This is a genomic window from Kineosporia sp. R_H_3 (assembly GCF_002198675.1).
In the GTDB taxonomy this organism is placed as follows: domain Bacteria; phylum Actinomycetota; class Actinomycetes; order Actinomycetales; family Kineosporiaceae; genus R-H-3.
The window spans coordinates 1-57,096 of the sequence record NZ_MWLL01000206.1; the positions used below are offsets into that span (position 1 = coordinate 1).

Below are 57,096 nucleotides of genomic sequence, written 5' to 3' on the forward strand. Positions count from 1 at the left end.
CCGACACCCGGGGCCCGGGGTGTCGGGGGGTCAGACCGTCGCTGCGGCCGGTGCCTTGTCGTCGTCCGCGCGCTTCACCGCGGCGAGGAGCATCTGGGCGACGTCGACGACCTCGACCTCGTCGGACGCGTTGCCCGCCGCCTGCTGGGTGGTGAGGCCGTCGGAGAGCATGACGCGGCAGAACGGGCAGGCGACGGCGATCTTGTCGGCGCCGGTCGCGACGGCCTCCTCGGTGCGGTTGGAGTTGATCCGCTGGCCGAGCTTCTCCTCCATCCACATCCGGGCCCCGCCCGCGCCGCAGCAGAACGAGCGGTTGGAGTTGCGCGGCATCTCCTCGAGCGTGACGCCGGGCAGGGCGCCGATGAGCTCGCGGGGCGGGGTGTAGACCCCGTTGTGCCGGCCGATGTAGCACGGGTCGTGGTACGTGACCTTCGCGCCGCCGGTCGGGGCGGCGGCCCCGGCCGCGGGCGCCTTGGGTGCGTCGACGGACGCCTTCGACAGCGGCGCCACCGGCAGCAGCCGGCGCTCGCGGACGAGCTTGTTGAGCAGCTGGGTGTGGTGGACGACCTCGTAGCTGCCGCCGAGCTGCGGGTACTCGTTCTTCAGGGTGTTGAAGCAGTGCGCGCACGAGACGACGACCTTCGTCGCCTTGACCTCGTTGAGCATCTCGACGTTCGCCTGGGCGAGCATCTGGAAGAGGAACTCGTTGCCGGAGCGGCGCGCCGGGTCACCGGTGCAGCCCTCGCCGTCACCGAGGACGGCGAACGTCACCCCGGCCGTGTTCAGCAGCTCGGCGATCGCCCGCGTCGTCTTCTTCTGCCGGTCCTCGAAGGCACCGGCGCAGCCGACCCAGAACAGGTACTCGACCTCGGACAGGTCCTCGACGTCCGTGCCGACCTGCTTGACCTCGAACGGCAGGCCCTTGGCCCAGTCCATCCGCAGCCGCGGGCTCATGCCCCAGGGGTTGGAGTTCTTCTCGAGGTTCTTGAAGAGGCCGCCCAGCTCGCTGGGGAACGCGGACTCGATGAGCACCTGGTTGCGGCGCATGTCGACGATGTGGTCGACGTGCTCGATGTCGACCGGGCACTGCTCGACGCAGGCGCCGCACGTCGTGCACGACCACAGCACGTCGGGGTCGATGACGCCGAGCCCCTCGGCACCCTCGCCGCCGGGGTTGTACGCGCGCAGGACGTCGCCGCTCTCGGCCCAGCCGGTGTCACCGACGAGCGGGCGGGCGGCGGCGATCTTCGTCGCGGCGTCGAGCGCGTCGCGCTGCTCCGCGCCGCCCGGGGTCTGGGCGGCGAGCAGCCACGGCGCCTTCGCGTGCGCGTGGTCGCGCAGCGCGAGGATCGCGAGCTTGGGGGAGAGCGGCTTGTCGGTGTTCCAGGCCGGGCACTGGGACTGGCAGCGGCCGCACTCGGTGCACGTCGTGAAGTCGAGCAGGCCCTTCCAGGTGAAGTCCTCGACCTTGCCGACGCCGAGGGCGTCGTCCTCGTCGAGCTCGTCCATCTGCTCGAAGTCGAGCGGGGCGCCCTTGACCATGACCGGCTGGAGGGCACCGAGCGAGGTGACGAGGCCGCGCTCGGGGTCCTTGCCCGGGTGCCGCTTGAACCAGATGTTCGGGAACGCCAGGAACCGGTGCCAGGCGACACCCATCGTCGGCTGCAGCGCGATCGTGATGAACCACGCCATCGAGACGACGATCTTCAGCGCCGCGACGAGGACGATCGCGTTCTCGAGGGCGCCGGCCGAGGCGCCGGAGAAGAGGTTGCCGATCCAGAACGTCAGCGGGAAGTGCACCGCGCCGTGCGCGCTCTCGCCGCCGAGCGCCTGGCCGAGGGCGTACTCGAGCCCGCGCAGGGTGATCACGCAGACGGCGACCGCGGCGATGGTGAACTCGACGTAGTACGCCTGCCAGAACGTCGACCCGAAGAACCGCGAGCGGCGGCCGGCCTCACCGGCGGCGCTGCGCGGGTGCGCCTTCTGCCGGACGACGATGAGCGCCACGATCGCGACGAGGGTCAGCCAGCCGATGATCTCGGTGACCCACTCGTAGACGACCCAGCGGCCGACGAGCGGCAGGGCGAACTCGGGGTCGACGACCTGGCCGTAGGCCGTCACGAGGGTGAAGAACAGCGCCCCGAAGCCGACGAAGACGAGCCAGTGCATGATCCCGACGAGCGGCCACTTGCCGAGCCGGGCGTGCCCGAGGCTCTCGGCGAAGAGGCTGTACGCCCGGGCGCCGGCCTGGCCGCCGCGCGTCGGGTCGGGCTGACCGACCCGGATCACCCGCACGAGGTGGCCGACCGTGCGCGCGAAGAGCGCGACACCGACGACGGACAGCACGGCGATGACCGTGACGACGGCGATCTGCAGGCCGCTCAGTTCCATGGGTCCGACTCTCCCGTCGGGGCAGGGGTGACGTCTCCCGGCGCGCCGGTGGTTCGGGTCACACTACGCACCCGACCAGCGGCGACTGTCGCCGGGGCAGCATCCTACTGGCGGGTAACAACGGGTGTTCCACGAGGTGGCACCGGGCCACCCGGACGACGGTCGGACGGCGGTCAGCCGGCGGTCAGCCGGCGGTCAGCCGGCGGTCGGACGGCGGTCGGACGGCGGTCAGCGCGCGCGGCCGACGGTCTCGGCCGCCGCGTCGGTGGCGTGCACGAGCCGGCCGTGGGACCACGTCGCGAGCACGCCGATCCCGGCCAGGTCGTCGGGGTCGACGCGGTGCGGGTCGCCGTCGCACCAGACGATGTCGGCCGGGGAACCGGGCTCGAGGGTGCCGGCGTCGGCGGCCCCCAGGACGCGCGCGGCGGACGCCGTGCAGGCCGTCAGGGCCTGCGCCACGGTGAGCGCCTCCTCGGGGTGGACCGGCCGGCCGCGGTCGTCGCGCCGGGTCACGGCCGCGTGCACGCCGACGAACGGGTCGGCCGGGACGGCGGGGTGGTCGGAGCTCAGGGCGAGGTCGACCCCGGCGTCGAGCATCGTGCGCAGCGGGAGCAGGCGCAGGGGTGCCGGCACGGGGGTGACCTCCAGGTCGTGCCCGTACACCGCGAGGAAGGCGGGCTGGGTGACGACCGGCACGCCGGCGTCCGCGATGCGGGCCGCGGCGTCCGGGGCGAGGGCCATCGCGTGCTCCAGGCGCAGCGGGACGGCGTCCGCGAGCCCGTGGTCGGCGGCGCGGGCCCGCAGCACGGTCTCGACGGCGCCGTTGCCGACGGCGTGCAGGGCGATCCGGGACCCGGCGTCCGCCGCGAGCCGGACGAGCGCGTCGAGCCGGCCCGCCGCGGGGTAGCGGATCCCGGTGTGCCAGCGGCCGTCGGCCCCGCGGCGCGGGGTGCCGGTGCGCCGGCCGAGGGACCGGGCGAGCGCCCGGTCCGGGCCGAACCCGGCGCGGACGGCGGAGGCGGTCACCCGCGCGAGCTGCCCGGAGGTCATGCACAGGTGGCAGTACTCCCCGCCGTCGACGAGCACCTTCGCCGTGCCCCCGGCGACGAACGCCGGGGTGTCGATCCGGTGCCCGGTGAGGAGCGGGACGGCGTCGACCCCCACTGCGGCCAGCACGGCCCGCAGCCGCGCTGCGGCGGTCGCGGGTGTCGCCGCGTCCCCGATCCGGGTGATGCCGAGCGCGAGCAGCCGCCGGCCGTGCGCGGCGAGGCGCGCGTCGAAGACGTCCGCATCCAGGACGGGTCTCGAGCGCGCCTCGGCGAGGAAGCTCGCCGACTCCAGGAGCACCCCGGTCGCGCGGCCGCGGCGGTCACGGACGATCCGGCCGCCGGGCGGGTCCGGTGTCGTCGCGGTGATGCCGAGCGCCGCCAGCCCCGCCGAGTTGACGACCGACTCGTGGTAGGTCCGCGCGAGCACGTGGAGCGGGCGGTCCGCGGTGACCCGGTCGAGCTCGGCGGCGGTCGGGCTGCGGTGCTCGGCGAGGGCGAGCGGCTCGTAACCGTGGAAGCGCAGCCAGCCGCCGGGCTCCGGCGCCGCCCGGCCGTCGACAGTGCCGTCGACAGTGCCGTCGAGCGTGCCGTCGAGCGTCTCGTCGAGGGTGGCGACGAGCGTGCGCAGCACCGCGAGCAGCCCCGGCACGTCGGGCGCGCAGCGGCGCAGCACCTCGACCATCGGGTCCGCGGCCACGAGGAAGGCGTGCTGGTGCGGGTCGACGAAGGCCGGCAGGACCGCGCCGCCGGGCAGCCGGCGGACCGTGGCCCCCGGAGCGGCGGCGGTGGCCTCGGCGAGGGACCCCGCGGCGGTGACCCGGCCGTCGACGACCGCCACCGCCTCGACGGGGGGCCGGTCGTGCCGGACGTGCACCGGGACCCCGTGCAGGACGAGCGCGCTCACGACGACCTCCTGCCGGGCCGGGCCGGCGGCTGCCCGCCGACGGCCGCGGTGCCTGCGACTGTAGGCAGCCGCGCGGCCGCCGGTCGCCGGACCAAGGTCGCCGCGGTCCGCGCCCGGGCCCCCCGGGCTAACCCGTGACCGGCACCGCGGCGGTGAGCGGGCGGTCCGCGGACGACGGCCCGACGCTCAGCACGAAGTCACCGGGCTCGACGACCCACCGGTGGGTGGCCGCGTCCCAGTGCTCGAAGGCCCTCGGGGCGAGGACGACGTCCACCTCGACCTCCTCGCCGGGGCCGGCCTCGACGGCCGCGAAGCCGGCGAGCCACAGCGGCGGGCGGGCCACGGCCGAGTCGGGGCGGGACAGGTACGCCTGGACGACGGTCCGCCCGGAGCGTGCTCCGCTGTTGCGTACCTGCACGCGGGCGCGCAGGTACGTGCTCGGGCCCTCGGCGTCCGGCGTCACGACCTGCACGCCGGTGTGCTCCCACGTCGTGTAGCCGAGGCCGTGGCCGAACCAGTAGGCGGGCGCCGGGCCGCCGTCGCTGCCCTGGTGGGCCCAGGCGCGGTAGCCGAGGAGCAGGCCCTCGGAGTACTCCAGGACACCGTCGACGGGCGTCGTCGAGAGCACCGGGCAGTCCTCCTGCGCGACCGGCCACGTCGTCGGCAGCCGGCCGCCGGGCTCGCGGCGGCCGAGCAGCACGTCGGCGAGCGCGTCGCCGAACTCCTGGCCGCCGAACCAGCCGAGGAGCACCGCGGGCACCTCGTCGCGCCACGGCAGCAGGACCGGCGCCCCGGCGTTGACGACCACGACCGTCCGCGGGTTCGCGGCGACGACGCGGCGGACGAGCTCGTCCTGGGCGCCCGGCAGGTCGAGGGACGTCCGGTCGAAGCCCTCGCTCTCGACGGCCGCGGTCGTGCCGACGACGACGACCGCGACGTCGGACGACGCCGCCAGCGCCGCGGCCTCCTCGAGGCCGGCGACCGGGTCCGGTACCGGCGGCTCGACGCACAGCTCCGCGACGCACAGCGCACCGTTCATCCGCAGCGGGTCGACGTGGAGCACGACCCGCACCTCGCGGCCGGCCTCGAGCGTGACCGTCGTGGCGGCCTGCGGCGGGGTGACGAAGTGGACGAAGTCCGGCTCGCCGCCGTCCGGGACGACGACCTCGGTCTCGACCGCGACCGCGCCGTCGACCTCGAGCCGGTGCCGGCCGAGACCGCCGGCGGCGACCTGCCAGGCACCGGCCACCTCGGGGGTGAGCAGGGCCTCGATCCGGGCCGTGGCGGCGTCGTGCTCGAGGCCCGGGTCGCCCCAGCCGATCCGGCCGAACCGGCGGTGCTCGCTCGCGAGGTCCGCGCCGTCCGCCCCGACGTAGGTGACCCGGACGCCCGGCTCGCCCGACACCGGGTCCCGTACGAGGGCCGGCTCGGCGTACGCGACGACGTCGCGGGTACGCACGCCCGGGGCGTGCACGACCTCGACCCCGTCGCCGAGGGCGGCGCGCAGGCCGTCGAGCGGGGCGACGGTGTGCGGCGGGTAGACCGTCGCGCTGCCGCCGCCCTGGGTGCGGGCCTGCGCGGCGTTCGGTCCGATGACCGCGACCCGGGCCAGGGCCGGCCCGTCGAGCGGGAGCAGCCCCTCGTTGCGGACGAGGACCATGCCCTGCGCGGCCGCGGCGCGGGCCGCGGCACGGACGGCCGGGGCGTCGGGCAGCGGCAGCAGGGCCGGGTCGGCCGGCGGTACCGCCGGGGCGACGCCGTCCAGCGCGCCGACCCGGGCGGCCAGCACGAGGATCCGGCGGACCTTCTCGTCGATCGCGTCCTGCGGGACCTCGCCCGCCTGCACCGCGGCGAGCAGCGCGTCGCCCCAGGGCCCGGTCGGGCCGGGCATCGCGAGGTCGAGCGCGGCGCGCGCGGACTCCGCGGTCGACCGGACGGCGGTCCAGTCGCTCATGACGAGGCCGTCGAAGCCCCACTCGCCCTTGAGCGGCTCGGCGAGCAGGTCGCTCTCGGTGAGGGTGACGCCGTCCACCTTGTTGTACGACGCCATGACCGCCCACGGCCGCGCGGCGGCGACGATGTGCTCGAACGGTGCGAGGTAGACCTCGCGCAGCGTCCGCTCGTCCATCCGGACGTCGACCGTCATCCGGTCGGTCTCGGAGTCGTTGGCGACGTAGTGCTTGACGGTCGCGGCGACCCCGCCGGCCTGGACGCCGCGGACGAACGCCGAGCCGACCCGGGCGGTGAGCAGCGGGTCCTCGGAGAAGCACTCGAAGTGCCGGCCGCCGAGCGGGCTGCGGTGCAGGTTGACCGTCGGGGCGAGCAGGACGTCGACGCCCTTGCGCCGGCTCTCGCCGGCGAGCAGCAGGCCGAGCCGCTCCACGAGGTCCTCGTCCCAGGTCGCGGCGAGCGCCGTCGGCGAGGGCAGGTTGAGACCGATGTCGCGCTCGTCCCAGGCCTCGCCCCGGACGCCGACCGGCCCGTCCGACGTGACGACCTGGCGCAGGCCGGCGTCGGGGGCGGCGAAGACCCGCCAGTTCGTCTCCCCCTGGAGCAGGCGCACCTTGGTCGCGAGGTCGAGCCGCGCGAGGCGCTCCTCGACGAGGGCGTCGAGGCCCGGGGTGCCGGCGGCGCCGTCGGGGGCGGCGGCCGGCGCGGGGGTCGGAAGTGTGTCCACGACGTAAACGCTCTCACGACACGCCCGGGCGGCCCCGGCAGCACCGCGGACGGCGCGTCCCACGTGTCCGCGCGCCGACCCTGCCGGGCGGATCGCGCGGGCGGATCGCGCGGGCGTAACGGTCCGGCCGCCGGGGACACTCATGGGCATGACGATCCTCATGTACGGCACGACCTGGTGCTCCGACTGCAAGCGGGCCAAGCAGTTCCTCGGCGAGCAGCGGGTGCCGTACGACTTCGTCGACGTGGACGGCGACCCGGCCGGTCGCGCGGTCGTGCAGGCCCACAACGACGGCAAGGACGTCATCCCGACGATCGTCTTCGACGACGGGTCGGTGCTCGTCGAGCCGAGCAACGCCGAGCTCGCCGCCAAGCTCGGCCTGCAGACCACGGCGAAGTACGCGTTCTACGACCTCGTCGTCGTCGGCTCCGGGCCGGCGGGTCTCACCGCGGCGCTCTACGCCGCGCGCGAGGGCCTGTCGGTGCTCGTCGTCGAGCGCGGCGGCGTCGGCGGGCAGGCCGGGGTCACCGAGCGGCTCGACAACTTCCCGGGCTTCCCCGAAGGGGTCACCGGGGCCGAGTTCGCGGACCGGCTGCGCGCGCAGGCCGAGCGGTTCGGCGTCGAGATCCTCGCCGCGCAGGAGGTCACCGGTGTGGGCGTCGACGGGCACTACCGGACGGTGACGACCGGGGACGGCGCCACGTACGCGGCGTTCGCCGTGCTCCTCGCGCTCGGCTCGACGTACCGCCGGCTGGGGATCGACGGCGAGGACGACCTCATCGGTGCCGGGGTGCACTTCTGCGCGACGTGCGACGGCGCCTTCTACCGCGGCAGGCGGGTCGTCGTCATCGGCGGCGGCAACAGCGCCGGCGAGGAGAGCGTCTTCCTCACCCGCTTCGCCGAGCACGTCACGGTGGTCACCCGGGACGCCGCGCTCACGGCGTCCAAGGTCGTCGTGGCCAAGCTCGAGGAGCACCCGTCGATCGACGTCGTCACCGGGGCGACCCCGGTCGGCTTCGCGACGGACGACGCGGGGCGGCTGCGGGCGCTCGTCGTCGAGCGGGCCGGCGGCCGCTCCGAGATCCCTGCGGACGGCGCGTTCGTCTTCATCGGCCTGTCGCCGAACAGCGCCCTCGTCCGCGACCTCGTCGAGGTCGACGGAGCGGGCTTCGTCGTCGCCGACCCGGGTATGCAGACGAGCGTGCCGGGCGTCTTCGTCGCCGGCGACGTGCGCAGCGGCTCCACCAAGCAGGCCGCGAGCGCGGCCGGTGAGGGGGCCGCTGCGGCGCTGGCGGTCCGGCGCTACGTCGAGCCGCTCGCGAGCGGGGTGCGGACGACGCTCGTCGAGGCCGGGGTCTGACGGCCCGCCGCTCCCGGCCGGGCGGCGGTCAGCCCGGCGGCGGGAACGGGGTGCGGAAGGTGAACGCGTGCGCCGTCGGGCCCTCGTCCGCCAGTCGTCCGAGCCGGTCGAGCGCCTCGTCGACGTCGGGACGGTGCCCCTCCGGCACCCACCACAGGGCGGCCGGCGGCCCCTCCCAGGGCGAGAACCACTCGCGCCGGCGGCGCAGGAAGCCTGCGTGGTCGGACCGGAACACGAACTCCCGCAACGGGTCGAGCCCGGTCCACACCGAGAGGTTGACGATGACGAGCGCGTCGTCGCCGACGCGGACGTCGGTGGCGTCGCCGGTCTCGGTCTGCAGCCGCCAGACGAAGCCGGGCGCGGCGTCGGCGAGGGCGTTCACCGGCTCGAGCCCGGCGACGAAGTCCGCGACGGCGGGGTCGTCGAGCGGCGCCACGAGACGGGCCACGTTGACCTGGGCGAGCTCGTGCTCCGCCATCGCTCAGGATCCCTTGCGCCGCCGCCGCACGGCGTTCGCGTCGACGAAACCGCGGTACACCTCGGCGAGCGCGCGGCGCTGCGCGGGGGTCAGCTCGTCCGCGGCCTTGATGGCGTCGAGCAGCGACACCGCCTCCGGCTCGTCGTCCGCGTCCGGCTCGACGTAGCCGGCCTCGGAGTAGAGCGCGTCGGCGGTCGTCGCGAGCGACTCGGCGATCGCGTCGAGCACGGCCTCGCTCGGCTCGCGCAGCCCGCGCTCGATCTGCGACAGGTACGGGTTGGAGATGCCGACGGCGTCGGCGAGCTGGCGCATCGGCAGGGCCGCGAGCTCGCGCTGCCGGCGGATGATCTCGCCGAGCGAGGAGTGCGGGGAGGCGCGGTCGGGCATGGCGCCAGGCTACGTCGTCCGCCGGCCCGGTGGACCGCCGTACTTTCGGCCGATCAGCCCCGGGGCCGGCACTCCTAGCATCGAGGGGTGCGCGACCTCCTCCGCTCCGTGTGGCGCGAGCCCCGGCCCGCCCCGCCGCCGCGGCAACCGGTCGGCCGGGACCGGCTGCTCGTCGCGGTCGTGGTCGTCCTCGTCGGTGCCGAGTGGGCGCTGCGGCCGGACCTGCCGTGGCGGACCTTCTCGGCCGTCGTCCTCGTCGTGCTCGCGCCGACGCTGCTCGTGCGGCGCACCCGGCCGCTGGTGGCCGTCGCCCTCGCCTTCTGGGGGAGCCTGCTCGCGTCCGCCGTCTCCCAGGGCGACGCGCTGCAGAACTACACCGCGGCCGCCCTCCTGCTGCTGCCGTTCGCGCTGTTCCGCTGGGGCTCCGGGCGGGAGGTCGTGCTCGGGTCGTTCGTCATGCTCACCAAGCTGGGCGCGGCAGGCGCGCTGCGGTTCGTCGACCTGCTCGCCGGGGCCGCCGTCCTCGTCGCGGTGTCGGCACTCGGCGCCGCGTCCCGGTACCGCGCCTCGGCCCGGGTCCGCATCCTCGACCGGGTCCGGCTGCTCGAGCGGGAGGCGCTCGCCCGCGACCTGCACGACACCGTCGCGCACCACGTGAGCGCCATGGCGATCCGCGCCCAGGCCGGGATCGCGACCGCCCCGGCCCGCCCCGAGGCCGCGGTCGAGGCCCTGCAGGTCATCGAGGCCGAGGCGGCCCGCACCCTCGCCGAGCTGAGGAGCATGGTCGGTGTGCTGCGCAGCAACGAACCGGCCGCCCTCGTCCCCGCGCCCGGGCTCGGCGACCTGCCGCGCCTGGCCGATCCGGACGGCGGGCCGCGGGTCGACGTCGTCGTGGCCCCCGACGTGGGCGACCTCGCGCCCGGTGTCGGTGCCGCGGTGTTCCGGCTGGCCCAGGAGGCGGTGACGAACGCGCGCCGGCACGCGCGGCGCCCGACCGTCGTCGAGGTCCGGGTCACCGCCGACACGGACGTCGTCCGGCTGCGCGTGCACGACGACGGCGCCGCCGCACCACCACGACGGGCCGACGGCGGCGGGTTCGGCCTCGTCGGGATGGCGGAGCGGGCCCGGCTCCTCGGCGGCACCTGCTCCGCCGGGCCGGACCCGGCCGGCGGCTGGACCGTGACCGCCGTCCTGCCCCGGCCGGTGACGACGTGACCGCGCCCGGGGCCCTGCGGGTCCTCGTCGCGGACGACCAGGAGATCGTCCGCACCGGGCTGCGGATGATCCTCGACGCCCAGCCCGGGATCGAAGTGGTCGGGGAGGCGGCGGACGGCCGGCGGGCCGTCGAGCTCGCGCGCCGGCTGCGCCCGGACGTGTGCCTGTTCGACATCCGGATGCCCGGCCTCGACGGGCTCGAGGCGACCCGGCTCGTCGCCGGGCCGGACGTCGAGGACCCGCTCGCCGTCGTCGTCGTCACGACGTTCGACCTCGACGAGTACGTCTACGGTGCGCTGCGGGCCGGTGCCCGCGGGTTCCTCCTCAAGGACGCCGGCCCGGCGCTGCTCGCCCAGGCGGTGCACGCGGCGGCCGCCGGGGACGCGCTCATCGCGCCGAGCGTCACCGGCCGGCTGCTCGGGGCGTTCGCCGTGGCCGGCCCGGGAGCGACCCCGGCGCAGCCGGTCGAGCCGCTCACCGAGCGCGAGGAGGAGGTGCTCGCGGCGGTGGCGCGCGGCCTGACGAACGCCGAGGTCTGCGACGCCCTGCGGATCTCGCTGAGCACGGTCAAGACGCACGTCGCGAGCCTCATGGCGAAGCTCGGGGCCCGGAACCGCGTCGAGATCGCGATCTGGGCCTACGAGACGGGCCGGGCCGGTGGTGCTGCCGGCCGACGCGGCTGACGCAGGAGCGCGACCGGCGGTCGGCCGGAAGGACGACGCCGCGCGGCCGATCGGCCGGGCCGACGGCCGGACCCGGGACCGATGTGCGGCGGCGGCGCTCCCGCCAGGCTCGGAGCATGAGAAGCCAACGCCTGCAACGGTTCGTGCCCGCCGGTCTCGCGCTGCTCTGCGTCGTCCCCGTGACGGCGGGGGGCGTCCGGCTGGCCTCGCTCGCCTCCGGCGTCGTGACGCCGGAGAACGCGCGCTTCTTCGACTCGCCGGTGCCGGTCGTCGTCCACGTCGTCGGTGCGAGCCTGTTCCTGCTGCTCGGGATCGGGCAGCTGCACCCGGGGCTGCGCCGGCGCTCGCCCGCCTGGCACCGCCGGGCCGGCCGGGGCATCGTGGCGGCCGGGCTCGCCGCGGCCCTCTCCGGGCTCTGGATGTCGGTCTTCTACGCCCTGCCCGCCCACGACAACGACCTGCTCCTGGCCTTCCGGCTGCTCGCCGGCACCGGCATGGCCGCCTCGCTCGTGCTCGCCGTCGTCGCCGTCCGGCGCCGGGACATCGCCGCGCACCGGGCGTGGATGCTCCGCGGGTACGCGCTGGGGCTCGGCGCGGGGACCCAGGTGCTCACGATCCTGCCGTGGGCGCTTCTCGTCGGCCCGCCGGCGGGCACGGTGCGGGCGGTGCTCATGGGGCTCGGCTGGGTCGTCAACCTCGCCGTCGCCGAGGCGGTCGTGCGGGCGCCCCGGCGACGGGTCGTCCGTCAGCCGCGGGCCGCGATGGCGGTGAACACCGGCGCCCAGTGACCGCGCAGCGCCTCGTGGCCCATGAACAGCCCGAGGTGCCCGCCGGGGACGACGAGCCGCGTCACGTCGTCCGCCGGGGTCGACGCGAAGTCGGCCAGCGCGAACACCTGCGGCGGCGGGGTGATGTGGTCGCTCGACCCGGCGAGCAGGTAGAGCGGGCACGAGATCGCGGCGAGGTCGACGATCCGGCCCTCGACGACGAGCGTGCCGGCGACGAGCTCGTTGCGCTGGAACAGGTGCTCGACGATCCACAGGTAGAACGCGCCCGGGATCGGCTGGGTGTGCTGGAACCAGTTCTCGAACGTCGCGTAGCGGGCGAGGTAGGCCGGGTCGTCGAGGTGCGCCAGGACGCCGAGCTGACGGTCGGTCTCGCCCTGCGGCTGCATCGCCTTGAAGCCGTCGAGCAGCACCTGCCCGGGCAGGACGCCGTCGCCGGCCGCGACGAGCGCGCGGTAGAAGTCCATCCGGCCGTCCGGCGACAGGAGCTGGATCCAGTCGTGGATGAGCGGCTCCCCGGCGTGGAAGTCGACCGGTGCGCCGGCGATCGTCAACGTGGCGACGGTCTCCGGGTGCAGCGCGGTGTAGATCACCGCGAGCCAGCCGCCCTGGCAGTCGCCCACGAGGTGCACGGTGCCACCGAGGTCGGCGACCGCCTCGCGCATCACCGCGAGGTACGCCTCGACGCCCTCGTCCTTCGTCGCCGGGGTCGCGCCGACCCAGTCGAGCGAGAGCACCCGGGTCAGGCCGGCGTCGAGCGCCGTCCGCACCTGGGACTGGCCCTCGGCGTAGTCGACGATGCACGAGTCGTGCCCCGCCTGCGGCGGCAGCACGAGCACCGGGACCCCGGCGGCCCTGCCGCGCGGGCGCTTCGGGGAGAAGTCGCGCAGCCGCGCGACCGGCCACTCGCGGACGACGGTGTGCGGCGTCGTCCACGTCGGCGGCTCGCGGCGGGCGACGACGCTGCTCCACTCGAGGACGTCCGCCGCGACGTCGAACGGGGTCGCACCCCGCTCGAGCGCTCCGCACCAGTAGTCGACGCTGTGCCGCACGACGCTCGACCAGACGTCGAACGCGGACGTCACGGCCGAGTCGACGATCCCGGGCGGGCAGGTACCGGCACGAGGTGCCTGGCGGACCGTGGGCTGCGGGCCGTCGAGGGGCTGGGTGCTGGCCGTCGGCTTGCTCATCGGGCGGTCCATCCTTGGTCCATCGGGATCGCGACGCCCGTGACGGAAGCCCCGCCCGGGCCGATCAGGAACGCGGCCATGGCGGCGACCTCGTCGGGCTCGACCATCCGCTTGACCGCCTGCGGGGCGAGGATGACCTCTTCGAGCACACGCTCCTCGGGCAGGCCGTGCGCCCTCGCCTGGTCGGCGATCTGCCTCTCCACCAACGGCGTCCGGACGTAGCCCGGGCAGATCGCGCACGTCGTGACGCCGACCGGGGCGCCCTCGAGCGCGAGCGTCTTGACCAGCCCGAGCACGCCGTGCTTGGCCGACACGTAGGCCGCCTTGAACGGTGACGCGACGAGGGCGTGCGCCGACGCGACGACGAGGAACCGGCCCCGGCCGGACGCCACGAGGTGCGGCCAGGCGTACTTGGCGAGGAGGAACGGGCTCGTGAGGAGGATCGCGAGGATCGCGTCCCAGCGGTCCTCGGGGAAGTCGGCGATCGGCGCCACGTGCTGGAAGCCGGCGTTCGCGACGACGACGTCCAGCCGGCCGAACCGCTCGACGGCGGCGGCGACGGCCGCGGCGTTGCCCTCGCGGGTCGTGAGGTCGGCGGCGAACGGGACGCCGGGGACGGCGGACGGGTCGTCGGGGACCGTGATGTCCACCGCGAGGACGTCGTAGCCGTCCGCGACGAGGCGGGCCGTCACCGCCGCCCCGATGCCGCTGCCGGCGCCGGTGACGATCGCCGCCCGCCGGACGGCGCTGTCTGGGGTGCCGGTCATGCGGTCCTCCTCAGGTCTCGTCGTCATGGCCCCGGAGCTACTAGCGCGTACGACCCGATCAAGGGGTCATACGCGCTGGTAGGTGCGGGTGGAGGGCCGGTGCGCGGCAGCGACGGGCAGGTGCCCCGTCCCCCTGCCCGCCGCTGGTCCTGTTGCGCGTGTGGCGTCAGGCGAGGAGCTCCCGCGCCGCCTTCGTGTAGACGGCGGTGACGTCCTGGACGAACGTCGCGTGGGTCTGCGCGAGGGCCGTGACCCAGTCGAGGTTGCTCGCGCCGGCGATCTTCTGCTCGAAGTCGACGAGGCTCGTCAGCGCCTTCTCGTAGGCGTCGATGGAGGTGAGGCCCGCGGCCTTCGAGCCGGCGATGATGCGCTCGTTGAGCTCGCGGACGCGGCCCGCGGCCTCCTCGAACGCGGCGGCGTCGAACGTCGGGGTCGTGGGTGCGGTCTTCGTGGCCATGGTGGCCTCCCTGGGGTCCGTGGGTGGGTGAGATCCGTTCCGGTGCAGGTGCTCCGCGCCGGTGGGGCGGTGCCGAGGTCTGTTCCCAAGTTAGCAAGCAAACTGCTAACTAGCTAACGGTCTGGGTGTCGGGCGGGTCACATGTCCAGGCCGCCGTTGACGCCCCACACCTGCCCGGTGATGTAGGCGGACGCGTCCGCGGCGAGGAAGTGCACGACCCGGGCGATCTCGTCGGGGTGCGCGAGCCGGCCGACCGGGATCTGGCCCTTGATCTTGTCGAGGACCTTCTCCGGGATGTGCTCGAGCATCTCGGTGGCGACGAAGCCGGGCGTCACGGTGTTCACGGTGATGCCGATCGAGTCCTCGGTGAGCTTGCCCGCACGCGCCAGCTGGAAGGTCGCCTCGCGGGCGAGGGTCTTCGTCAGGCCGAAGAGCCCGGACTTCGACGCGGCGTAGTTCGCCTGGCCGATGTTGCCCATCTCGCCGATGACCGAGGAGACGTTGACGATGCGCCCCGAGCCGCGCTCGACGAAGTGCGCCAGCGCCGCCTGCGACAGGTAGAAGGCGCCGGAGAGGTTGACCGACAGCACCTTCGTCCAGTCGTCGTCGGTCATCTTCGCGACGGTCTTGTCGATGGTGATACCCGCGTTGTTCACGAGGATGTCGAGCCGGCCGTGCTGCTCGATGACCTCGGCGACCGCGCGGCGGCAGTCGTCGCCCGACGCGATGTTGCCCTGGTGCAGGGTCACCGTGACGCCGTCCGCGGCGTGCTGCTCGCGGAAGGCCGCGGCGAACGCCTCGGCCTTCTCCGCGTTGCCCGCGTAGCCGGCGGCGATCGACGCGCCCTGGCTCGCGAGGCTGCGCGAGATCGCGGCGCCGATGCCGCGGGTGCCGCCGGTGACGAGGGCGACCCGGCCGCGGAGCTTGCCGCTGAGGTCGGGCGCCGGCTGCTGCCGGACGAGCGTCGGGGTGTCGAGGTGCTCGGACACGGTCATGGCGTTCTCCTGTCGGGGGTCTGGGCAGGGGTGCGTGCGGTGCGCGTGCGTGCCGTGCGTACTGCGCGGGGGGTGCGTGCCGGGCGGGAGCGCTCGACGAGCCACCCCGCGATGTCCGGCCAGATGAGCCCCTTGGCCTTGGAGCCGGCCATGAGGCCGATGTGGCCGCCGGGCCGGTCGAAGTGCGTGAGGTCGGTCGTCGAGACCATGGACAGCACGGGCAGGGTGCCCGCGCGCGGCGCGATGTGGTCACCGGCCGCGGTGACGACGAGCACGGCCTGGCGGCGGATCGCGCCGAGGTCGACCTGCCGTCCGCGCAGCGTCAGCGTGCCGTCGACGAGCCGGTTCTCCTTGTACATCAACCGGATCCAGTCCCGGAACGCAGCCTGCGGGAAGCGCGGGTTGTCGGCGACCCACTTGGCCATCGCCTGGTAGGCGACCTTGTTCGCCGTCCCCTGCCGGACCTGCCCGAAGAGCCGGCGCTTGGTCGTCAGGTAGTTCGTCACCGGCTTCATGAGCTTGTTCGCGGTGTCGACCATCGGGCCCGGGACGCCCTCGTGCGCCGTCGCGACCCGGTCGGCGTCGAACGACGGCCGGCCGACCCACTGCCGGTAGAGGCTGCCGGAGGTGTCGAGCGGCATCGTGAGGAGGACGAGGTTGCGCACGGCGCCGTCCGGGTGGAGCGCCGTGTACATCGCCGAGAGCGCGGCGCCGATGCACCAGCCGACGACGGAGACCTCCGGGCTGCCGCTGGCGCGCACCGTCTCCCGGACCGCCCAGTGCAGCTCGTCGCAGACGTAGTCGGCGACGCCCATGTCGGCGTCCTCCTCGCCGGGCACGCCCCAGTCGACGAGGAAGACGTCGAACCCCTCGCCGAGCAGGAACTCGACGAACGAGCTGCCGGGGCGCAGGTCGAAGATCTCCGGCCGGTTGATGAGGGCGAAGACGAGCAGCACCGGGACGGCGTGCCGGCGGTCCGCGCTGCGGTACCGGTAGAGGGTCGTCTTGCGGTGGGTCCAGACGACGTCGCGCGGCGTCGCGCCGATGACGGCACGGTCGGTCGTGAGGAGGATGTCCGCCGTCCGGGCGACGTCGAGCGGCAGCCGGGCGGCACCTCGCGCGACCGAGACGGCGTCCTGCGCCAGCCCGCCGACGAGCTGCCCGACGCGGCCGGTCAGCGTGCTCACCGGGAGGTCCGGACGGTCGCGCCGTTGCGGGGCGCCGCCGCGCGTGCCGCCCGCGCCGGCCGGGCGGCCCGGGCGTCGTCCGAGGGGTCGTCCGAGGTGTGGTCCGGCGGGAAGTCCGGGACGGCGAGCCGCCCGGAGATCTCCTGCACCTCCTGGAGGAGCCGTTCGAGCTTGTCCTCGGTGCGGGCGAGCTGGCGGGCCAGCCCTGTGACGTCCGCACGGGCCGCGAACCGGGTCAGCCGGACACCCCGGTCGACGACGGAGTTGGCGACCCCGGCGAGGGCCATGACGTTCGTCGCCGTCGTCGCGAGCAGCTCGGCGAAGACGTTCGAGCCGACGGCCTGCTCGGCGAGCGCCGCGGCCTTCGCCTCGGCCTGCTCGTAGAGCGCGAGGAGCTGGGTCAGCGGCGTGGGCGGTGCCGCGGGCGGGCCGCTCACGCCGACGCCCCGCGCTCGAGGAGGGCCGCGATGCCCTGGCCGCCGCCGATGCACATCGTCACGACGGCGTACCGGCCGCCGGTGCGGGCGAGCTCGTGGAGCGCCTTGACGACGAGGATCGCGCCGGTCGCCCCGATCGGGTGCCCGAGGCCGACGCCGCTGCCGTTGGGGTTCGTGCGGTCGGCCGGCAGGCCGAGGTCGCGGGAGACGGCGAGCGCCTGCGCCGCGAAGGCCTCGTTGACCTCGAAGACGTCGATGTCGTCGACGGTGAGCCCGGCCCGGTCGAGGAGCTTCGTCACGGCCGGCACCGGACCGATGCCCATGTACTTCGGCTCGACCCCGACGTGCGAGTAGGCGACGAGGCGGCCGAGCGGGGCGACCCCGAGCCGGTCGGCGGTCGCCCGGTCGGCGAGGACGACGGCGGCCGCGGCGTCGTTGACGCCCGAGGCGTTGCCGGCGGTGACGCTGCCCTCGCGGGCGAACGCCGGCCGCAGCTTCGCGAGGTCCTCGACGGTGACGTCGGGGCGGGTGTGCTCATCGGCGGAGAAGAACGTGGAGCCCTTGCGGCTCCTCAGCTCCACGGGGACGATCTGCCCGGCGAACCGGCCCTCCGCGGTCGCCGCGGCGGCGCGGTGGTGGCTCTCGACGGCGAGCGCGTCCTGGTCCTCGCGGCTGATGCCCCACTTGCCGGCGACGTTCTCCGCAGTGATGCCCATGTGGCAGTCGTCGAACGGGTCGGTGAGGGCGCCGACCATGGCGTCGATCGTGCCGCCCGGGCCCATCCGCTGCCCCCAGCGCAGCCCCGGCAGCCAGTACTGGGCGCGGCTCATCGACTCCGCCCCGCCGCCGACCGCGACGTCCGCCTCGCCGAGCGCGACGGTCTGGGCGGCGGACACGATCGCCTGCAACCCGCTGCCGCACAACCGGTTCACGGTGAGGGCCGGGGTCTCGACCGGCAGGCCGGCGTTCACGGTCGCGACCCGCGAGAGGTACATGTCGCGGGCCTCGGTGTGGATGACGTTGCCGAAGACGACGTGCCCGACGGCGTCGGCCGCGACGCCCGAGCGGGCGACGGCCTCCTTCGTCACGAGGGCGGCGAGGTCGGCGGGCGGGGTGTCCTTGAGGCTGCCGCCGTACTTGCCGATCGCCGTCCGGACGGCGGAGAGGACGACGACGTCGCGTCGTCCGGGTGCGGTCTGCTCGCTCATGGGGGCCTCCTGGGTGCGACGGGGTGCGGTCCGGCACCGCTGCGGCCGGCGCGGCAGTGGTGGGGCCGAGGTGCGGCAGGGGTGGACGACGTGGGTGACGAGGTGACGGCCGGGGCCGGCTGCCGCACCGGCCGTCACCTCGTTCTCCAGTGAGAGTGCGGGGCGCCCGCCCGCACCTCAAGGCACCTGCGCCCCGGTCGGGACGGGCGCGAGGGCTGCGGCGTCACACGGTCGTGATCCCGCGACGAGCGGTCGGACCTGACCGTTACGCGCATGTGACCGCGACGACACACGCCTCGATTGCACTACCGGGCGGTAGGAGCAGGCCCCGGGTCGTTGCCTCCGGGACGCTCCCGCCCTGTTCCGCCAGGTGTTCCCCCACGTGTTCCTGCACGCGGAACGGGCCCCGGTCCGACCGTGTGGTCGGACCGGGGCCCGTTCACCCCGTCCCCGGGCGCAGCCGACACCCGCCGACGCCCTCTTCCGGCGGGCGCCCCCTGCCTGCACCCGGTGAGAGCCTTCGCCGTCGGCGCCCCTGCTCCAAGGGGGCGAACGGCCCGCACCCGCCGGGCGGCGCGCTGCCGCGCCGTACGGTCACCGGCGGACGACGAGCGGAAGGGGACCGTACGACGTCGTCCTGTGCTCAGAGGGCCGGCGGCCGGTACCCCGTCGGCTCGCCGGGGCCGAGGTCGACGACGGCCGCGACGGGACCGCCGCCGTCCGGGCCCTGGTGGGCCGCCGAGACCGAGACGAACGCGGCGGGGTCGCCGGTCACGGACGCCGTGACGCCGCCGACGCACGACTTGATCTGGCGGTGCCAGTGCACGTCGGAGTCGTCGAGCATCGCGTTGCGGCGGCCGCGGACCTGGCCGTCCTGGGACGCCTCGCACTTGAGGAAGACGTTGACGAGCCGCCCCGCCAGGTCGCTGTGGTGCGGGCGGTCGGGCAGGTCGAGGCCGGCCGCCCGGATCGCGTCCCAGATGCCGTCGGCGTCGAGGGCGTCGCGCATGACGGCGTGGCCGATCCGGTACCGGCCGCCGACCCCGACCGCGTTGCCGACGACGACGACCTGCGCCTGGTCGAGCTCGACGCCCGAGGAGCACGACGCGACCGAGGAGTACAGCGAGCGGTCGTGCATGACCTGCTCGTCGGTGACGCCGTCGATCTCGCCGAGCGCGAGCGCGATGCCGAGCGCGGTCGTCCCGTTCGAGAGGTCCATCGACTCGTGGGTGTGCTCGGTCCAGACGCTCTTCCCGCGGGACTTCGCGTCCCGGATCGTGTGGATCGTCAGCAGCGGGGTCTTCGTCTGGACGTAGTGCACGTCGTCCGGGTCGGTGATGCCCGCACGCTCCATCGCGACCTTCACGGCGGCGGCGACCTTCTCGACCATCGTCACCCGGCCGATGTCCTCGGGGAGCAGCTGCTCGCTCATCGCGAAGCCGACCGTGAGCCGCGGCTCGTCCTTCGCCAGGCCCGCGTCCGGGTGGTCGGCGGGGATCGTCGCGAAGATCGTCGCGTGCGGCGAGAGGACGCCGTCCGTGCCGCCCGACCAGACGATCGGCACCTGCATGACGGCGTCGTGGTCCCGGGTGCCCTTGGCCATGAGCACCTCGCGGAACGCCCGGTCGGCGATGATCCGGGTGTAGTCGTTGACCCCGCCGTTGCCCTCGGTCTTGCCGATGACCGCGACGACCCGGTCGGCGTCGAGCACGCCGGCGTCGACGAGCTCGGCGAGACCCGAGGCGTCGCTCACCGTCTTCAGGGCGACCTTGCGGACCTCGATGGCGTCGGGCATGGGATGTCCTTGTCTCTCAGAGGGTCTCAGGGGTTCTGACTGGGTCTCGACCGTGCGGTGCGGCGGTGACGACCGTACCGGCGACACCGGCGACGGCCTGGCTGATCCGGTCCAGGGACGTGATGGCGGCGTGCGGCCGGCCGGCCTCGACGAAGCGGCAGACCGCCTCGACCTTCGGCCCCATGCTGCCGCTCGCGAACTCGCCGGCGGCCGCGTGCGCCCGCAGCTGCGCGGCGGTGACGTGCTCGAGGGGGCGCTGCGCCGGCGTGCCGAAGCCGACCATGACGTGGTCGACGTCGGTGGCGACGACGAGGACGTCCGCCGCGAGCGCCCGGCCGAGCATGGCCGCGGTGAGGTCCTTGTCGATGACGGCCTGGACGCCGACGAGCCGTTCCGCGCCGTCCGGGCCCTTCTGCCGCACGGTCGGGACGCCCCCGCCGCCCGCGCAGACGACGACGAAGCCGGCGTCGAGCAGGGCGGCCGCCGCGGGCGCGTCGAGCACCTCGAGCGGTTCCGGGCTCGCCACCATGCGGCGCCAGCCGCGCTCGCCGCGGTCGGCCCAGACCTGGCCGTGCTCGACGAGCACCGCGGCCTCGGCGGCGGGCAGGTAGCGGCCGATCGGCTTGGTCGGGTGCGTGAAGCCGGGGTCGTCGCCGTCGACGACGGTGCGGGTGACGAGCGCGGCGACCCGGCGGCCGAGGCCGCGCGCGGCGAGCCCGGCGTCGAGGGCGTCGAGGAGGAGGGCGCCGATCGTGCCCTGCGTCTGGGCGCCGCACCAGTCGAGCGGCACGGGCGGGACGACGGCCGCGGCGAGCTCGTTCTTCACGAGGAGGTTGCCGACCTGCGGCCCGTTGCCGTGCGTCACGACGAGGTCGTGCCCGTCGGCGACGACGCGGACGAGCGCGGGGACGGCGGCCTCGACGGCGGCGCGCTGGTCGGCCGGCCGCGCGCTGCCGTCCGGCGCGGTCATGGCGTTGCCGCCCAGCGCCACGAGAACCCGCATGGCCGCCAGGCTAGGAGGCGGCGCGACCTGTGCGGGACGGCACATCCTGACGCGGCGGGCGCGCCGGCGTTGTCACGTCGTGGTCGGCCGGCTCGTGGCGCAGCCAGGCCCAGCGGTCGACGGGGGCCGGACCGCGCAGGTCGAGGTCGCGCCGGCCGGTGCGCTCCGGTCCGGGCAGCGGCTCGACGGGGTCGAACGGCCCCCAGGAGACGTCGGCCCTGCGGTCGACCGCCAGCCCCTCGAACCGGACGGCACCGCCCTCGACACGGGCGCCGTCCAGGCTCATCCGACCGTCCTCGACATGGGTCATCGTCAGCGACACCAGGCCCGCCGCGACCCGCAGGTCGTCCATCCGCAGGGCGCCGGACTCCACGGTCGCGGCGCTCACGTGCACGTTCCCGCCGTCGACGGCGAGGTCGTCGAGCCGCACCTCGCCGCCGCTCACCCGGGTCTCGTGGAGCGACAGGTGGCCGCCGGTGACGTGCACGCCCCGCAGCGACAGCGTGCCCGTGCCGATGCTGCCGTCGCGCAGCCAGAGGCAGCCGTCGGCGAGCCGGGCGCCGTCCAGGGTGACCCGGCCGTGCCCGGTGACGACGAGCCCGTCGACGCAGGCCTCGCCGCCGTCGACGGCGAGGCCGGTCGCGTCGAGCCGGCCCGCGACCTCCAGACGCGTCATCGAGAGCGCCCCGCCGGTGACCCGGACGTCGCGCACGTCGAGCGTGCGGCCGGCGGGCACCCGGACGCTGTCCAGCCGGACGGTGCCCGCGGTGACGACGATGCCGGACAGGTCCCCGGCGAGCTCGCAGCGGGAGAGGTCGACGTCGAGCCCGCACCAGGTCGTCGGGGCGTCCGGGTCCGTGAGGTGCTCGCGCAGGGTGCGCAGGAGCTCGCGCCGCGCGTCCCGGTCCGCGCGCACCTGGCGCTGGGAGCCGGTCGCGGCCGGGCTGCGCAGGTAGGCGCCCAGGACGTGGACGACGGGCTGCCGCAGGGTCGGGTGCTCGTCGGCGAGCCGGACGAGCCGGAGCAGCCCGCCGAGCCGGACCCGCGCGAGGGCGTGCTCGACGAGCGCGGTCGCCGCCGTGAGCTCCTCGCGCGCCTGCGGGTCCAGTGCCATGCCGTCGACGGTACGGAGCGTGACCCGGCACGCACAGCGGAGCAGCCTGCGGTTCGCCCGTGCGGGGGACATCGTGGACCCCTCCGTGGGCACGACCACCCGGACGGCCCAGCGGCCGCCGGCTACGGCGCCAGGACCGTGCCGGACACCCTCCGCCCGCCGAGCGTGCCGGTCACCCGGGCGCCCGCACCCGGCCGGCGGGCGTCCCATCGGGCCGTGAGCCGCCCGGCGGCCGGGCCGGTCCCGGTGAGCACGAGGGTCGCGCGGACCGTGCCGCGCCGGCGGTCCCACACGACGGTCCCGCTCACGGGGACGTCCGTGCTGAACCGGTACCGGTCGAGCGTCACGGTGACGACCTCGTCGCCGTCCGCGGCCCAGGTGCCGCCGCGCAGGCCGAGCCCTTCGGACTCGAAGGTCTGCCACCAGCGCGCGGTCGCGTCCCCGGCGGTCGCGACGGCTACCGAGGCCGCCCGGAGCCGGGCCCGGTCGGTCGTCGAGTGCCGGCCCGGCGCGGCGGGCACGGCCGCGGCCCGGGTGCGCCAGAACGGGGGCGCCGTGCGCAGCGGGGCGAGGCGTCGCGTGCAGGCCGTGGACGGCGTCCGCGTCGTCCGGACGAAGCCGACGACGATCGCGCTCGCGCAGCCGTCGAGGTCGCCGACGGCGGTCACGTGCAGCCCGGCCGGGATCTGCACCCACGTCGCCCGCGGGAACTGCGACCGGACGAGCCGGCCCTCGGCGGGCGTCGTGATCGTGTCGAGCTCACCGGACAGGACGAGCGTCGGGACGGGCGCGTAGACCCCGCCCGGCGGTCGCGGCGGCCGTGGCCGGTACGCGGCGGGCGGTGCCGGCCAGTCGGTGCACCAGTCGACGTAGGTCCAGCCCGAGTCGAGGAACTCGTCGATCGTGAACGGCGCGTAGACGCCGGGGTCGGTGCGCTCCTTGGCGGCGACCGCGGCGGCGAGCTGGGCCCTGCGGGCCGCCGGTCGCGCGGTGAGGTCGAAGAGCTGCGGATAGTCGCGGCAGGTGACGGCCGCGTCGAGCCCCTCGCTGTAGTCCTCGACCGCGTCGACGCCCCCGCCGGGGAACTGCGCCTCGGCCGCGAGCCGCAGCAGCGGCAGCGCGTCGCCGGCCCGGGCGGCGCGGACGGCGGCGTCGAGCTCGCGGTACGTCGTCGGCACGTAGGTGGCGTTGAACGCGACGTACGCCAGCGTCGGGGCGTCGACGACGACCCGGTGCCGGGCGCCGTCGGCCCCGGGCGCCGTCCCGCGCAGCGGATGCGTCCGCACCTCGCCGAGCAGCCGGTCGAAACGGCGCAGGGCCGAACCACCCTGCCGGGCGCACCACGGGCTGCGCCGGCACGCGGTCGCCATCGCCGAGCGCAGCGCCGGCGCCTGGGTGTCGTACCAGGCGTCCTCGCCGAACGTCGGGTACGCGGCGTCCAGGGTGAGGGTGCGCAGCAGACCGGGGTGCCGGCCCGCGAAGGTCTGGGCGAGGAAGGTGCCGTACGAGTCGCCGTAGAGGTCGATCGGCCCGACCCCGAGCGCGGTGACGACGGCGGCCAGGTCGTCGGCGGCGAGGTCGCTGCCGAACAGATGTGCGCGCGGCCCGAGCCGGCGGGCGCAACGCGCGGCCGCCGGGGCGTACGCGCCCTCGAGCACCTGGAGCTCCGGGCAGTCGACAGGCGCGGAACGCCCGGTGCCGCGCTGGTCGACGAGGAGCAGGTTGCGGCGCCCGAGCAGCGGGGCGAACAGGTCGGCGTACGCCTGCGCGGACGACGTCGTCGCGTACCCGGGGCCGCCCTCGATCGCGACGACGGTGCCGAGGGCAGGCCGGGACGTGTCGGACGCGGGCACGAGGACGAACCCGACGCCGAGCGACCCGGGGACGGCGCCCGTCGGGTCCCACGCGCGGCGCACCGTGCCGCACCGGGCCCGGTCGAGGACGTCGGGGCAGGCTGTCGTGCGGACCGACGCCACCGCGACCGGCTGCCCGGCCCGCACCGGCTGGGCCGCCAGCGCGGCGTCCGTCCCGGCCGTGGTCCCGGCGAGCGCGAGCCCGACGGCGAGGAGCACGGGTCGCGACCTCGTCGCCCGCAGCGTCATGGCCGATCACCCTGTCACGGGACGGCGCGGACCGGAACACCCCTGACGGAACGGGACGTCCCGCCCGGCACCCGGCACCGGCCTCAGGCGAGCCCGAGCCACTCCCGGATCGAGGCGCCGTGCTCGTCGAGCACGGGCGGGGCGAGGTGCGCCGTCCGGGTCACCTCGGCGTCGTCGGAGAAGAAGCGCAGCGGCGGGCCGGGGATCTTCAGCGCTCCGAGCGTCGCGTGGTCGACGTCGACGACGAGGCCCTGGGAGAGCGTCTGGTCCCATGTGTAGACCTCGTCGAGGGTGCGGACCCGGCCGGCCGGGACGCCGATCTCGGCGAGCCGGGGGAGCAGGTCGGCGCTGTCCCAGCCGGCGAACGCGGCCTCGATCGCGGCGATGACCTGCTCGCGGTGCGCGACCCGCTCGGCGTTCGTCGCCATCCCCGCGGCGTCCGGGTCGAGACCGAAGCCGGTGCACAGCCGCTTCCACAGGCCCTCGCTGCCGACCGAGATCTGCACGGCGCCGTCCCGGCAGTGGAAGAGGCCGTAGGGGCAGATCGACGGGTGGTGGTTGCCCTGTGCCTGCCCGACCTCGCCGGCGACCGTGTACCGGGTGCCCTGGAAGGCGTGGACGCCGACGATCGAGGCGAGCAGCGACGTCCGGACGACCTGCCCGCGGCCCGTCCGCTCGCGTTCGAGCAGCGCCGCGAGGACGCCGTACGCGCCGTACATCCCGGCGAGCAGGTCGGCGATCGGGACGCCGACGCGCTGCGGGTCGCCGGGGTCCGAGCCGGTGAGCGACATGAGGCCGCCCTCGCCCTGGGCGATCTGGTCGTAGCCGGCACGGCCGCCCTCGGGCCCGTCGTGGCCGAAGCCGCTCACCGACAGGATCACCAGCCGGGGGTTGAGCTCGTGGAGCCTCGCGACGTCGAAGCCGAGCCGGTCGAGCACCCCGGTGCGGAAGTTCTCGAGCAGGACGTCGGCGCGCTCGACGAGCCGGGTGAGCACCTCGCGCCCGTCCTCGGACTTGAGGTCGAGGGCGATCGACTCCTTGTTGCGGTTGCAGGACAGGAAGTACGTGGACTCCCGGGCGCCGTCGTCCGGGTCGACGAAGGGCGGGCCCCAGCCACGGGTGTCGTCACCCGTCCCGGGGGTCTCGACCTTGAGGACCCGGGCCCCGAGGTCGCCGAGCATCATCGCGGCGTGCGGGCCGGCGAGCGCGCGGGTGAGGTCGACGACGACGGTGCCGGCGAGCGGGCCGGCACCGGGGCGCCGCTGCTGCCCGGCGGCAGCGGTCGGCTCGGGCGCGGCGGGGGTGGTGTCGGCCATGGCGTCACCCTAGGACCGCCCCCGCCGCGCCGGTCGGGCCCCCTGCCGCTACCGGTCCACCCGCTCGGCCACCGGGACGATCTCCCGGTTGCGCAGCTTCGTGCGGTACTGGGCGAGCTCGCGCTTGACGACCCCGGCGAGCAGGTACAGCCCGATGATGTTCGGCAGGGACATCGCGAAGATCATCGAGTCGGAGAAGTCGATGACGGGCCCGAGGGTCGCCGCCGCGCCGATGACGGTGAAACCGCAGAAGACGATCTTGAAGACGTTCTCGGCGACCGCGCTGTCGCGGAACAGGTACCGGGTCGCCTTCATGCCGTAGTAGCTCCAGGCCAGCATCGTCGAGTAGGCGAAGAGCACGACGGCGACGGCGAGCACCACGGGGAACCAGGGGATCACCGTCTCGAACGCCTCGGACGTCAGGGCCACGCCCTCGGCCTCGCCGGAGGTGTACGTCCCGGTGATGACGATGACGAGTGCCGTCATGGTGCAGATGACGACGGTGTCGATGAACGGCTCGAGGAGAGCGACGTGGCCCTCGGTCGCCGGCTCCTTGGTGCGGACCGCCGAGTGCGCGATCGCCGCCGAGCCGATCCCCGCCTCGTTCGAGAACGCCGCCCGGCGGAAGCCCTGGATGAGGACGCCGACGAACCCGCCGGCCACGCCCTCGGGGGAGAAGGCGCCGCTGACGATCGCCTCGAACGCGCCGGGGACCGCGTCGAGGTTGAAGGCGATGACGACGAGCGCGGCGCCCAGGTACAGGGCTGCCATGAAGGGCACGAGCTTGTCGGTGACCCGGGCGATGCTCTTGATCCCGCCGATGATGACGACACCGACGAGGGCGGCGAACACGAGACCGATCCACACGCCCTGCCCGGCGAGCGGGGAGTCCTCGGCGCCGGTCACCGCGATGATCTGGGCGGTGGCCTGGTTGGACTGGAACATGTTGCCGCCCCCGAGCGCGCCGCCGATGCAGCAGATCGCGAAGACGACGGCGAGGACCTTGCCCAGCCGGGCCATCCCGCGCTCGGCCAGCCCGCGGCTCAGGTAGTACATCGGCCCGCCCGACACGGTGCCGTCCGCGTTCTCCCGCCGGTACTTCACCCCGAGGGTGCACTCGACGAGCTTCGTGGACATGCCCAGGAAGCCGGCGACGATCATCCAGAACGTCGCACCCGGCCCGCCGATCGAGATGGCGACCGCGACGCCGGCGATGTTGCCGAGCCCGACGGTGCCCGACACCGCGGTCGCGAGGGCCTGGAAGTGCGAGACCTCGCCGGCGTCCTTCGGGTCGGAGTACCGGCCGCGCACGAGTGCGAGGGCGTGCCCGAACCCGCGGATGTTGAGGAAGCCGGTCCAGATCGTGAAGAACACCGCTGCCACGACGAGCCAGACCACGATGAGGGGGAGGTCCGCGCCGAGCACCGGGACCGATAAGAAGATCGTCGCGACGACGGGGTCGGAGACGGTGGCGAACCAGTCGTTGATCGTCGCGTCGACGCCGGTGTCCGCGACGGCGTCCGCCGGGAGGGGACGTGCGGCCGGCAGGGTGGGAACAGGCACGGGCACTCCTCAGGGGACGACGGTGACGGGGATCGTGCACACCTGCACGAGATGCGACGGGGTGCTGCCGAAGACGAGCGTCCGGAGCCGGCTGTCGCCGGTCCGGCCGACGACGACCTGGGCGGCTCCGTGCTCGCGGGCGAGGGCCATCAGCGTCTCCGCGACGTGACCGTGCCGGGCGACCGTGGCCACCACGGTCGCGCCGGCGCGCTCCGCCTCCTCGCGCGCGGGGCCGAGCAGGTCGGAGTCCGCGAGGGCGATCTCGCGCGCCCGGTCGGTGTGCCGGCGCTCGTTCTCCTCCAGGGTCGCCGATCGGTACGGGGACCAGTCGACGACGTGGGCGATCACGAGCCGGCCGTGGTCGGCGAGCACCTCTCGGGCCGCGAACTGGAGAGCGCGGCGGCTCGTCGCGCTCGCGTCGATCCCCACGAGGATCAGCGGCGACGGGCAGTCGTGGTCGGGGGCGGGCGGCTGGGGCTCCATCCGGGCACCGATCTGTCGGCCGCCGGGGAGCGTGCGTCGAGCCGGGTGCTGCTCCCCGGTCTGGCATCCCCTGAGGGATCCGTTCAGCCTCCGTGGCCGCCGGGTGATCGCAAGTGGACAGTGCCCGCTCGGATCGCCGGGTCGCTGCGACGCCTCGTGGCTACAGGCCCTGCTGCCAGGCGGCGATCCGCTCGAGCGCCTCGGCGACGACGTCCGGTGCCGGCGCGAACGACAGCCGCACCCAGTCCGCGCCGTCACGCGCGTCGAAGTCCGTCCCGGGCGTGAGCGCGACCCCGGCCTCGTCGAGGAGCCGGGCGCACCAGGTCACCGAGTCCAGCCCGGTCGCCGAGACGTCCGCGTAGACGTAGAAGGCGCCGTCCGCGGGGGCCGCCCGGTGCCACCCGAGGTCGGGCAGCCGGTCGAGGACGAGCCGCCGCGAGCCCGCGTAGCCACGGACGTTCGCCTCCGCCTCGGCGTACGACGCGTCGGTGAACGCCTCGACCGCGGCGTGCTGCGCGAGCGTGGGCGGGCAGAGCGCGAGGTTGCCCGCGAGGGCGTCGACGCCGGCGACGAGGTCGTCGGGCAGCACGAGCCAGCCGAGCCGCCAGCCGGTCATCGCCCAGTACTTCGAGAACGAGCTGACGACGACGGCGCCGCGGTCGGTCGCTCCCGCCGCCGTCGGGGCACCGGCCCCCGGCACCGCGCCGCCGGGGCCGTACGTGATGCCGTGGTAGATCTCGTCGCTGACGAGCCGGACGTCGTGCGCGGCGCACCACCCCACGAGGTCGTCGAGCGTCCGCGCGTCGACGAGCGTGCCGGTGGGGTTCGCCGGACCGGCGACGACGAGACCCTTCACGGGCCGGTCGAGCGCCTCGAGCTGCTCGACCGTCGGGCGCCAGCGCGTGTCCGGTCCGCACGGCAGCTCGACGACCTCGCACCCGAGCGAGGCGAGGATGTTGCGGTACGCGGGGTAGCCGGGGCGGGCGATCGCCACCCGGTCGCCGGCGTCGAACGCCGCGAGGAACGCCAGGAGGAAGCCGCCGGACGACCCCGTCGTCACCGCGACGCGGCGCGGGTCGACGTCCACGCCGTACCAGCGGCGGTAGTGCCCGGCGAGCCGCTCGCGCAGCGCCGGGACGCCGAGCGCCTCCGTGTAGCCGAGCGGCCCCGCGGCGAGCAGCTCGGCGGCCCGGCGCCGCACGGCCGTCGGTGCGGCGGACGACGGCTCGCCGACGCAGAGGTTGAGCACCTTCTGACCGGCGGCGCGGCGGGCGTTCGCCGCCGCGATGATCTCCATCACCGCGAAGGCGGGGACCTGCGACCGCTTCGACACCTGCATGGCGTCCATCCTGCCCGGTGCCGACGCGGTGACGCCGCGGCGTCCGTGCGGCCGGCTCGCCGGCTCGGGCTAGTCGCCTTCGCCGGACGACGCGGTGTGCCGGGCGGCGTAGTGCCCGGCCTTCGCCGTGTCTCCCTTGGCGGTGTAGATCTCCCGCAGCTCCTCGAAGACGTACGGGTCGGGCTCGCCGTCCGCGTCCCACTCGGCCTCGAGGCGCAGCTGGGTCGCCTCGGCCTCGTCGAGCCGGCCGAGCAGGCGCTGCGCGTTGGCCACCATCCAGTGCGCGATCCGGGTGTCCGCGGCGTTGCCGCGCGGCTCGACGAGGGCGAGCGCCTGCTCGTACTCGGCGAGCGACTCCTCGTGCCGGCCCAGCTGGCCGAGTGCGACACCCTTGTTGTTCCGCAGCGTCGCCTCCCAGCGACGCGCGTCCGGCTGGTCGGAGGCGACCGCGATCGCCAGCCCGCGGTCGGCGTGCCGGACGCCGTCCGCGGGGTCGGGGTCGACGAACGCGAGCATGTGGACGGCGTCGATGACGAGCCCGTCGAGGCCCGCCCCGGTCGCGACCGTGATGCAGCGCTCGTAGGCGTCCCGCGCGGTGGCGAGGGCGCCGGTGGTCCGGGACTGCGGCGGGTGCGCCGGCGACACCCAGGCGCGCCCGAGCTCGAGCCAGTAGTACGCCGCGGCGCGGGGCCCCGCGCCGTCGAGGAGCGGCTCGACCTCGGCGAGCACGCCCCGTGCGACGTCGAAGTCCCGGGCCAGCCCGTGGGTGCGCGCGACCTGGGTCCGCAGCACGAGGGCGTCGTCGCCGGTGGCCCCGTCGAGGGCGGCCTCGAAGCGGGCGCGGGAGCCGGCGGGGTCACGGAAGTCCCAGAGGGCGCGGACGTCGGTCGTCATGACGCCAGGGTAGTGATCCACTCCGACCCGTCGTCCGGTCGATGCGCCGTGGAACAATGATCTTGATCGGTTCGTGCTCAGGATCCCACGATGTGGAACTATGAAGGGCCGCCCGAGGCAACCGGCCCGCCGGTCGCTCCAGGGTGTGGACGCCGGGGAGGCGTGCCCGTTACCGTCCGCTCGGGGCGCCTCGACGAGGAGACGCCCGCCCCGATGAAGGATGCGGACATGGCCTTCCCCTCGGACCTGCAGATCGCGCAGGCTGCGACCCTCAAGCCCCTGCCGGACATCGCGGAGCAGATGGGCATCCCGACCCACCTGCTCGAGCCGCACGGCGACAGCGTGGCGAAGATCCGCCTCGAGGCCATCGACGAGATGGCCGATCGTCCCCGTGCCAAGTACGTCGTCGTCTCGGCGATCACGCCGACCCCGCTCGGCGAGGGCAAGACGACGACGACCGTCGGTCTCGGGCAGGCCTTCAAGCACATCGGCAAGCGTGCGACGATCGCGATCCGGCAGCCCTCGATGGGCCCGACGTTCGGCATCAAGGGCGGTGCGGCCGGCGGCGGCTACAGCCAGGTCGTCCCGATGGAGTTGCTCAACCTGCACCTCACGGGCGACTTCCACGCCGTGACCGCCGCGCACAACCTGCTCTCGGCGATCGTCGACAACCACCTCTACCACGGCAACGCCACCGGCCTCGACGACCACAACATCACGTGGCGCCGGGTGCTCGACGTCAACGACCGGGCGCTGCGCAACATCATCGTCGGCCTCGGCACCCGGGCGGACGGCGTCCCGCGGCAGACCGGCTTCGACATCACCGCGGCGTCCGAGGTGATGGCGCTGCTCTCGCTCTCGTCGTCCCTGACGGACCTCAAGGCCCGCCTCGAGCGCATCGTCGTCGGCTACACCCGTGCGGGCGAACCGGTCACCGCGAAGGACCTGCAGGCCGCGGGGGCGATGGCCGCGATCCTGCGCGAGGCGGTCAAGCCGAACCTGCTGCAGACCCTCGAGCACACGCCGGTCCTCGTCCACGCCGGCCCGTTCGGCAACATCGCGACCGGCAACTCGTCGGTGCTCGCCGACCTCATCGGGATCCGCTCGGGCGACTACCTCATCACCGAGGCGGGCTTCGGTGCCGACATGGGCGCCGAGCGGTTCTTCAACATCAAGTGCCGGGTCTCCGGGATCACGCCGGACGCCGCGGTCGTCGTCGCGACGGTCCGGGCGCTCAAGGCGCACTCGGGCAAGTACAAGATCGTCGCCGGTCGCCCGCTGCCCCCCGAGCTGCTCGCGGAGAACCCGGAGGACGTCCTCGCCGGGGCGGCGAACCTGCGCAAGCAGATCGAGAACATCCGGCTCCACGGCGTCTCGCCGGTCGTCGCGATCAACGCGTTCCCGACCGACCACCCGTCGGAGTGGGCGGCGATCGCCGAGGTCGCGGCCTCGGCCGGCGCCCGGTCCGCGGTGTGCAAGCACTTCTCCGAGGGTGGCGCGGGAGCGGTCGAGCTCGCCGAGGCGGTGGCCGAGGCGGCGGACGAGGCGTCGACGTTCGAGGTGCTGTACCCGGACGACGTCTCGTTGCGAACGAAGATCGAGACGATCGCGACGAAGGTCTACGGCGCGGACGGCGTCGACTACTCGCCGGTCGCGTCGAACCAGCTGGACTCCTACGAGCGCAACGGGTTCGGCCACCTGCCGGTGTGCATGGCGAAGACCCACCTGTCGATCTCGTCGGACCCGAAGCTGCTCGGGGCGCCGACCGGCTGGCGGCTGCCGGTGCGGGAGGTGCGGGCCTCGGTCGGGGCCGGGTTCGTCTACGCGATCTGCGGCGACATGCGGACGATGCCGGGCCTGTCGACGAAGCCGGCGGCGTTCGGCATCGACCTCGACGAGAACGGCGAGATCGTCGGTCTGTCCTGACCTGTCGTGACGTGACTGAACCGTCCTGACCAGAACGCAGGGCTGACGGCCCGGGCCCCGGCGCCCGGGCCGTCAGCGCCGGCGGGTCAGCGTGAGCTCGCCGGAGGGCGCGTAGGACACCTCGTAGTTCGGGGTCATCCGCCGCGGACGCCGCAGCGTGGTCTCCCACGCCGAGTTCTCCCAGACCAGGCGCAGCCGCAGCCGCAGGTGGCGCGCCGTGCCGGCGGCGGCGAACAACGGGCCGAGGTCGGCGGCCGCGGACAGCCGGAACAGGGTGTCGGAGCGGACGACGGTGACCGGCACGGGGACGACGGCACCGGTGCGGTCGTCGACGGCGTCCAGGGTGACCACCGCGCTGTCGAGGCTGCTCTCCCGGCTGCTGCCCGTGACCCGCAGCGTCGCCCGCACCTGGAGCGTGCCCGGGTGCTTCCACGCGCCGGCCCCGGCCCGGCCGCGGGCCCAGCGGCGCAGCACGGGGACCCTGGCGAATCCCTCGGGGAGCCGGCGCGCGGGCCGGACGCCGAGCCGCCGCACGCGCAGCCGGACGGCCTCGAGCGTCGTCCGCCGCGGCTTGGCGGCGACGACCGCGTCGAGGACCGTCTTCCAGTCCCGGACGAACGCGGCGGCGTCGTGCCGGTCCGCCGTCCGCCGCGCGGCCGCGCTCATCCGGGCGACCTGCTCCGGGTCGCGGGCGAGCTCGACGATCCGGTCCGCCATCGCCTGCCGGTCGCGCGCCGGGACGACCCAGCCGTCGACGCCGTCGGTGATCTGCTCCCGCGGGCCGTACTTCACGTCGTACGCGACGACCGGGCAGCCGCGGCTCAGCGCCTCCAGCGTCGCGAGCGGGTAGCCCTCGAAGCGGCTCGTCATGACGAAGGCCGTGGCGGTCCACAGCGTCTCGCGGGCGTGCGTGTCGTGGCCGTGCATGACGACGTGGTCGCCGAGGCCGTGCGCCGCGATCTCGGCCTCGACCTGCGGCCGGAACGGGCCGTCGCCGTAGATGTCGAGCCGCGCCCGCGGCTCGGCGGCGACGACGAGCGCGAACACACGGACGGCCTCCGCGACGTCCTTCTGCTTCCAGAGCCGGGCGACGATGGCGAACCGGTGCGGGTCGCGGGCCGGCAGCGGCTGCGGCAGGGGCGGGATGTCGACGGGGTTCGGGACGACGTGCAGGTTCGTCGTCCGGCCGCAGCGCTCGCCGACGTCGTCGCTCTGCCGGCGGGTCAGCGTGACGAGCGCGTCGAGCCGGCCGACCGAGGCGAGCAGCGTCTCGTACCCGGTCGCCACCGTGGAGGACCAGTGCCGCGGCGCCGCGACGTGGATGTTGTGCACGAGGTGGATCACGTGGAACCGCTCGTCGGTCATCGGCAGGATCCGGGTCACCGAGGCCCGGCTGTCGCTGATGACGAAGGCGCGCTCGTCGGGACCGACGAGCGAGGACATCCAGTCGTGCCGCCAGGCCCGGTGGCCGCTCCAGGTGCGCACGACCCGGCCCGCGCGGTCGACGAGGCTGATCCCGCGGACCGGGCTCATCCGCGCCGGGCCGACCGGCATCCGCAGGTAGACCGAGCCGTCGGGGCGCACGTAGTCGTGCGCGGCGACCTCCTCGGTGCGGGTGTGCACGTACCGGCGCCGGAAGACCACGCCGTCGTCGTCGTGGTCGTGACGCACGCCCAGGTCGTGCAGCGGCGGCAGGACGTCGCCGGCGACGGCGTCGGTGAGGTCGAGCCCCGCGAGGTCGTGCGCGGCGTCGTCCGGGCCGTCGGCGTCGTCGGTGTCGTCGTCCGTCTCACCGGTCTCGGGAGCGGTCCGGCGCACGAGGGCGGTCAGGGCGTCGTCGTCGAGGGTGCGGTAGTACTCGTGGATGTTCAGCAGGCGCACCGGGTCGACGAGCTCGCCGCGCTCGCGGAGCAGCGCGCGGGTGCGCGGGTAGTGCGGCCGGGCGTCGAACGTGAGGATCGTCGGGGCGATGCCGCAGTGCTCGGCGAGCAGCCGGTTGCGCATGAGCAGGGCCCGGGTCTGGCCGCCCGTCGTGGGCGTGACCATGCCGCTCATGGAGAAGTAACGCCCGGCCGGGAGCACGACCTGCTCGACCGTGCGGGCGCCCTGCCCGTCGGCCACCGTCCCGTGCGACGCGATCACGTGCTCCAGACCCCGATCCTCGACCTCGCGGGCGCCGGCCCCCGTGCGGGGGAGCGCCTCGATCCTGCCAACCCCCATGGGACAGGTTGCCAGTGCCCCATCGGGCATGGGACCAACTGCGACGCGACGGCGCGGCGCCCCGGGGGTCGCCGCGCCGTCCGTCGTGCCGTTCTGCGCCGCTCGGCGCCGGGCCATGGGTCAGGCCTTGCCCCAGATGTCGTCGATCGCCTGGACGGCGTCCTCCGCCTTCGGGGCGTGGTCGAAGTCGATGACGATGCTGTAGGCGCTGAAGGTGTCGCTCGTGCGCCAGCACATGAGCATCGTCGGGCGGACCTTGGCGGTGCCGGTCTCGGTGAGCTTGAAGTTCTGCGTGCAGCGGGCGTCGCCGACCTTCTCGCCCTTGTCGGCCGGCCACTTCAGCTCGAGCTTGCCGGTGAGGTCGGCCCGGGCCGCGACGACGCGGATCGTCTTGCGGGCCCTGGCCGAGCCGTACTGGCGCCCGATGACGGTGGCGCCGCCGACCGCCGCCTGCGCCTTCTCCTGCCAGGCCGGCTGGCTGCTGAAGTCCTGCGCCTGCGGTGCCGCGGCGAGGCCGCCGACCTTCTCCGGGACGGTGACGGAGGCCTTGGTGTCCGTGGACGGCTCGTGGTCGAAGACGCCGGCGTACCAGACGGCGCCGGCACCGCCGGCGACGACCGCGACGGCGGCCGCACCTGCGGCGACGGCGCGCCCGATCCGGCGGCCGCGCCGCGGGCGGCGGCCCCGCGACGGGACGATGTCGGCGACGGCGCTGCGCTCGTCGTGCTGGATTGCCATGGTTCCTCCGGGATGCGGCCGAACGGGTCCGTGCGCGCCCACTCGGGTGAGCGCTCCTGGGGGTGTCTTCGGGACGCCCGCCGGGAACCTTGAGCCGCCGGGACGAACGACGGCGGCCCGGGCCGTGAGGCCCGGGCNGCTCGAGCTTGCCGGTGAGGTCGGCCCGGGCCGCCGCTCACTCCTCGGTCAGGTCATGACCGCGTCGTGGGTCGTCCGTCAGTACGGGGCGACCGTGAAGGTCGAGCCGCTGCTGATGATCGACTCGCTGTAGTCCACGTTGTTCGTGACCGCGTCGACCTGACCGTCGTTGACGACCGTGATCGTGTAGACGCCGTCGGCGATCGCCGGGTCACCGGACTGGTTGTACTTGTCCGCCGTGTTCAGCGTGCAGATGAGCTCGGTGTCGCTGACCACGAGGACGTTGACGCACTCGCCGGCCTCGCCGAGCGTCTTGGCGCTCGAGTTGTCGGTCGAGTCGTAGTCGCCCTGCACGATGAAGACGTGGGCACCGGCGTCCGCGGGCGCCGTACCGTCGGTCTTGAACGAGCCACCGGAGACGGCACCCGCGAAGTCGAGACTGGAGAAGCCGACGCCCAGGATGTCGAGGTCGGTCGCCGCGGTCGCGGTCGGGGTCGTGTTCGGCGTGACGATGATGCCGTTGGTGTACGTGTACGCCGCGGCCTTCGTCGCGGTGCCACCGGTCGTCGTGACCGACAGGGACATGGCCGAGCCGGCCGCCTGCGGCGGGACGGTGGCCGTGAACGTCGTGCCGCTGGCGACCGTGATGCCGGTCAGCGCGACCGAGCCGATCTTCGCCGTGAGGCCGGTGATGAAGTTCGTGCCGGTGACGGTGACGGTGCCGCCGCCGAGGGCCGGGCCGCTCGCCGGGGAGATCGGGCTGACCGCGAGCGTCGGCTTCGCGGCGATGGAGTACGCGGCGCTCGCCGAGAGCAGGCTCGTCGTGGTGTTCGAGCCCGGGTAGACGCAGACGAGCCAGTTGGCGGACGTCGCGCTGCCCTGGAGGGCGACCGTGCTCGGGACCGTGATGGCGATCTTCGTCGACGACAGGATCTTCGGCGTCGCGAGGACGATGCCCGCGGTCGAGCTGACCGCGACGGCCGACGCGTACGCCGCGCTGCACGCGGTCGTCGCCGTCGCCTTGTACTGGAACGAGACGAGCGTGCCGGTGAAGAACTTGGCGGTCGTCGTCGTCATCGTCAGGGTGTTGGTGCCGCCGGACGGGCCGGACGTGGCGCTGAGCGTGCCGGCGACGGCAGCGGCGGACGCCGGGCCGGCGCCGATACCGGTGGCGAGCGCGGCGAGGCCGACGGCGGCGAACGCCGCGATGGCCGTGCGCCGCGGACGGCGGGTGGTGAGCTTCATGTGGTGTTTCTCCTCCGTGAGATGACTGACGGGGTCTTCGTGACCCCGGAGCGGGGACCGAGCCATACCCCTCGGCGGTCTGTATCGACCCGGGGTCCGGAGGCATGACGTGCCGGGCGCCGAGATCACGCGATCGGTCCAGTGGCGCGGGGGGACGGTCACCGTCCGCGACGGCCCCGGTCGCCCGCCACGGCCCGCCGCCGGGCCGTACCGGGGCGTCCCGCCGCGAAACGGACGCGACGGCGGCCCCCGGTGACGGCGCCGTGCCGCCCGGCTGCGCCGTCCGGGTGAGGCCTGCGCCGTCCGGATCACCCGCGAGCGCTCAGGAACCGGGGAACGGCTGTCGAAGAAGTCCTCGGCCGCGTCCACGGCCGCCCGGCCGCACGGTGCGGCCGCCTCTCGACGGCATGGAGAAAGAGATGACGACGCCCGTGACCTCCCCGCTGCGCTACGTCCTGTCCGCCACGGCCCTGACGGTCGGGACGACGCTGCGCCTGGCCGTCGTCGCGGACGACCGCGGCGGGCACCTCGAGCCCGAGGTCGTGGTGAGCCTCGGCTCGCTCGCGCGGGTCCGGCCGGTGGCCTCCGCGCAGGCGGTGCCGGTCGAGGTGGGCTCCCCGGCGTGGACCGTCCCCGGCAGCCAGCGCCGCGTCTTCGACAAGGCGCACCCGCGGACGGCGGCGCTCGCGGCCGACCTCGCCGCACGGGCCGAGCAGTTCCTCGCGGGTCTGCGGATGAGCGAGGACCTCACCGAGGTCGTGACGATCGGGCAGGCGCTCGAGGTCGTCCACCGCGAGCTCGCCGCCGCCGACCGGATGCGCCGCGAGTGGGTCGCCGGGCAGGGCCACGACGTGCGGACGTCGACGTGGGACCTCGGTGCCGACGACCTGCTCCCCGTCGAGGGCGCACCCCGCACGCTCCCGGCCGGCACCGCCCTGCCGAGCGAGACCGCGGACGCGCTCGCCCGCGAGTACGGCGTCCTCGTGGCGCTGACCGGCGGCGAGGCCGACAGCTCCCTCGGCGGCTCGGCCGTCGCCGTCTACCGCCGTCCGCCGGCCGGCCTGCCGGACGGTGCGACCGCGGTGGCGGACGACGTGTGGCGCCGCGACGACGCGCTCTCCCACCTCCAGCTCATCGAGACCTCCGGCGCGCACCCCGTGGCGCCGGGCGTCGTCCCCGCGCCGCGGGCGTCGGAGGACCGCTGGGTCGGCTCCGGGCACGTGCCGTCGGCGCAGGCCCCGGAGGCCGCGCTCGCCGCGGTCGAGATCGCCCGCACCCAGCTCGAGCTGCTCCAGGGCTCCGACGAGTACGCGCGCCTCGCGGCGACGCACCACCGCGCCGAGGAGCTCGCCGCGCTCGAGCACGAGGCCCGGCTCGCGGACGGGCGCACCCGCCGCGCCTGAGCACCGCCCCGGTCAGCCCCTCGGGGCGATCGAGCGGGGCTCAGAGGTAGTCGTACACGCAGGCGCTCGCCCCGTCGGGTGCGAGCCGGGCGTAGCCCGGTCCGCGGTCGAAGAACGGGGCGGGCGCCTGCGCGGCGTCCCGGGCCGTGCGCCGGTCGGCCCGCAACGCGTCGGACGCCGCGGCGTCCACCGCGGGTGCCCCGTCGCCGTCCCGGACGACGACCACGCCGTAGTCCTCGTGCGCGCCGGCGTCGGACACCTTGCCCCACAGCACGTCCCGGAGCACCTCGTCGTACGGCCGGTCCAGCGGGTCGCCCCAGCCGCCGCCGCCCGTCGTCCGGATCCGGATCACCTCGCCGGCCCGGACCGGCTCGGCGTCGGTGAGGGCGTCGACCTCGCGCTCGTTCGGGCCGCCCGGGTCCACGGTCACCTGGAACGGCCGCCCGGCCCGGCCGCCGGCGACGCCCCAGCACGACAGGATCGAGCGGTCGGCGATCGACATGAACGAGGCGTCGCGGAGCATCCGGACGTGCTTCTCGTAGCCGAGCCCGCCGCGGTGCCGGCCGGGGCCGCCGGAGTCCACGGCGAGCCCGAGCCGCTCGACCCGCAGCGGGAACCGGCTCTCGCTGAACTCGGTCGGGATGTTGCGCGAGTCCGGGACGACGTGGATCGTGTCCTCGCCGTCCGCGTAGTAGCGCCCGCCCGAGCCGCCGCCGAGCACCTCGCGCATGAGGTAGTGCCGGCCGTCCGCGTCGTGGCCGTGGACGCCGGTGTACCGGATCGTCTCCTGGTCGGCGGGCATCCGGCCGTTCGTCGCCTTCGCGAGCACCCCGGCGAGGACGCCGAGCAGCCGCAGGATGACGAAGGTGCGGGCGTTCGTCGGCGCCGGGAAGACCGGGGTCAGGAGGGTGCCCTTCGGCGGGAACCGCATCTCCACGAGCGGGACGACGCCCTCGTTGACGTCGAGCTCGGCCATCCGCTCCGGGGTGTCGGCGAGGTTGCGCAGGATCGGGGCCAGCCACTTCACGAGGAAGTTGCCGTCCGCGTAGTCGCCGCAGTGGTTGATCGGCCCCTTCGCCTGCGGCGCGGTCCCGGTGAAGTCGATGACGAGCTTCGGACCGCCGCCGGGCAGCACGGGGTCCGGCCCGCCCGTGGACGTCTTCGTCAGCGTGATCCGCTGGGTGTGCAGGCGCGGCTCGTCGACGCCGTCGTGCTCGGCGTAGTCCTCCCAGACGTACTCGCCGTCCGGGATCTTCGCGAGGATCTCGCGCTGGTAGGTCCGGGTCGTCTTCGCGAGGACCTCGTCGAAGCACGCCTCGACGACGTCGCGGCCGTACCGGTCGAAGAGGTCGCCGAGCCGGCGCGCGCCCATGAGGCACGCCGAGCACTCGGCGTCGAGGTCGGCCGCGAGCGAGTCCGGCATCCGTGAGTTGCGGGTCATGATCCGCAGTGCCGCCTGGTTGGGGACGCCCTGGTCCCACAGCCGGATCGGCGGCACCATGAGCCCCTCCTCGAAGACGGACGTCGCGCCGCTCGGCATCGAGCCGGGGCAGGCGCCGCCGATGTCGTCGTGGTGGCCGAACGCCTGGACGAACGCGACGACCTGCGGCCCGCTCCCGTCGTCGTGGAAGACCGGCACCGTGACGCACAGGTCCGGCAGGTGGCCGATGCCGCCCTCGGACTCGTAGACGTCGTTGTGGAAGAACACGTCGCCGGGCCGCATCGTCTCCAGGGGGAAGTCGCGGGCCACCGGGTGGACGAGGGCGCTGTACGAGCGGCCCGTGAGCTTGCGCAGACGCGCGTCGTGGATCCCGGCGCGGAAGTCGTGGGCGTCGCGGATCATCGGGCTGCGCGACGTGCGGCCGATCGCGGTCTCGACCTCCTTCTCGACGCTCGCGAGCGTGCCCTCGACGATCTCGACGAGGATCGGGTCCGCCGTGACCGGGCCGCTGACCTGCTCGGCCGCGACGGCGGCGTCCGGGCCGGAGCGCCGCAGCACGAGGTTGCCGTAGCCGTCGACGGTCGCCGCGAAGCCCGGGTGCACCGGCAGCGTCGAGCCGAACTCCTCGACGACGGCGGGGCCGGTGACGACGTCGCCCGGCAGCAGGCCGGGGCGCCAGTACACCGGTGCGTCGTCGTGCGCGGTGTCGAAGACGACCCGGCGCGCACCGCTGAGCGCGCGGCCGGCGTCCGCGGCGGCGGCCGGGGCGCGCTCGGCGAGCACCGACCGCTCGATCGGGCCGATCCCGGTGACGCGGAGGTTGACCCACTCGACGCTCTGGTCGGCGCGGCCGGCGAACGAGTAGCCGTAGAGCCGCTCGTGGGCGGCGTGGAAGGCGGCGACGACGTCCGCGGCGAAGCCGGCGTCGACCGGGCCGGACGGCGCCGGCACCCGCACCTCGTACGCCTGGCCCGCGTAGCGCAGGTCGGCGGTCCGGGCGAGACGCTGCTCGGCCGCCGGGAACCCTTCCGCGGCAAGGGCTCCGGCCGCCTGCTCCTCGAGGTCGGCGAAGACGTCCGCGACCCGGCCGAGGTCGAGCGCGTCGTCGCGCTGCACCGCCGTCCGCACGTGGTCGGTCCGGACGTCGACGGTGAGCAGGCCGAACGCCGACACGTTGCCCGGGTCCGGCGGGACGACGACGCCGGCGAGGCCGAGGATGTCGACGAGCCGGCAGGCCAGCAGCGAGCCCGAGCCGCCGAACGTCACGAGCATGAAGTCGCGGACGTCGAGACCGCGCTTGACGCTGATCTGCCGCAACGCGTTCGCCTGGTTCCAGGCCGAGATCTCGAGGATGCCGCGGGCGCACTCCTCCAGGCCCAGCCCCAGCTTCGCCGCGAGCGCCGAGACCCCCTCGCGGGCCGCGTCGACGTCGAGCGGGATCTCGCCCCCGAGCAGGTGCGGCGGGATCCGGCCGAGCACGAGATGGGCGTCGGTGATCGTCGGCTCGGTGCCGCCCTTGCGGTAGCAGATCGGGCCCGGGTCGGCGCCCGCGCTGCGCGGCCCGACCTTGAGCGTGCCCTCCGCGGAGAGCCACGCGACCGAGCCGCCGCCCGCGCCGACCGTGACGACGTCGATCATCGGGATCCGGCTCGGGTACGCGCCGACGCTGCCCTCGGTGGTGATCGTCGGCTCGCCGTCGAGGACGACCGAGACGTCCGTCGACGTCCCGCCGCCGTCGCACGTGAGGACCTTGTCGTAGCCCGCGGTCCGGGCGATGAGCGCGGCGCCGAGCGCGCCCGCCGCGGGCCCGGAGAGCACCGTCGTGATCGGCTGGTGGACGATCTCGGCGGCGGAGAGCACGCCCCCGTTCGACTTCATGACGGCGAACGGGACCGGCCCGCGCGGGTCGTCCGCGGCCCGCAGCCCGGCGAGCCGCTCGGCGATCCCGGCGACGTAGCGGGCCACCCGCGGCTTGACCGCGGCGTCGACGAGCGTCGTCATGCTGCGCTCGTACTCCCGGTACTCGCGCAGGACGTCGCTGCTGATCGACACGACGGCGTCCGGGTGCTCGGCCGCGAGGACGTCGCGCATCGCCCGCTCGTGCGAGGGGTCGGCGTAGGAGTGCAGGAAGCAGACGCCGATCGTCGTCACGCCCTGCGCCCGGAACGTCCGGGCGACCGCGACGGCCTCGTCGCGGTCGAACGGCTCGACCTGGGCGCCGGTGACGTCGAGCCGCCCGCCCACGGTCCGCACGAGGTCGGCCGGCACGATCCGGGGCGGCTTCACCCAGAAGTAGCTGTTGCCGTAGCCGTCGGGCACCGACTGGCGGGCGATCTCGAGGATGAACTCGTAGCCCCGGGTCGTCACGAACCCCAGCCGCTCGACCCGGCCCTCGAGGAGGTGGTTCGTCGCGACCGTCGTCCCGTGCGAGACCGACGCGACCTCACCGGGCGCCGCGGACATCAGGGCGAGGATCTTCTCGACCCCGGTGAGGAAGCCCACGGCGGGGTCGGCCGGTGTCGACGGCGTCTTCGTCGTCACGAGCCGGCCGGTGCGCTCGTCGAAGCCGACGACGTCCGTGAACGTGCCGCCGGTGTCCACGCCGATCCTGATGCCGGGCTGCCGCTTCGCCATGGCCTCCATTGAAGAGGGCGGTGCCGGTCCGCTCCCCGGCACAACATGCCAACCGTGCCCTCGCGTGTTGGGCCATGTCCGAACCCGGCGGGCCCCGTGCCCGCATCCCCCGTACGGACGGTTCCCACCGGTATCGTGCCGGGCCGGACAACCGGCGCGGCGGGCGGCGCGTCATCGGACCGTCCCCCTGCCGACGGCGGACGGGACGGCACGAGCCAGGAGGCCTGCCATGACGACCCTGCGGACCCGAACCGGCCTGATGCTCGGCGCGCTCGGCGCGGCGGCGCTGTTGATCTCCGGGTGCGGGGGCGGCGGCTCGGATAGCGTGACCGGCGTGACGACGACCCCCGGGGCGGACGGCGGCACCACGTCCGCCGGGCCCGAACCGACGACGACCGACGGCGGGACCGCCGCGGGCGACGAGACCGGCACCGCGGACGGCACCCCGGCGCCCGACGCGGCACCCGCCGAGCCGGCACCGACCGGCACCGACCCGGTGATCGACCCGGCCGGCCCGACGGCCCCGGCCGCCGTCCTGGCCAACATCCGCTGGTCCGACCGCGGCACCTACGACCGTCTCGTCCTCGACTTCACCGCGCCGTTCGGCGGCTACCAGGTGCAGTACGTCGACGCCCTCACAGAAGACCCGACCGGCGACCCGGTCGAGCTCGCGGGCGGCGCCGTCCTCGCGGTGAGCATCCAGGGCGCGACCCGGAACAACGCCTTCCAGACGAGCGACACGACCCCGCTGAAGACCTACGGCGGCCCGGCGCGGGTGGCCCCGGGGCTGCCGAACCTCAAGGAGGTCGCCGACGCCGGCGACTTCGAGGCGGTGCTGACGTTCGGGATCGGTCTCGACCACAAGGCCGGCTTCAAGGTCATGCACCTCACGGGTCCGGAGCGGCTCGTCATCGACGTCGCGCACTGAACCCGGCGGCGACGCCGCTGCGAACGTGACCACCGCTCGGGGGGCCACCTGACGGCTGCGCAGGTACCGTCAGGAGATGTCGACCATCACCGCGGTGCGCGGGGCCCTGCCGGGGAACGTCCACGCCCAGGCGGACATCACCGAGGTGCTCGCCGACGTCGTGCTCCGGGACGACGCCAAGGCGGAGAAGCGGGCCCTGCTGCGGCGCGTGCACGCCTCGGCCGGGGTCAGCACCCGGCACCTCGCCCTGCCGCTCGAGGAGTACCTCACGCTCTCCGGCTTCGGGGCCGCGAACGACGCGTTCATCGACGTCGGCACGACCCTCGGGGAGCGGTGCATCGGTGACGCGCTCGCGGCGTGCGGGCTCGCGCCGTCCGACGTCGACCTGCTCGTCTCGACGTCGGTCACCGGGATCGCGGCGCCGAGCATCGACGCCCGGCTCGTCGCCCGGCTGGGCCTGCGGGACGACGTCAAGCGGGTCCCGGTCTTCGGGCTCGGCTGCGTCGCCGGGGCCGCCGGGATCGCCCGCCTCCACGACTACCTCGTCGGGCACCCGGACGGCGTCGCCGTGCTGCTGTCCGTCGAGCTGTGCTCGCTGACCTTCCAGCGGGACGACGACTCGACCGCCAACCTCGTCGCGACCGGGCTCTTCGGGGACGGCGCGGCGGCCGTCGTCATGGTCGGCGCGCGGCACCCGCTCGCCGGCTCCGGGCCGCGCGTCGTCGACACCCGCAGCCGGATGTACCCGGACACCGAGCGGGTCATGGGCTGGGACATCGGCGGCAGCGGGTTCCGGATCGTCCTCGCGGCGACCGTCGCCGACGTCGTCGAGAAGTACCTGCGCGACGACGTCGACGCCTTCCTCGGCAGGCACGGGCTCGCCGTCGCGGACGTCGCCACCTGGGTCGCGCACCCGGGCGGGCCCAAGGTGATCGAGGCGATCGTCCGGGCGCTCGAGGTCGACCCCGGCGCGCTCGACGTGACCCGGCGCAGCCTCGCCGCGATCGGCAACCTCTCCTCGTCGTCCGTGCTGCACGTCCTGCAGGGCACCCTCGCCGAGGGCGGGCTCGCGCCCGGCACCACAGGGGTGCTGCTGGCGATGGGGCCCGGGTTCTGCGCCGAGCTGGTGCTGCTCGAGGGGTGAGCCGCCTGTCGGGCGTCACGAGGGTCGGGCGTCAGCCGGTCGGTCCGCGGTCCGTCAGCGGGTACGTCGCCGCGTCCCCGCCCGTGGCCGACCAGGTCGCGGCGAGGACGCCGGACGGCGCCGCGCACGGCAGGGTGAACCCGAACCGCCCGACACGGGTGGCGACGACGCCCTGCCCGCCCGTGCCGAGCTCCAGCTCCGGGTACTCCAGGTTCTCGTAGGTCCACTCCTCGAGGGCCTCGTCCGTACCGGCCACGGTCTCCAGCTCGGGGAACGTGACGTGGACGAGCTGGGTCCCCTGGACGCCGGTGGACAGGTCCAGGACCTCCATCCGGGCGAGCTCGAACACCGGCGGCGCGTCCTGCGGGAGCTCCCACCACTCGGCGTCCGGGTCCTCGATCGCGAAGCCGCGCCCGGGCGCCAGGCCCGCCACGAACAGCGCGTCCGGCGAGACCACCGACGAGAAGGCGATCGGCAGGGACGCCCTGAGCGCGACCTCCGGGACGAGGCGGAAGACCAGGGTCTCGCCGTCGCCCTGGCCGGAGTACAGGTGGAGCGCGGCGTGGGACCCGTCGGGCGCGACGGCCAGGTCGCTGCCGCCGAAGTTGTAGCGCCACCGGTCCGGGACCCGGGCGGAGCGGACGGTCCCGTCCGTACGGACGACGGCGAGCTCGATCGCGGGCGGCGCGTCGTCGTCCTGCACGAAGCGCCAGCCCACCTCGCCCTCGGCCGTCGTGGTGGTCGTCTGGTACACGGTCGCTTCGGTCACGCCCCGGAGGCTAGGCAGCCCCGGTCACCGCCGGGTCACCGCCCGGTCACGGCCCGGCCGTGCCGCGGGACCGCACGCTGCGGCGTCCGCTGATCGCCGCTAGCGTGCCAGGCGTGAGCAGCCAGGTCTGGTACGTCGCGCTGGTGCTCGTCGTCGTCGCGGCCCGGTTCGTCGAGCTCGCCGTCGCGCAGCGGCACCTCGCGTGGGCCCGCGCGGCCGGCGGCGTGGAGTTCGGCGCCCGGCACTACCCCGTCATGGTGCTGCTCCACAGCGCGTTCCTCGTGGGCTGCCTCGTCGAGGTCCCGCTCGCCGACCGGCCGTTCCTGCCCTGGCTCGGCTGGCCGATGCTCGCCGTCCTCGTCGCCGCGCACGCGCTGCGCTGGTGGTGCATCACGAGCCTGGGCAACCAGTGGAACACCCGGGTGCTCGTCGTCCCCGGGCTGCCGCTCGTGACCCGGGGGCCCTACCGCTGGCTGAGCCACCCGAACTACGTCGCGGTCGTCGCCGAGATCGTCGCGCTGCCCCTGGTCCACACGGCCTGGGTGACCGCGCTCGTGTTCACGGTGGCGAACGCCGCGCTGCTCGTCGTCCGGATCCGGGTCGAGAACGCCGCGCTCGCGACCGCGGCCGGCTGACCGGACCGCCGGCCCGCCGGCGTCGAGCGCTACCGGTCGCCGCGCGGCCCGCGGGCGGCGACGATGGCCGGGTGGACGTCGACCTGCTCGTCGTCGGTGGCGGGCCGATCGGCCTGGGCACCGCGGTCGAGGCCGCGCGCGCCGGGATGTCCGTCGCCCTCGTCGAGCGCCGCGAGGGGCCCGTCGACAAGGCGTGCGGCGAGGGGCTCATGCCCGCCGCGCGGACGTCGCTGCGCCGGCTCGGGGTCGAGCCGGACGGCGTCGAGTTCCGCGGCATCCGCTACCTCGCCCGGGGTCGCGAGGCCACCGCGCTGTTCTCCGCGGGCCCGGGGCTCGGCGTCCGGCGGACGACGCTGTCGGCCGCGCTCGGCGCCCGCGCCGACGCGCTGGGGGTCAAGCGGGTCCGGGCGAGCGCCGCACCACCGGTGACGGGGTCCGGCTGGGTCGAGGCGGCCGGGGTCCGGGCGCGCTGGCTCGTCGCGGCCGACGGCCTGCACTCGCCGGTGCGGCGCGCCCTCGGGCTCGACGTGCCGGCCCGCGGGCCCGTCCGCTACGGGCTGCGCCGGCACCACCGGGTCGCACCGTGGAGCGACCTCGTCGAGGTGCACTGGGCCGACGACGCCGAGGCGTACGTGACGCCGGTCGCCGAGGACGTCGTCGGGGTCGCCGTCCTGTGCCCGGGCGGCGGGTCCTACGACACCTGGCTCGCCCGTTTCCCGGCGCTCGCCGACCGGCTCGCGGGCGCGGAGCCGGCGTCCGACGTCCGCGGCGCCGGGCCGCTGCGCCGGACGGCGGCCCGCCGGGTGCAGGGCCGGGTGCTGCTCGTCGGGGACGCGTCCGGTTACGTCGACGCGCTCACCGGCGAGGGGATCTCGGTCGGCCTCGCATGCGCCCGTGAGCTCGTCGCCTGCCTCGTCGCGGACCGGCCGCAGGACTACGAGGCCGCGTGGCGGCGGACGACACGGCGGTACCGGGTGCTCACCGGCGGGCTGCTGCGGGTCGCGCACCGGCCGCTGCTGCGGCGCACGATCGTGCCTGCGGCGTCCCGGCTGCCGCGGGTCTTCCGGGGGATCGTCGACCAGCTCGGGTAGCCGGGAACGACCACCGGGCGCCCTGCACGGGGCCGTCCGGCGGGATCCGGGACGAAGGTCTCAGGGATGCGCGTCCCGGATGCCGACAGTGGTGCGGTGAGCCTGCACAGCCACGCCGTCCCGCGGACGACGCACACGATGAACCTGGACCAGGTCGCCGAGATCAACGAGCGGCTCGCGGCGACGAGCCTCTCGACGGCCGACATCGGCCTGGAGGCGCCCGCGGGCGTCCTCGCCGAGATCGTCCTCGAGGGGTCGCCGACCTTCGGCTACCTGTGGGCCCGGCTGCGGGCCGGCGGCCAGGAGGCGGGCCGGGTGCTCCTGCACACCGACCAGCTGAAGGCGATCAGCCGGGCGCTGCACCTGGCGCACCACCACTGGGGCCTGTGACCCGCACGCGGGCCGGCCGTCAGAAGTGGTGCGGCCGTCAGAAGAGCGTGTCCGGGTGCTCCTCGGGCGGCTCCGGCTCGGCGGCGCGGGGCGCCGGCGCGGTGGGGCGTGAGGCGCGGCGGGAGCCGTTCGACGTGCCGTTGGACGTGCCGTTCGAGGTCGCGTCGGCCGTGACCGCGGCCGGCACGAGGCCGTCGAGCCCCGGCGGCAGGTCGCCGTGGTGGAGCACCGTGAGCCGCTGCGTCGGCCGGGTCAGGGCGACGTAGAGGTCGTTGACGCCGCGCGCCGACTGGCCGACGACGGCCGCCGGGTCGACGACGGTCACGCTGTCGAACTCCAGGCCCTTCGCCTCGTCGACGGTGACGACCTCGACGCGGTCGGCGAGCGCCCGCCCGTCCGGGGCCGCGACGCCGAGCGCCGTCCGCAGCGCGTCCGGGAAAGCCTCGTAGCCGTCCCTCGGGACGACCACGGCGAACCGGCCGCCGTCGAGCGCGGCGTCGTCCGCCCGCACCACGTCCGCGGCCACCGCGGCGACGGCCGCGGCGTCCCGCGCCGGCAGCCGGACCCCGACCGGGTCGTGGTCGCCCTCGCGCGCTGCGTTCGGCGGGGCGACGTCGATGCCGTGCGCGTGCAGGAGCTCGGTCGCGACCGCCATCACCCGGGCCGGCGTCCGGTAGTTCACGGTGAGCTGCTCGAGCACCCAGCGGTCGGCGCCGACGTGGTGGTCGAGGACCTCGGCCCAGGACGTCGTCCCCGCGGCGGAACCGGTCTGGGCGACGTCCCCGACGACGGTCATCGAGCGCGACGGCACCCGGCGCGCGAGCAGCCGCCACTGCATCGGCGAGAGCTCCTGGGCCTCGTCGACGACCGCGTGCCCGAACGCCCACGTGCGGTCGTCCCGGGCGCGGTCGGCGAGCGGGCCGAAGCCCGGACCGCCGGCGAACCGGTCAGCGAGCATCTCCGGCGTCAGCATCTCGGCGGCCTCGCCGGCGGTGCCGAGCACCTGCTTGGCGAACTCGAGCGCCTCGGCGCGCTCGGTGGCGGCGATCGCCGCGGCCCGTCGGGCGGCGTCCGTCACCGCGACGTCCGCGCCGAGCAGCTCGGCGGCCTCGTCGAGCAGCGGGACGTCCCCCGGCGTCCACGGCGCGAGCGGGCCGCGGAGCAGCAGCGCCTGCTCCCGCTCGGAGAGGATCCCGTCGGCGGCGAGCGCGAGCCGGTCGGGGCGGGTGAGCAGCTCGGTGACGACACCCGTCGCGGACAGCGGCAGCCAGAGCAGGTTGACCTCGCGCCGGACGTCCGGGTGGGTGCGCAGCTCCTCGAGGAGCGCACCGCGCTCCTCGGCCTCGCCGCCGACCCCGCGGGCGGTCGCGAGCTGGCCGGCGAGGTCGTCGAGCAGGTGCCGGACGAACGTGACGCGGGCCTCGTTGTGCGGCTTGCCGGACTGCCGGGCCCGGCCGCGGGCGTCGGCGACGACGCGCGGGCGCAGCTCGACGACGTCCCCGTCGACGTCGAGCGGCACCGGCCGGACGAGCCGCCGCTGCCGCCGCCGGACCGCCGCCCTGACGACGTCGGCCATCCGCAGGTCGCCCTTGACGACGGCGACGTCCGCGCGGTCCCGGCCGGTCGCGTCGACCCCGGGGAAGAGCTGCCCGGGTGTCGCGAGCACGACCCCGGTCTCGCCGAGGCTCGGCAGCACCTGCTCGATGTACCGCAGGAACACCGGGCTGGGGCCGACGACGAGGACGCCGCTGCGGGCGATCCGGTCCCGGTGCGTGTAGAGCAGGTAGGCGGCGCGGTGCAGCGCGACGGCGGTCTTGCCGGTGCCCGGCCCGCCCTGGACGACGAGCACGCCGGCGAGCGGGGCCCGGACGACCCGGTCCTGCTCGGACTGCAGCGTCGCGACGATGTCCTTCATCCGGCCCGTGCGGTGCGCCGTGAGCGCGGACATCAGCGCGCCCTCGCCGGTGATCGTCGCGAGGTCGGCCCCGGCGGCGACGGCCTCCTCGAGGCCCTCGGCGTCGAGCACCTCGTCGTCGAGGCCGCTGACCGTCCGGCCGCGCAGCGCGATGTGCCGGCGCCGTACGACGTCCTGCGGCTGGGCCGCGGTCGCCTGGTAGAACGCGGACGCCGCCGGCGCCCGCCAGTCGAGCAGGAGCTGCGCCCGGTCGTCGTCCGACAGCCCGATCCGGCCGACGTACCGGCTCTCGCCGGTGCGCAGGTCGAGGCGCCCGAAGGCGAGCCGCTCCTCGACGGCGCCGAGCTGGCGGAGCCGCTCGGTGTGGAGGGCGTCGAAGGCGTCCCGCTCGGCCCGGCCGCCCGGCGTCGGGACGACGGGGGCGCGCCGGACCTGCTCCAGCGAGCGCGCCGTGCGCTCGCGGAGCCCGTCGAGGTGGTCGTAGAGCCGGTCGACGTACGCCTGCTCCCGGGTCGCCTCGCGGTCGAGGTCGCGGTGCAGGTCTGCGGTGCTCAGCGCGTCCTCCCCGGGGGCGTCGGAGCCGCAGCGGCCCGACGGCGACCGCACGGACCGCGGAACGGCGGCATCCAAGTATGGGCGACGGGCGGCCGGAGCGCGACGGCGGGGCGGCGGGAGCACCCACCCGGACCAGGAGGGCGGCCCGGACCGGGGGCCAGCAGGAGTGCGCGGCGTCCCCGTCGTCGGCTGGGATGCTCGTGGACCCGGACGAGGGAGGACGACCGTGCGCGCGATGGTCTACGACAGGTACGGCGGGCCCGAGCGGCTGCGCCTCGCGGACGTGCCCGCGCCCGAGCCCGGCCGAGGCGAGGTGCTGGTCCGGGTGGCCGCCTGCTCGGTGAACCTCTCGGACTGGGAGTACCTCACCGGGCGTCCGGCCTACGCGCGTCTCGCCGGGCTGCGCCGTCCCCGCGCCGGCCGGCGGGTCCTGGGGTCGGACGTCGTCGGGCAGGTCGTCCGGCTCGGCGAGGGTGTCGCGGCGGCGAGCGACCTGGCGGTCGGGCAGCGCGTCATGGCCGACGTCGCCTCGCGGCCGTGCGGTTTCGCCGAGCTGGCCTGCGTGCCGGCCGCGCTGTGCACCCCGGTCCCGTCAGGGCTGAGCGACGAGGCCGCCGCCTGCCTGCCGCAGGCCGGGGCGATCGCGGTCCAGGGGACGGCCGGCGTCACGGCGGGGCAGCGGGTGCTGCTCAACGGGGCGGGCGGCGGGTCCGGGACCCTCGCCCTGCAGCTCGCGCTGGCTGCCGGCGCGCACGTGACGGCGGTCGACAACGCGGGGAAGCTCGACTTCCTGGCCGGCCTCGGTGCGCACGAGGTGCTCGACCACCGCGCCGGCGACTTCGCGGCGTCGGGGCGGCACTGGGACCTGGTCCTGGACATGGTGGCGACCCGCGGGCCGCGCCGCGTCGCGGCGGTCGTGGCTGCGGGCGGGCGCTACCGCGCGGTCGGCGGCCCGCTCCGGGTCGTCGTGCCGCTCGCGCTGGCCGGACCGTTCACGGGCGGCCGGGTCGGGGTGCTCGCGGTGCGGACCGGGGCGGCCGAGACCGCCCGCGTGGCGGCGCTGGCCGTCAGCGGCGCGCTGCGGCCGGTCGTCGAGGACGTGCTCGCGCTGGAGCGGGTGCCCGAGGCCCTGGCCCGCACCGGTGCCGGCGCGGTCCGGGGCAAGCTCGTCATCCGCCCGAACGGGTGAGCGGCGCTCAGGCGTACACGTCGAGCGCGGCGCCCGCGTCGGCGTTCACCCGGCTCAGCGCGCTCGGCGGCAGGGCCCCGAGCATGACCCGGAACTCCTGCGTCGACACCGGCTTGAGCGGTGGCAGCCGTACGGGTTCGGGCTCCGGCTTGCGCGCCTGCGTGGGGTGCCGCGACGCCTCCCGCGACCCGGCGTCCGGTGCGTTCTGCGGGGCGACGGGGCGTTGGACGGGGAGCGGGGCCGGAAGCGGCGCCGGGGTGGCACCCACACTGGTGACGTTCATCGCCGATCCTCCTTCCTCCGGTCGGCCCGGGCTCCTCATACCGGGGTCCGAGCGGTCGACTTAGGCGCGTTATCGACCGGGGCCCCGCAGGCTATGAGCGGCCGTTCGGGTGAATCCGCGTTCGCCGGTGGCGAAATGCCCGGAACGCCCGGTGGCGTGATCGTTCCCTCGGCTCAGCCCCGTCGGCGGGCGATCCGGTAGCCGAGCCAGACCCCGGCCAGCGCGATCGCGGCGCCGACCGCGACCCCGCCGAGCTGGTACCGGACGTCGAGCGGCACGCCGCCGGCCGCGGGGGCCACCGGCCGGGTGAAGACCGCGGGTGCGGCGGCGGACGGCGCGGACGGCGCCGACGGCGCCCCGGCCGGGACGGGTTCGGGCGCGGGCACGGGGAGGGCGCCCGGACCGCCCGCGGCGAGCAGGGCGTCGACGGCGGCGAAGAACTCCCCGGCGGTCTTGCGCGCGACCCCGGTGAGCACCCGCTGCCCGACCCCGCCGACCGCACCGCCGACGACGGCGTCCGCGTCGTACCGCAGCAGTGTCGTCCCGTCGCCCGGGTCGTCGAGGTGCACGCGGACGTCGGCGCTCACCGTGCCCGGCGCGCCCGAGCCGGACGCCTTCAGGGTGAAGGCGGACGGCGGCGTACCGTCGGAGAGCGTGACATCGCCGAGGTAGCTGCCCTTGATGCTCGCGACGCCGGCCGTGACGGTCATCCGGTACCGGTCGGTGCCGACCGCCTCGAGCTGCTCGCAGCCGGGGATCGTCCGGACGAGCACCGCCGGGTCGTTGAGCGCGGCGTAGACCTGCTCGGGGGACGCGTGGAGCGTCGCGGTTCCGCTGACCTTCACAGCTGCTCCCTGGTGGGTGTCCCGCATCGCGGCGGCACGGACAGGAACGTCGGTGGGACGACGCTACTGCCGGGACACGGCCCCGTGGTCGGCGAACTGTGACAACGCGGCAGGGGAGCGGACCGTCAGGTCAGCGGCGGCGGCCGCACTGCCGGGTGAGCAGGAACATCGCGGCGACCGTGTAGGTCACCCCGAGGGACGCCATCGACGTGATCGCGTCGGCGAGGTGCCCGGCGTCGTGCACCCAGAGCGCGTCCTGCAGGCTCGTGTCCCCCGGGGCCATGCCGGGCAGCGGGTCGGGCACGTAGCCGACGTACGACGCCAGCGCCGCCGTCCCCCAGCGGCTCGGGGTGATGTGGGCGACGAGGGCGAGCGTGTGGCCGCCGAGGCCCTCGGGGTGCGCGAGCGGGACGAGCAGGCCGCTGAGCACGACGAGCAGCGCGACGCTGCCCATGAGCAGCAGGATCGCCCGCTCGAGCGTGCGCGACGAGGCGCTGATGAGCAGGCCGAGGGCCGCCGAGCTGAGGCCGAGCATCATGAGCGAGCCGGTCATGACGAGCAGCGGGGTGCCGACGTCGAGCGGCCGCTCCGGGCCGTCGCGCAGCGCGAGGTACAGGCTCATGGTGACGAGCGACTGGAAGGCGACCGGCCCGGCGAGGGCGAGGGCCTTGGCGAGGACGACGGCGACCGGCCGCACGCCCCAGCGGTGCTCGCGCTCGATGACGTCCCGGTCGCCGACGATGGTGCCGAACGACATCGCCATGGCGAAGAACGTCGTGCACGTGACGACGACGGACAGCGCGACGCCCTGCCACGGGTTTGGGTCGTCCGGGGTGCCGGCCAGGCCGCGGTCGGCGGCCCACGCGGTGAGCAGGCACGAGAGCACGGGCAGCACGAACAGCCCGCGCAGCAGGGTGAGCCGGTTCGCGGCGAACCGGGTCAGCTCGCGCCGGGTCAGGACGGCCGTGGTGTGGACGAGGCCGATCTCCGGGGCGGTCCCGGCCGGGGCCCGCCGGGTGCGCCGGGCGACGGCGGCGGAGGTCTCCGCGGAGCGGGCGCGTGCGTCGTCGGCGACCGGGCGGTCGCCGTCCGGGCGGGCGGCCGGGGCGCCGACGGTCTCGGCGGTCGCCGTCCCGTTCCGCAGGGCCGCCATCGCCTCGGCGTAGGTCGTCACCCCGAGGGCCTCGAGCAGCCCGTCGGGCGGGCCGCTGAACGCGACCCTGCCGTGGATGTCGAGGGCAAGGACGACGTCGGCGAGGTTGAGGTTCGCCGTCGAGTGGGTCACGACGATGACGCCGCGGCCGTCGTCCGCGACCCTGCGCAGCAGCCGCATCATCACGAGGTCGAGGCCCTCGTCGAGGCCGGACGTCGGCTCGTCGAGCATGAGCAGCCGCGGGTTGCTCAGCAGCTCCATCGCGACGGCGACCCGCTTGCGCTGGCCGCCCGAGAGCTGGCCGATCCGCCGGTCGGCGTGCGAGGCGAGCTCGAGCAGGCCGAGCACCTCGGCGACGCGGCGCGCCCGCTCGGCCCTCGGCACGGACGGCGCGAGCCGCAGGTCGGCGGTGAGGCCGAGCGCCTGGCGCGGGGTCAGCTCGCCGTGGAGCGCGTCGCGCTGCGGGACGAAGCTCACCAGGCGCGGCGCGAGGTCCGGCGTCTCGAGGATGGCGACGCCGTCGACGAGGACGTGGCCGGAGACGTCCTCGACCTCGCCGAGGATCGCGGCGCACAGGGTGGACTTGCCCGAACCGGACGGGCCGACCACGGCGAGCACCCCCCGCGCCGGGAGCACGAGGTCGATGCCGGAGATCGTCGGTGTCCGCCGGTTGCGGTAGCGGGCGCCGACCGCGGAGCACACGAGGGCCGGCGGCGGGGCCGCGACGGCAGGGCGGGTCCGCAGGTCGCGGAGCAGGTCGACACCGACCTGCGGCCGGCTGCGGGCGGGCTCCGCGGGCCGGGCACGCGCACGGACGGGGCGCAGCCCGACGGATCCGCCGACGGCGGCGGCGTCCGCGTCGAGGGGCTCCGACACGCGCATGGGCACCCGTACCTCCTGCAATCTGACCAATGTGCGATGGCAAAGTAGCGTGTCGACGGCTCAGGGAACACCCACGAGTGCGCCGTACCGTGTCAGTCATGAGCGGAACGGCGGGACGCCCGCGGCTGCCGGGCGACTCGCACGTCCACTCGCAGTTCTCCTGGGACACCCTCGAGGGCGACATGGAGGCGACCTGCGCCCGGGCCGTCGGGCTCGGGCTGCCGTTCGTCGCCTTCACCGAGCACGTCGACCTCACCGACGTCGTCCTCGAGCCGTACGAGCTGACGGTCCTGCCGGCGCACATCGCGGCCCACGCGGACGACGACCTCGTGCTGCGCGCCCCGCCGCTCGACGTCGAGGGCTACCTCGCCACCGTCGAGCGCTGCCGGGACCGGTTCCCCGGGCTGACGATCCTCACCGGCCTGGAGATCAGCGAGCCGCACTGGCACCCGGACGCCGTGGCCGGCCTGCTCGCCGGCGGCCGGTTCGACCGGCTCCTCGGCTCGCTGCACTCGCTCACCGCCCGGGGCGCCGCCGCGGACATCCATGCCCTCATGCACGAGCGCGGTTGCGACGCCGCGATGCGCGCCTACCTCGAGGAGGCGTACCGGCTCGCGTCGTCGACCGCGCCGGTCGCCGTCCTCGCGCACGTCGACTACCCGGTCCGGGCCTGGTCCACGTTCAGCGCCGACCCGTACGACCCGTTCCCCTTCGAGGCCGAGTTCCGCGAGGTGCTCACCGCGCTCGCGGCCTCGGGCCGGGCGCTCGAGCTGAACACGGTCGTGCCGCTCGCCGCCCAGGTGCTGCGCTGGTGGCACGAGTGCGGCGGCGCCGAGGTCACCTTCGCGAGCGACGCGCACCGCCCGGACGACGTCGCGCGGGGTTTCGCGGACGCCGCGGCGCTCGCTGCGGCCGTCGGGTTCCGGCCGGGGAACGACCTGCGTGCCCCGTGGTGCCGCGGCTGATCGGCGGGGCGCACATCCACGGCGCCTCCGGGCGCGATTCCGGCCCGTTCTCTGGCACGGCATGACAATTTCGCGGGTGTTTCTCCGTATCGCGGCCACGGAGCCCCGCGCCGTCGGCCACCGTGATGATGGAGCGCCGGTGGGTGCCGGCAGGACGCCGCCGGCCCGGCGGCCCGACGCGACGGACGGGACGAGATGAGCCTGCGCACCGGCGGTCCGGCCCTGGCCCCCTTGCGGACCGCCCGCTGGGCCCTGCTCGCGGCGTTCGGCCTGCTCGTCGCCTCGACCCAGCTGCTGTGGATCTCGCTGGCTCCCGTGACCGGCGAGGCCGCGCGGGCGCTCGGGGTCTCGGAGGGGGCGGTCGGCGACCTCGCCGGTCTCGAGCCCGTCGTCTACGTACTCCTCGCCATCCCGGCCGGGCGCTGGATGGACCGCCGGTTCGGTCCGGCGCTCACGCTCGGCGCGCTGCTCACCGCCGGCGGCGCGCTCGTCCGGGCGGCCGGCCCGGACTCCTACGCGTGGGTCCTCGCGGGCCAGGTCGCGATCGCCCTCGGGCAGCCGCTCGTGCTCAACGCGACGACCAAGGTCGCGGCCCGCTGGTTCCCGCCGGCGGAGCGGGCGACCGCGATCTCCGTCGCGAGCGCGGGGCAGTTCGTCGGCATCCTCGTCGCGGCGACGACGGGCGGGCTGCTCCTGGACGCCGGCGGCCTGCGGCTGCTCCTCGGCGTCCACGCCGCGGTCGCCACGGCGGGTGCGCTCGCCGTGCTCGTCGCGCTGCGGCTGCCCGCGGCGTTCGAGGCCGACGCGACCGGGCCGACGTCCCTGCGCTGGCTGCGCCGCGACCCGCTCATGTGGCGGCTCGCCGCGCTGCTCTTCGTCGGGGTCGGGGTCTTCAACGCCGTCGCCACGTGGCTCGACCCGATCCTCGACGCGTTCGGCCACCCCGGGGTCGGCGGCGGGCTCATCGCGCTCATGACCGTCACCGGGATCGCCGGTGCCGCGGTGCTGCCCGGGCTCGCCGCCCGCCGCGACCGCCGCCGGCTCGTGCTCGTCGCGACGACCGGCCTCACCGTCACCGTCTTCGGGCTGCTGTCGGTCGTGCACGAGCTGTGGCTCGTGACCGGTGCGCTCGGCCTCCTCGGGTTCTTCCTGCTCGCGGGGCTGCCGGTCGCGCTCGACTGGTCCGAGCTCGAGGCCGGCCCCGGCCGGGCCGCCACCGCGACCGCGTTCCTGCTGCTCGCGGGCAACCTCGGCGGCGCCGTCCTCGTGCTCGTCGTCCAGGCGCTCATGGGCACCCCGCACCTGGCGCTCGCCGCGCTCGCGGTCGCCGCCGTCCCCGGCGTCCTCGTCGCCCTGCGCCTGCCCGACCACGCCCCCGCCGCCGCCGTCTGACCGCTCATGCTCGCGGCAGGTACCGGAGACCGGCCTCCCGGAGCGCCGGAACGGTACCGGGCGTGAGCATCAGCGGGGGGAGGGGTGATGCAACGAGGCGAGGTCGCCCGCGGCGTGGGCGCGGCGCAGGTCGTACAGCTCGGACGGCGAGATCGGCATCCGCCGGATCGGGAAGCCCTCGGCGTCCTCGATCGCGGCGGCGAAGACGGCCATCCCGGGGATGACGCCCGCTTCGCCGGCACCCTTGATGCCCAACGGGTTGAGCGGGGACGGCGTCTCGAGGTGGTCGGTCTCGATCGTCGGGACCTCGGTCGAGTACGGCATGAGGAAGTCCATGAACGAGGCGTTGAGGATCTGGCCGTTCTCGTCGTAGGCGATCCGCTCGTAGAGCGCGCCGCCGACGCCCTGCGCGACGCCGCCGTGCACCTGGCCCTCGACGATCATCGGGTTGACGAGCGTGCCGCAGTCGTGGACGACGCAGTAGCGCAGCACCGTGATCTCGGCCGTCTCCGGGTCGGTCTCGACGACCGCGGCGTGCATGCCGGAGGCGAACGTCGAGCGGACCGGCGAGTAGTAGTCGGTGCCCTCCAGGCCCGGCTCGTCGTCCTCCGCGACCGGCGGGGCGTCCGGTGACCCGCCGCCCGCGAACTGGGTCGCCGCGGCGGCGCTGGCGTCGAACGCGTAGCGCAGCGGGTTCGACAGCACGGCGACGGTCTTCAGCGGGATGTGCGTGCCCGGGGCGCCCTTGACCCGGATGTCGCCGTCGACGATCTCGAGGTCGCTCGTCGAGACCTCGAGCGCGTCCGCCGCGATCCGCAGCGCCTTCTCGCGGACCTTGCCGGCGGCCAGCCCGACGGCGTTGCCGCTCATGACGGCGGCCCGGGAGGCGAAGGTGCCGACGGCGTAGCCGAAGCGGCGGGTGTCGCCGGAGGTCACGTGGACGTCCTCGATCCGGACGCCGAGGACGTCGGCCGCGATCTGCGCGAACGCCGTCTCGTGCCCCTGGCCCTGGGTCGTGAGCCCGATCGCGACGTTGACCCGCCCCGACGTCTCGACCTGCACGTGCGCGCCCTCGTAGGGGCCGACCCCGGTGCCCTCGACGTAGCAGGCGAGCCCGAGCCCGACCCGGCGGCCCTGCGCCGCGGCCTGGGCCCGGTAGGCCGCGAAGTCGTCCCAGCCGACAAGTGCCTTGATCTTCTCGAGCATCTGCGGGTAGTCGCCCGAGTCGTAGATGAGCGGGCGGCCGTCCTGGAAGGTCAGGCCCTGGTCGTAGGGGAACTCGTCGGGCCGGATGAAGTTCACCGCGCGGACGGCGGCCCGGTCCTTGCCGAGCGCGTCCGCGATCGCGTCCATCGCCCGCTCCATCGCGTAGACCCCTTGCGGGCGACCGGCTCCGCGGTAGGGCGTGACGATGACGGTGTTCGTGTAGAGGGAGG

Annotated in this window: 45 protein-coding genes (1 of these 45 only partly in view); 14 read left to right on the forward strand and 31 right to left on the reverse strand. The window is 75.2% G+C overall.

Annotation, left to right across the window (positions count from 1 at the left end; all coding sequences use genetic code 11):
• Positions 1-30: 30 nt before the first annotated feature.
• The 3 genes from ECOMGDLI_RS25660 to ECOMGDLI_RS25670 form a co-directional block, all read right to left on the reverse strand.
• The gene (locus ECOMGDLI_RS25660; RefSeq protein WP_088319687.1) at positions 31-2,391 is read right to left on the reverse strand and encodes a (Fe-S)-binding protein; all 2,361 of its coding nucleotides are present in this window, start codon (positions 2,389-2,391) and stop codon (positions 31-33) included.
• A gap of 228 nt (positions 2,392-2,619) precedes the next feature.
• Positions 2,620-4,344, reverse strand: coding sequence for an amidohydrolase (locus tag ECOMGDLI_RS25665; protein ID WP_088319688.1), 1,725 nt, complete (start codon positions 4,342-4,344; stop codon positions 2,620-2,622).
• Positions 4,345-4,471: 127 nt separating this feature from the next.
• The gene (locus ECOMGDLI_RS25670) at positions 4,472-7,021 is read right to left on the reverse strand and encodes a beta-glucosidase (protein ID WP_233153630.1); all 2,550 of its coding nucleotides are present in this window, start codon (positions 7,019-7,021) and stop codon (positions 4,472-4,474) included.
• Between the two features lie 148 nt (positions 7,022-7,169).
• On the opposite strand from ECOMGDLI_RS25670, the gene ECOMGDLI_RS25675 reads away from it, so the two are divergent.
• Positions 7,170-8,381 (forward strand): FAD-dependent oxidoreductase, encoded by a 1,212-nt coding sequence (locus ECOMGDLI_RS25675; RefSeq protein ID WP_088319745.1) that lies wholly within the window; start codon positions 7,170-7,172, stop codon positions 8,379-8,381.
• A 28-nt stretch (positions 8,382-8,409) separates the two neighbouring features.
• Here the strand turns inward: ECOMGDLI_RS25675 and ECOMGDLI_RS25680 are convergent, their stop codons facing one another.
• Together ECOMGDLI_RS25680 and ECOMGDLI_RS25685 are read right to left on the reverse strand one after the other, a co-directional pair.
• On the reverse strand, positions 8,410-8,859 hold the full coding sequence (locus tag ECOMGDLI_RS25680; RefSeq protein WP_088319690.1) for a DUF3291 domain-containing protein: 450 nt from the start codon (positions 8,857-8,859) through the stop codon (positions 8,410-8,412).
• A gap of 3 nt (positions 8,860-8,862) precedes the next feature.
• Entirely contained in the window at positions 8,863-9,246 is a 384-nt protein-coding gene (locus ECOMGDLI_RS25685; protein WP_088319691.1) for a helix-turn-helix domain-containing protein, read from the reverse strand.
• A gap of 87 nt (positions 9,247-9,333) precedes the next feature.
• Between ECOMGDLI_RS25685 and ECOMGDLI_RS25690 the strand changes: the two genes are divergently transcribed.
• The 3 genes from ECOMGDLI_RS25690 (at position 9,334) to ECOMGDLI_RS25700 (ending at position 11,932) form a co-directional block, all read left to right on the forward strand.
• Positions 9,334-10,461 carry a sensor histidine kinase gene (locus tag ECOMGDLI_RS25690; protein WP_088319692.1) on the forward strand — a complete coding sequence of 376 codons (1,128 nt, stop codon included), beginning with the start codon at positions 9,334-9,336 and terminating at the stop codon, positions 10,459-10,461.
• A complete protein-coding gene (locus ECOMGDLI_RS25695) occupies positions 10,458-11,144 on the forward strand; it encodes a response regulator transcription factor (RefSeq protein ID WP_088319693.1) in 687 nt (228 codons plus the stop codon). Before ECOMGDLI_RS25690 ends, ECOMGDLI_RS25695 begins: the two co-directional genes overlap by 4 nt.
• Positions 11,145-11,260: 116 nt before the next feature.
• Positions 11,261-11,932, forward strand: a complete 672-nt coding sequence (locus tag ECOMGDLI_RS25700) for a DUF2306 domain-containing protein (RefSeq protein ID WP_088319694.1) — start codon at positions 11,261-11,263, stop codon at positions 11,930-11,932.
• Here the strand turns inward: ECOMGDLI_RS25700 and ECOMGDLI_RS25705 are convergent.
• The 16 genes from ECOMGDLI_RS25705 to ECOMGDLI_RS25780 all read right to left on the reverse strand — a co-directional run bounded on the left by ECOMGDLI_RS25705 (position 11,890) and on the right by ECOMGDLI_RS25780 (position 29,779).
• Positions 11,890-13,119, reverse strand: a complete 1,230-nt coding sequence (locus ECOMGDLI_RS25705; protein ID WP_158221158.1) for a DUF3141 domain-containing protein — start codon at positions 13,117-13,119, stop codon at positions 11,890-11,892. The two genes, ECOMGDLI_RS25700 and ECOMGDLI_RS25705, sit on opposite strands and share 43 nt — an antisense overlap.
• Entirely contained in the window at positions 13,116-13,886 is a 771-nt protein-coding gene (locus tag ECOMGDLI_RS25710) for a 3-hydroxybutyrate dehydrogenase (RefSeq protein WP_088319696.1), read from the reverse strand. The genes ECOMGDLI_RS25705 and ECOMGDLI_RS25710 overlap by 4 nt, the downstream gene beginning before the upstream one ends.
• A gap of 166 nt (positions 13,887-14,052) precedes the next feature.
• Positions 14,053-14,343, reverse strand: a complete 291-nt coding sequence (locus ECOMGDLI_RS25715; protein WP_088319697.1) for a hypothetical protein — start codon at positions 14,341-14,343, stop codon at positions 14,053-14,055.
• A 137-nt stretch (positions 14,344-14,480) separates the two neighbouring features.
• Positions 14,481-15,338, reverse strand: a complete 858-nt coding sequence (locus ECOMGDLI_RS25720; RefSeq protein WP_088319698.1) for a 3-oxoacyl-ACP reductase family protein — start codon at positions 15,336-15,338, stop codon at positions 14,481-14,483.
• On the reverse strand, positions 15,335-16,525 hold the full coding sequence (locus ECOMGDLI_RS25725; RefSeq protein ID WP_198955179.1) for an alpha/beta fold hydrolase: 1,191 nt from the start codon (positions 16,523-16,525) through the stop codon (positions 15,335-15,337). The genes ECOMGDLI_RS25720 and ECOMGDLI_RS25725 overlap by 4 nt, the downstream gene beginning before the upstream one ends.
• Positions 16,522-16,962 carry a hypothetical protein gene (locus tag ECOMGDLI_RS25730; RefSeq protein ID WP_088319699.1) on the reverse strand — a complete coding sequence of 147 codons (441 nt, stop codon included), beginning with the start codon at positions 16,960-16,962 and terminating at the stop codon, positions 16,522-16,524. The genes ECOMGDLI_RS25725 and ECOMGDLI_RS25730 overlap by 4 nt, the downstream gene beginning before the upstream one ends.
• Entirely contained in the window at positions 16,959-18,170 is a 1,212-nt protein-coding gene (bktB, locus tag ECOMGDLI_RS25735; protein WP_088319700.1) for a beta-ketothiolase BktB, read from the reverse strand. Before bktB ends, ECOMGDLI_RS25730 begins: the two co-directional genes overlap by 4 nt.
• 643 nt (positions 18,171-18,813) lie before the next feature.
• Positions 18,814-19,965: a ring-opening amidohydrolase gene (locus ECOMGDLI_RS25740; protein ID WP_088319701.1), complete on the reverse strand. Its 1,152-nt coding sequence runs from the start codon at positions 19,963-19,965 to the stop codon at positions 18,814-18,816.
• Between the two features lie 16 nt (positions 19,966-19,981).
• Positions 19,982-20,968 carry a carbamate kinase gene (locus ECOMGDLI_RS25745; RefSeq protein ID WP_088319702.1) on the reverse strand — a complete coding sequence of 329 codons (987 nt, stop codon included), beginning with the start codon at positions 20,966-20,968 and terminating at the stop codon, positions 19,982-19,984.
• A gap of 10 nt (positions 20,969-20,978) precedes the next feature.
• A complete protein-coding gene (locus tag ECOMGDLI_RS25750) occupies positions 20,979-22,082 on the reverse strand; it encodes a hypothetical protein (protein ID WP_143447940.1) in 1,104 nt (367 codons plus the stop codon).
• 122 nt (positions 22,083-22,204) lie between these two features.
• Positions 22,205-24,184, reverse strand: coding sequence for an alpha/beta fold hydrolase (locus tag ECOMGDLI_RS25755; protein WP_088319704.1), 1,980 nt, complete (start codon positions 24,182-24,184; stop codon positions 22,205-22,207).
• An 83-nt stretch (positions 24,185-24,267) separates the two neighbouring features.
• Positions 24,268-25,500, reverse strand: a complete 1,233-nt coding sequence (locus ECOMGDLI_RS25760) for a CaiB/BaiF CoA-transferase family protein (protein WP_088319705.1) — start codon at positions 25,498-25,500, stop codon at positions 24,268-24,270.
• A gap of 48 nt (positions 25,501-25,548) precedes the next feature.
• Positions 25,549-27,063 carry a sodium:alanine symporter family protein gene (locus tag ECOMGDLI_RS25765; RefSeq protein WP_088319706.1) on the reverse strand — a complete coding sequence of 505 codons (1,515 nt, stop codon included), beginning with the start codon at positions 27,061-27,063 and terminating at the stop codon, positions 25,549-25,551.
• 9 nt (positions 27,064-27,072) lie between these two features.
• The gene (locus tag ECOMGDLI_RS25770; protein ID WP_088319707.1) at positions 27,073-27,546 is read right to left on the reverse strand and encodes a universal stress protein; all 474 of its coding nucleotides are present in this window, start codon (positions 27,544-27,546) and stop codon (positions 27,073-27,075) included.
• Positions 27,547-27,706: 160 nt separating this feature from the next.
• Positions 27,707-28,885, reverse strand: coding sequence for a pyridoxal phosphate-dependent aminotransferase (locus ECOMGDLI_RS25775; protein WP_088319746.1), 1,179 nt, complete (start codon positions 28,883-28,885; stop codon positions 27,707-27,709).
• A 69-nt stretch (positions 28,886-28,954) separates the two neighbouring features.
• Entirely contained in the window at positions 28,955-29,779 is an 825-nt protein-coding gene (locus ECOMGDLI_RS25780; protein ID WP_088319708.1) for a tetratricopeptide repeat protein, read from the reverse strand.
• A 228-nt stretch (positions 29,780-30,007) separates the two neighbouring features.
• On the opposite strand from ECOMGDLI_RS25780, the gene ECOMGDLI_RS25785 reads away from it, so the two are divergent.
• A complete protein-coding gene (locus ECOMGDLI_RS25785; protein WP_088319709.1) occupies positions 30,008-31,705 on the forward strand; it encodes a formate--tetrahydrofolate ligase in 1,698 nt (565 codons plus the stop codon).
• 72 nt (positions 31,706-31,777) lie between these two features.
• Here ECOMGDLI_RS25785 and ECOMGDLI_RS25790 read toward each other — a convergent pair whose 3' ends face one another.
• The 3 genes from ECOMGDLI_RS25790 to ECOMGDLI_RS25800 form a co-directional block, all read right to left on the reverse strand.
• Positions 31,778-33,847, reverse strand: coding sequence for a glycosyltransferase (locus ECOMGDLI_RS25790; RefSeq protein ID WP_088319710.1), 2,070 nt, complete (start codon positions 33,845-33,847; stop codon positions 31,778-31,780).
• Positions 33,848-34,045: 198 nt separating this feature from the next.
• Complete coding sequence (locus ECOMGDLI_RS25795; protein ID WP_088319711.1) at positions 34,046-34,663, reverse strand: hypothetical protein; 618 nt, start codon at positions 34,661-34,663, stop codon at positions 34,046-34,048.
• A 216-nt stretch (positions 34,664-34,879) separates the two neighbouring features.
• The gene (locus tag ECOMGDLI_RS25800) at positions 34,880-36,046 is read right to left on the reverse strand and encodes an IPT/TIG domain-containing protein (protein ID WP_088319712.1); all 1,167 of its coding nucleotides are present in this window, start codon (positions 36,044-36,046) and stop codon (positions 34,880-34,882) included.
• Between the two features lie 419 nt (positions 36,047-36,465).
• Between ECOMGDLI_RS25800 and ECOMGDLI_RS25805 the strand changes: the two genes are divergently transcribed.
• Entirely contained in the window at positions 36,466-37,449 is a 984-nt protein-coding gene (locus ECOMGDLI_RS25805) for a hypothetical protein (protein WP_088319713.1), read from the forward strand.
• Between the two features lie 40 nt (positions 37,450-37,489).
• Here ECOMGDLI_RS25805 and ECOMGDLI_RS35515 read toward each other — a convergent pair whose 3' ends face one another.
• Positions 37,490-41,524, reverse strand: coding sequence for a hydantoinase B/oxoprolinase family protein (locus ECOMGDLI_RS35515; RefSeq protein WP_198955181.1), 4,035 nt, complete (start codon positions 41,522-41,524; stop codon positions 37,490-37,492).
• A 229-nt stretch (positions 41,525-41,753) separates the two neighbouring features.
• Between ECOMGDLI_RS35515 and ECOMGDLI_RS25815 the strand changes: the two genes are divergently transcribed.
• Positions 41,754-42,452: a hypothetical protein gene (locus ECOMGDLI_RS25815; protein WP_088319714.1), complete on the forward strand. Its 699-nt coding sequence runs from the start codon at positions 41,754-41,756 to the stop codon at positions 42,450-42,452.
• A 76-nt stretch (positions 42,453-42,528) separates the two neighbouring features.
• The gene (locus ECOMGDLI_RS25820; protein WP_088319715.1) at positions 42,529-43,596 is read left to right on the forward strand and encodes a type III polyketide synthase; all 1,068 of its coding nucleotides are present in this window, start codon (positions 42,529-42,531) and stop codon (positions 43,594-43,596) included.
• Between the two features lie 31 nt (positions 43,597-43,627).
• Here the strand turns inward: ECOMGDLI_RS25820 and ECOMGDLI_RS25825 are convergent, their stop codons facing one another.
• A complete protein-coding gene (locus ECOMGDLI_RS25825; protein WP_088319716.1) occupies positions 43,628-44,365 on the reverse strand; it encodes a hypothetical protein in 738 nt (245 codons plus the stop codon).
• A gap of 113 nt (positions 44,366-44,478) precedes the next feature.
• Between ECOMGDLI_RS25825 and ECOMGDLI_RS25830 the strand changes: the two genes are divergently transcribed.
• From ECOMGDLI_RS25830 to ECOMGDLI_RS25840, 3 genes are all read left to right on the forward strand, one after another.
• Positions 44,479-45,000, forward strand: coding sequence for an isoprenylcysteine carboxyl methyltransferase family protein (locus ECOMGDLI_RS25830; protein WP_088319717.1), 522 nt, complete (start codon positions 44,479-44,481; stop codon positions 44,998-45,000).
• Positions 45,001-45,071: 71 nt separating this feature from the next.
• The gene (locus ECOMGDLI_RS25835; protein ID WP_233153631.1) at positions 45,072-46,091 is read left to right on the forward strand and encodes an NAD(P)/FAD-dependent oxidoreductase; all 1,020 of its coding nucleotides are present in this window, start codon (positions 45,072-45,074) and stop codon (positions 46,089-46,091) included.
• 96 nt (positions 46,092-46,187) lie between these two features.
• A complete protein-coding gene (locus tag ECOMGDLI_RS25840) occupies positions 46,188-46,481 on the forward strand; it encodes a hypothetical protein (RefSeq protein WP_088319718.1) in 294 nt (97 codons plus the stop codon).
• Between the two features lie 37 nt (positions 46,482-46,518).
• Here the strand turns inward: ECOMGDLI_RS25840 and ECOMGDLI_RS25845 are convergent, their stop codons facing one another.
• On the reverse strand, positions 46,519-49,002 hold the full coding sequence (locus ECOMGDLI_RS25845) for an ATP-binding domain-containing protein (RefSeq protein ID WP_233153632.1): 2,484 nt from the start codon (positions 49,000-49,002) through the stop codon (positions 46,519-46,521).
• A gap of 184 nt (positions 49,003-49,186) precedes the next feature.
• Between ECOMGDLI_RS25845 and ECOMGDLI_RS25850 the strand changes: the two genes are divergently transcribed.
• On the forward strand, positions 49,187-50,140 hold the full coding sequence (locus tag ECOMGDLI_RS25850) for an NAD(P)-dependent alcohol dehydrogenase (RefSeq protein WP_233153634.1): 954 nt from the start codon (positions 49,187-49,189) through the stop codon (positions 50,138-50,140).
• A 7-nt stretch (positions 50,141-50,147) separates the two neighbouring features.
• On the opposite strand, the gene ECOMGDLI_RS25855 is transcribed toward ECOMGDLI_RS25850, so the two are convergent.
• From ECOMGDLI_RS25855 to ECOMGDLI_RS25865, 3 genes are all read right to left on the reverse strand, one after another.
• On the reverse strand, positions 50,148-50,423 hold the full coding sequence (locus ECOMGDLI_RS25855) for a hypothetical protein (protein ID WP_143447942.1): 276 nt from the start codon (positions 50,421-50,423) through the stop codon (positions 50,148-50,150).
• 173 nt (positions 50,424-50,596) lie between these two features.
• Positions 50,597-51,268 carry a carbon monoxide dehydrogenase subunit G gene (locus tag ECOMGDLI_RS25860; RefSeq protein WP_088319721.1) on the reverse strand — a complete coding sequence of 224 codons (672 nt, stop codon included), beginning with the start codon at positions 51,266-51,268 and terminating at the stop codon, positions 50,597-50,599.
• Between the two features lie 130 nt (positions 51,269-51,398).
• Positions 51,399-53,303: an ATP-binding cassette domain-containing protein gene (locus ECOMGDLI_RS25865; RefSeq protein ID WP_088319722.1), complete on the reverse strand. Its 1,905-nt coding sequence runs from the start codon at positions 53,301-53,303 to the stop codon at positions 51,399-51,401.
• 98 nt (positions 53,304-53,401) lie between these two features.
• Between ECOMGDLI_RS25865 and ECOMGDLI_RS25870 the strand changes: the two genes are divergently transcribed.
• Together ECOMGDLI_RS25870 and ECOMGDLI_RS25875 are read left to right on the forward strand one after the other, a co-directional pair.
• Positions 53,402-54,268, forward strand: a complete 867-nt coding sequence (locus ECOMGDLI_RS25870) for a PHP domain-containing protein (protein WP_088319723.1) — start codon at positions 53,402-53,404, stop codon at positions 54,266-54,268.
• A gap of 195 nt (positions 54,269-54,463) precedes the next feature.
• The gene (locus ECOMGDLI_RS25875) at positions 54,464-55,660 is read left to right on the forward strand and encodes an MFS transporter (RefSeq protein ID WP_088319724.1); all 1,197 of its coding nucleotides are present in this window, start codon (positions 54,464-54,466) and stop codon (positions 55,658-55,660) included.
• A 69-nt stretch (positions 55,661-55,729) separates the two neighbouring features.
• On the opposite strand, the gene cutA is transcribed toward ECOMGDLI_RS25875, so the two are convergent.
• Positions 55,730-57,096: the 3' portion of an aerobic carbon-monoxide dehydrogenase large subunit gene (gene cutA / locus ECOMGDLI_RS25880; protein WP_369812791.1), read on the reverse strand. 1,054 nt of this gene lie beyond the right edge of the window; only the last 1,367 of its 2,421 coding nucleotides appear in the window; its start codon lies beyond the right edge, outside the window — the gene reads right to left on this strand; its stop codon occupies positions 55,730-55,732.

Excerpts from the sequence above, each read along its gene's own strand:
- ECOMGDLI_RS25660 (WP_088319687.1), bottom strand. The coding sequence starts at position 2,391 with ATGGAACTGAGCGGCCTGCAGATCGCCGTCGTCACGGTCATCGCCGTG.
- ECOMGDLI_RS25675 (WP_088319745.1), top strand. The coding sequence starts at position 7,170 with ATGACGATCCTCATGTACGGCACGACCTGGTGCTCCGACTGCAAGCGG.
- ECOMGDLI_RS25680 (WP_088319690.1), bottom strand. The coding sequence starts at position 8,859 with ATGGCGGAGCACGAGCTCGCCCAGGTCAACGTGGCCCGTCTCGTGGCG.
- ECOMGDLI_RS25685 (WP_088319691.1), bottom strand. The coding sequence starts at position 9,246 with ATGCCCGACCGCGCCTCCCCGCACTCCTCGCTCGGCGAGATCATCCGC.
- ECOMGDLI_RS25700 (WP_088319694.1), top strand. The coding sequence starts at position 11,261 with ATGAGAAGCCAACGCCTGCAACGGTTCGTGCCCGCCGGTCTCGCGCTG.
- ECOMGDLI_RS25705 (WP_158221158.1), bottom strand. The coding sequence starts at position 13,119 with ATGAGCAAGCCGACGGCCAGCACCCAGCCCCTCGACGGCCCGCAGCCC.
- ECOMGDLI_RS25710 (WP_088319696.1), bottom strand. The coding sequence starts at position 13,886 with ATGACCGGCACCCCAGACAGCGCCGTCCGGCGGGCGGCGATCGTCACC.
- ECOMGDLI_RS25715 (WP_088319697.1), bottom strand. The coding sequence starts at position 14,343 with ATGGCCACGAAGACCGCACCCACGACCCCGACGTTCGACGCCGCCGCG.
- ECOMGDLI_RS25720 (WP_088319698.1), bottom strand. The coding sequence starts at position 15,338 with ATGACCGTGTCCGAGCACCTCGACACCCCGACGCTCGTCCGGCAGCAG.
- bktB (WP_088319700.1), bottom strand. The coding sequence starts at position 18,170 with ATGAGCGAGCAGACCGCACCCGGACGACGCGACGTCGTCGTCCTCTCC.
- ECOMGDLI_RS25740 (WP_088319701.1), bottom strand. The coding sequence starts at position 19,965 with ATGCCCGACGCCATCGAGGTCCGCAAGGTCGCCCTGAAGACGGTGAGC.
- ECOMGDLI_RS25745 (WP_088319702.1), bottom strand. The coding sequence starts at position 20,968 with ATGCGGGTTCTCGTGGCGCTGGGCGGCAACGCCATGACCGCGCCGGAC.
- ECOMGDLI_RS25750 (WP_143447940.1), bottom strand. The coding sequence starts at position 22,082 with ATGGCACTGGACCCGCAGGCGCGCGAGGAGCTCACGGCGGCGACCGCG.
- ECOMGDLI_RS25755 (WP_088319704.1), bottom strand. The coding sequence starts at position 24,184 with ATGACGCTGCGGGCGACGAGGTCGCGACCCGTGCTCCTCGCCGTCGGG.
- ECOMGDLI_RS25760 (WP_088319705.1), bottom strand. The coding sequence starts at position 25,500 with ATGGCCGACACCACCCCCGCCGCGCCCGAGCCGACCGCTGCCGCCGGG.
- ECOMGDLI_RS25770 (WP_088319707.1), bottom strand. The coding sequence starts at position 27,546 with ATGGAGCCCCAGCCGCCCGCCCCCGACCACGACTGCCCGTCGCCGCTG.
- ECOMGDLI_RS25775 (WP_088319746.1), bottom strand. The coding sequence starts at position 28,885 with ATGCAGGTGTCGAAGCGGTCGCAGGTCCCCGCCTTCGCGGTGATGGAG.
- ECOMGDLI_RS25780 (WP_088319708.1), bottom strand. The coding sequence starts at position 29,779 with ATGACGACCGACGTCCGCGCCCTCTGGGACTTCCGTGACCCCGCCGGC.
- ECOMGDLI_RS25785 (WP_088319709.1), top strand. The coding sequence starts at position 30,008 with ATGGCCTTCCCCTCGGACCTGCAGATCGCGCAGGCTGCGACCCTCAAG.
- ECOMGDLI_RS25795 (WP_088319711.1), bottom strand. The coding sequence starts at position 34,663 with ATGGCAATCCAGCACGACGAGCGCAGCGCCGTCGCCGACATCGTCCCG.
- ECOMGDLI_RS25800 (WP_088319712.1), bottom strand. The coding sequence starts at position 36,046 with ATGAAGCTCACCACCCGCCGTCCGCGGCGCACGGCCATCGCGGCGTTC.
- ECOMGDLI_RS25805 (WP_088319713.1), top strand. The coding sequence starts at position 36,466 with ATGACGACGCCCGTGACCTCCCCGCTGCGCTACGTCCTGTCCGCCACG.
- ECOMGDLI_RS35515 (WP_198955181.1), bottom strand. The coding sequence starts at position 41,524 with ATGGCGAAGCGGCAGCCCGGCATCAGGATCGGCGTGGACACCGGCGGC.
- ECOMGDLI_RS25815 (WP_088319714.1), top strand. The coding sequence starts at position 41,754 with ATGACGACCCTGCGGACCCGAACCGGCCTGATGCTCGGCGCGCTCGGC.
- ECOMGDLI_RS25820 (WP_088319715.1), top strand. The coding sequence starts at position 42,529 with ATGTCGACCATCACCGCGGTGCGCGGGGCCCTGCCGGGGAACGTCCAC.
- ECOMGDLI_RS25850 (WP_233153634.1), top strand. The coding sequence starts at position 49,187 with ATGGTCTACGACAGGTACGGCGGGCCCGAGCGGCTGCGCCTCGCGGAC.
- ECOMGDLI_RS25855 (WP_143447942.1), bottom strand. The coding sequence starts at position 50,423 with ATGAACGTCACCAGTGTGGGTGCCACCCCGGCGCCGCTTCCGGCCCCG.
- ECOMGDLI_RS25865 (WP_088319722.1), bottom strand. The coding sequence starts at position 53,303 with ATGCGCGTGTCGGAGCCCCTCGACGCGGACGCCGCCGCCGTCGGCGGA.
- ECOMGDLI_RS25870 (WP_088319723.1), top strand. The coding sequence starts at position 53,402 with ATGAGCGGAACGGCGGGACGCCCGCGGCTGCCGGGCGACTCGCACGTC.
- ECOMGDLI_RS25875 (WP_088319724.1), top strand. The coding sequence starts at position 54,464 with ATGAGCCTGCGCACCGGCGGTCCGGCCCTGGCCCCCTTGCGGACCGCC.